39 protein-coding genes (1 of these 39 only partly in view) are annotated in these 46,343 nt (G+C 73.0%); 27 read left to right on the forward strand and 12 right to left on the reverse strand.

Features of this window, described 5'->3' with window-relative positions:
* Positions 1–785, forward strand: the 3' portion of a protein-coding gene (locus tag Cco03nite_RS01250; protein ID WP_203687997.1) for an SUKH-3 domain-containing protein. The gene continues 469 nt to the left of window position 1, outside the view; the window shows 785 of its 1,254 coding nt (coding positions 470–1,254); its start codon lies beyond the left edge, outside the window; the stop codon is at positions 783–785.
* A gap of 105 nt (positions 786–890) precedes the next feature.
* Here the strand turns inward: Cco03nite_RS01250 and Cco03nite_RS01255 are convergent, their stop codons facing one another.
* Positions 891–2,261 (reverse strand): SUKH-4 family immunity protein, encoded by a 1,371-nt coding sequence (locus Cco03nite_RS01255; RefSeq protein ID WP_203687998.1) that lies wholly within the window; start codon positions 2,259–2,261, stop codon positions 891–893.
* 122 nt (positions 2,262–2,383) lie between these two features.
* Here Cco03nite_RS01255 and Cco03nite_RS01260 point away from each other — a divergent pair, with 122 nt between their 5' ends.
* Positions 2,384–3,049: a DUF2567 domain-containing protein gene (locus Cco03nite_RS01260; protein WP_203687999.1), complete on the forward strand. Its 666-nt coding sequence runs from the start codon at positions 2,384–2,386 to the stop codon at positions 3,047–3,049.
* Here the strand turns inward: Cco03nite_RS01260 and Cco03nite_RS01265 are convergent.
* Positions 3,019–3,702 (reverse strand): LON peptidase substrate-binding domain-containing protein, encoded by a 684-nt coding sequence (locus Cco03nite_RS01265; protein WP_203688000.1) that lies wholly within the window; start codon positions 3,700–3,702, stop codon positions 3,019–3,021. The two genes, Cco03nite_RS01260 and Cco03nite_RS01265, sit on opposite strands and share 31 nt — an antisense overlap.
* A 143-nt stretch (positions 3,703–3,845) precedes the next feature.
* Here Cco03nite_RS01265 and hisD point away from each other — a divergent pair, with 143 nt between their 5' ends.
* The 6 genes from hisD to priA are packed head-to-tail and all read left to right on the forward strand — an operon-like array spanning position 3,846 to position 8,650.
* Positions 3,846–5,183 carry a histidinol dehydrogenase gene (hisD, locus tag Cco03nite_RS01270; protein WP_203688001.1) on the forward strand — a complete coding sequence of 446 codons (1,338 nt, stop codon included), beginning with the start codon at positions 3,846–3,848 and terminating at the stop codon, positions 5,181–5,183.
* Entirely contained in the window at positions 5,180–6,256 is a 1,077-nt protein-coding gene (locus Cco03nite_RS01275; RefSeq protein ID WP_203688002.1) for a histidinol-phosphate transaminase, read from the forward strand. Before hisD ends, Cco03nite_RS01275 begins: the two co-directional genes overlap by 4 nt.
* On the forward strand, positions 6,253–6,876 hold the full coding sequence (hisB, locus tag Cco03nite_RS01280) for an imidazoleglycerol-phosphate dehydratase HisB (protein ID WP_203688003.1): 624 nt from the start codon (positions 6,253–6,255) through the stop codon (positions 6,874–6,876). Before Cco03nite_RS01275 ends, hisB begins: the two co-directional genes overlap by 4 nt.
* Positions 6,877–6,910: 34 nt before the next feature.
* Positions 6,911–7,540 carry an imidazole glycerol phosphate synthase subunit HisH gene (gene hisH, locus Cco03nite_RS01285; protein WP_203688004.1) on the forward strand — a complete coding sequence of 210 codons (630 nt, stop codon included), beginning with the start codon at positions 6,911–6,913 and terminating at the stop codon, positions 7,538–7,540.
* Positions 7,541–7,595: 55 nt separating this feature from the next.
* Positions 7,596–7,928: a hypothetical protein gene (locus Cco03nite_RS01290; protein WP_203688005.1), complete on the forward strand. Its 333-nt coding sequence runs from the start codon at positions 7,596–7,598 to the stop codon at positions 7,926–7,928.
* Positions 7,928–8,650 (forward strand): bifunctional 1-(5-phosphoribosyl)-5-((5-phosphoribosylamino)methylideneamino)imidazole-4-carboxamide isomerase/phosphoribosylanthranilate isomerase PriA, encoded by a 723-nt coding sequence (gene priA, locus Cco03nite_RS01295; protein ID WP_203688006.1) that lies wholly within the window; start codon positions 7,928–7,930, stop codon positions 8,648–8,650. The genes Cco03nite_RS01290 and priA overlap by 1 nt, the downstream gene beginning before the upstream one ends.
* 160 nt (positions 8,651–8,810) lie before the next feature.
* Here priA and Cco03nite_RS01300 read toward each other — a convergent pair whose 3' ends face one another.
* Entirely contained in the window at positions 8,811–9,719 is a 909-nt protein-coding gene (locus Cco03nite_RS01300) for a LysR family transcriptional regulator (protein WP_203688007.1), read from the reverse strand.
* A gap of 72 nt (positions 9,720–9,791) precedes the next feature.
* Here Cco03nite_RS01300 and Cco03nite_RS01305 point away from each other — a divergent pair, with 72 nt between their 5' ends.
* Both Cco03nite_RS01305 and hisF read left to right on the forward strand, forming a co-directional pair.
* Positions 9,792–10,745 carry an EamA family transporter gene (locus tag Cco03nite_RS01305; protein WP_203688008.1) on the forward strand — a complete coding sequence of 318 codons (954 nt, stop codon included), beginning with the start codon at positions 9,792–9,794 and terminating at the stop codon, positions 10,743–10,745.
* Positions 10,742–11,500, forward strand: a complete 759-nt coding sequence (gene hisF / locus Cco03nite_RS01310) for an imidazole glycerol phosphate synthase subunit HisF (protein WP_203688009.1) — start codon at positions 10,742–10,744, stop codon at positions 11,498–11,500. Before Cco03nite_RS01305 ends, hisF begins: the two co-directional genes overlap by 4 nt.
* 153 nt (positions 11,501–11,653) lie before the next feature.
* On the opposite strand, the gene Cco03nite_RS01315 is transcribed toward hisF, so the two are convergent.
* Positions 11,654–12,376 (reverse strand): Bax inhibitor-1/YccA family protein, encoded by a 723-nt coding sequence (locus tag Cco03nite_RS01315; protein ID WP_203688061.1) that lies wholly within the window; start codon positions 12,374–12,376, stop codon positions 11,654–11,656.
* 241 nt (positions 12,377–12,617) lie between these two features.
* Between Cco03nite_RS01315 and Cco03nite_RS01320 the strand changes: the two genes are divergently transcribed.
* The 5 genes from Cco03nite_RS01320 (at position 12,618) to Cco03nite_RS01340 (ending at position 21,760) form a co-directional block, all read left to right on the forward strand.
* Positions 12,618–15,746 (forward strand): efflux RND transporter permease subunit, encoded by a 3,129-nt coding sequence (locus tag Cco03nite_RS01320; RefSeq protein ID WP_203688010.1) that lies wholly within the window; start codon positions 12,618–12,620, stop codon positions 15,744–15,746.
* A 7-nt stretch (positions 15,747–15,753) separates the two neighbouring features.
* Positions 15,754–16,215, forward strand: coding sequence for an efflux RND transporter periplasmic adaptor subunit (locus Cco03nite_RS01325; RefSeq protein ID WP_203688011.1), 462 nt, complete (start codon positions 15,754–15,756; stop codon positions 16,213–16,215).
* Positions 16,216–16,231: 16 nt separating this feature from the next.
* On the forward strand, positions 16,232–19,627 hold the full coding sequence (locus Cco03nite_RS01330; protein WP_203688012.1) for an efflux RND transporter permease subunit: 3,396 nt from the start codon (positions 16,232–16,234) through the stop codon (positions 19,625–19,627).
* Positions 19,620–20,294, forward strand: a complete 675-nt coding sequence (locus Cco03nite_RS01335; RefSeq protein ID WP_203688013.1) for a phosphatase PAP2 family protein — start codon at positions 19,620–19,622, stop codon at positions 20,292–20,294. The genes Cco03nite_RS01330 and Cco03nite_RS01335 overlap by 8 nt, the downstream gene beginning before the upstream one ends.
* 182 nt (positions 20,295–20,476) lie before the next feature.
* Positions 20,477–21,760: an alpha/beta hydrolase family protein gene (locus tag Cco03nite_RS01340; RefSeq protein WP_203688014.1), complete on the forward strand. Its 1,284-nt coding sequence runs from the start codon at positions 20,477–20,479 to the stop codon at positions 21,758–21,760.
* A gap of 109 nt (positions 21,761–21,869) precedes the next feature.
* Here the strand turns inward: Cco03nite_RS01340 and Cco03nite_RS01345 are convergent, their stop codons facing one another.
* The 4 genes from Cco03nite_RS01345 to Cco03nite_RS01360 form a co-directional block, all read right to left on the reverse strand.
* Positions 21,870–23,813, reverse strand: a complete 1,944-nt coding sequence (locus tag Cco03nite_RS01345; protein WP_203688015.1) for a multicopper oxidase family protein — start codon at positions 23,811–23,813, stop codon at positions 21,870–21,872.
* 219 nt (positions 23,814–24,032) lie between these two features.
* The gene (locus Cco03nite_RS01350; protein WP_203688016.1) at positions 24,033–25,319 is read right to left on the reverse strand and encodes a ketosynthase chain-length factor; all 1,287 of its coding nucleotides are present in this window, start codon (positions 25,317–25,319) and stop codon (positions 24,033–24,035) included.
* Positions 25,316–26,584 carry a beta-ketoacyl-[acyl-carrier-protein] synthase family protein gene (locus Cco03nite_RS01355; RefSeq protein WP_203688017.1) on the reverse strand — a complete coding sequence of 423 codons (1,269 nt, stop codon included), beginning with the start codon at positions 26,582–26,584 and terminating at the stop codon, positions 25,316–25,318. Before Cco03nite_RS01355 ends, Cco03nite_RS01350 begins: the two co-directional genes overlap by 4 nt.
* Before the next feature lie 79 nt (positions 26,585–26,663).
* On the reverse strand, positions 26,664–27,515 hold the full coding sequence (locus Cco03nite_RS01360) for an AfsR/SARP family transcriptional regulator (RefSeq protein ID WP_203688018.1): 852 nt from the start codon (positions 27,513–27,515) through the stop codon (positions 26,664–26,666).
* Between the two features lie 295 nt (positions 27,516–27,810).
* Between Cco03nite_RS01360 and Cco03nite_RS01365 the strand changes: the two genes are divergently transcribed.
* Genes Cco03nite_RS01365 through Cco03nite_RS01405 form a run of 9 tightly spaced genes read left to right on the forward strand, consistent with a single transcriptional unit; the run spans position 27,811 to position 37,268 of the window.
* Positions 27,811–28,743: an SRPBCC family protein gene (locus Cco03nite_RS01365; RefSeq protein WP_203688019.1), complete on the forward strand. Its 933-nt coding sequence runs from the start codon at positions 27,811–27,813 to the stop codon at positions 28,741–28,743.
* Positions 28,733–30,664 (forward strand): AMP-binding protein, encoded by a 1,932-nt coding sequence (locus tag Cco03nite_RS01370; RefSeq protein ID WP_203688020.1) that lies wholly within the window; start codon positions 28,733–28,735, stop codon positions 30,662–30,664. The genes Cco03nite_RS01365 and Cco03nite_RS01370 overlap by 11 nt, the downstream gene beginning before the upstream one ends.
* Positions 30,665–30,700: 36 nt before the next feature.
* Positions 30,701–30,961 carry an acyl carrier protein gene (locus Cco03nite_RS01375; RefSeq protein ID WP_203688021.1) on the forward strand — a complete coding sequence of 87 codons (261 nt, stop codon included), beginning with the start codon at positions 30,701–30,703 and terminating at the stop codon, positions 30,959–30,961.
* A gap of 5 nt (positions 30,962–30,966) precedes the next feature.
* The gene (locus Cco03nite_RS01380; protein WP_203688062.1) at positions 30,967–32,697 is read left to right on the forward strand and encodes an acetyl-CoA carboxylase carboxyltransferase subunit alpha; all 1,731 of its coding nucleotides are present in this window, start codon (positions 30,967–30,969) and stop codon (positions 32,695–32,697) included.
* Positions 32,694–33,311 carry an acetyl-CoA carboxylase biotin carboxyl carrier protein gene (locus tag Cco03nite_RS01385; protein WP_239167023.1) on the forward strand — a complete coding sequence of 206 codons (618 nt, stop codon included), beginning with the start codon at positions 32,694–32,696 and terminating at the stop codon, positions 33,309–33,311. The genes Cco03nite_RS01380 and Cco03nite_RS01385 overlap by 4 nt, the downstream gene beginning before the upstream one ends.
* Positions 33,312–33,320: 9 nt before the next feature.
* Positions 33,321–34,706, forward strand: coding sequence for an acetyl-CoA carboxylase biotin carboxylase subunit (locus Cco03nite_RS01390; protein WP_203688022.1), 1,386 nt, complete (start codon positions 33,321–33,323; stop codon positions 34,704–34,706).
* On the forward strand, positions 34,699–35,961 hold the full coding sequence (locus Cco03nite_RS01395) for an FAD-dependent oxidoreductase (RefSeq protein WP_203688023.1): 1,263 nt from the start codon (positions 34,699–34,701) through the stop codon (positions 35,959–35,961). Before Cco03nite_RS01390 ends, Cco03nite_RS01395 begins: the two co-directional genes overlap by 8 nt.
* A gap of 38 nt (positions 35,962–35,999) precedes the next feature.
* Complete coding sequence (locus Cco03nite_RS01400) at positions 36,000–36,767, forward strand: cyclase family protein (RefSeq protein ID WP_203688024.1); 768 nt, start codon at positions 36,000–36,002, stop codon at positions 36,765–36,767.
* 39 nt (positions 36,768–36,806) lie between these two features.
* Complete coding sequence (locus Cco03nite_RS01405; protein WP_203688025.1) at positions 36,807–37,268, forward strand: nuclear transport factor 2 family protein; 462 nt, start codon at positions 36,807–36,809, stop codon at positions 37,266–37,268.
* Between the two features lie 150 nt (positions 37,269–37,418).
* Here Cco03nite_RS01405 and Cco03nite_RS01410 read toward each other — a convergent pair whose 3' ends face one another.
* A complete protein-coding gene (locus Cco03nite_RS01410) occupies positions 37,419–38,567 on the reverse strand; it encodes a ScyD/ScyE family protein (RefSeq protein WP_203688026.1) in 1,149 nt (382 codons plus the stop codon).
* Between the two features lie 159 nt (positions 38,568–38,726).
* Positions 38,727–39,407 carry a membrane protein YczE gene (yczE, locus tag Cco03nite_RS01415; RefSeq protein WP_203688064.1) on the reverse strand — a complete coding sequence of 227 codons (681 nt, stop codon included), beginning with the start codon at positions 39,405–39,407 and terminating at the stop codon, positions 38,727–38,729.
* A gap of 171 nt (positions 39,408–39,578) precedes the next feature.
* Here yczE and yczR point away from each other — a divergent pair, with 171 nt between their 5' ends.
* Together yczR and Cco03nite_RS01425 are read left to right on the forward strand one after the other, a co-directional pair.
* Positions 39,579–41,030, forward strand: a complete 1,452-nt coding sequence (gene yczR / locus Cco03nite_RS01420) for a MocR-like transcription factor YczR (protein WP_203688027.1) — start codon at positions 39,579–39,581, stop codon at positions 41,028–41,030.
* A 34-nt stretch (positions 41,031–41,064) separates the two neighbouring features.
* Positions 41,065–41,667 (forward strand): DUF1349 domain-containing protein, encoded by a 603-nt coding sequence (locus tag Cco03nite_RS01425; protein WP_203688028.1) that lies wholly within the window; start codon positions 41,065–41,067, stop codon positions 41,665–41,667.
* A gap of 76 nt (positions 41,668–41,743) precedes the next feature.
* On the opposite strand, the gene Cco03nite_RS01430 is transcribed toward Cco03nite_RS01425, so the two are convergent.
* Both Cco03nite_RS01430 and Cco03nite_RS01435 read right to left on the reverse strand, forming a co-directional pair.
* The gene (locus Cco03nite_RS01430; protein WP_203688029.1) at positions 41,744–43,567 is read right to left on the reverse strand and encodes an AMP-dependent synthetase/ligase; all 1,824 of its coding nucleotides are present in this window, start codon (positions 43,565–43,567) and stop codon (positions 41,744–41,746) included.
* A gap of 140 nt (positions 43,568–43,707) precedes the next feature.
* Positions 43,708–44,340, reverse strand: coding sequence for a TIGR03085 family metal-binding protein (locus Cco03nite_RS01435; protein ID WP_203688030.1), 633 nt, complete (start codon positions 44,338–44,340; stop codon positions 43,708–43,710).
* Positions 44,341–44,554: 214 nt separating this feature from the next.
* On the opposite strand from Cco03nite_RS01435, the gene Cco03nite_RS01440 reads away from it, so the two are divergent.
* On the forward strand, positions 44,555–46,343 hold a 1,789-nt coding region (locus Cco03nite_RS01440), incomplete at its 3' end, for an ABC transporter ATP-binding protein (protein ID WP_203688065.1).

A 46,343-nucleotide genomic window follows, 5' to 3' on the forward strand; every position in this document is an offset into this window, starting at 1 on the left:
GGCACGCGGAGCTGGTCGTGCTGTCCGACTGGCTGCACGAGCTGGAGCACGCGGCAGCCACCCGCGGCGAACCGGGCCTGACCATCGCGCAGGTGCGTGCCGCCGCGCAGCAGGTGCAGGAGCTGCGGCTCACGCTGGTGCGCGACCCGGGCGATCCGCTCGCGGGCACGCCGGCCGGGCCGTGCGACACCTGCCTGGCCGCCTGGATCCACTTCGGGCTCGCGCCCGCCTCCGCCGCGGTCGGGCCGGTCGAGCCGGTCGCGCCGCCGACGGGCATCCCGGGGCCGCTGGCGAACCTGTCCCCGGACGTCGCGGCGACGCTGGCCGCGGGCGGCTGGGACGTGCCGCTGCGGCTGGACGGGCGCATCGTGTCCGCGGTGGAGTGGGCCGAGCTGTCGGTGCGGGCGCTGGAGGAGTACGGCCACCCGCCGCTGGAGCCGTTGCGGGCCGCGATCGAGAAGTTCCCGTACCTGGTCTCGGTACGCCGCGGACCGGGGGTGGCGCACTGGGTGCGCCCGTTCGAGCTGGGCGGCGACCTGGTCGGTGCGACCGCGGACTCGCTGGCCGACTTCGGCCGGGTCATCGGCGCGCGGCTCGCCCCGATCGGCGCGGAGCAGGCCGGCGACGCCATCATCGCCGTGGACGAGAACAGCCGGGTCTGGGTCCTCGACCAGGCCGGCGAATGGTACGCGGGCCCCGACCTCGACACCGCCTTCGTCGTCCTCCTCCAGGGCCACCCCATGCCCCGGGTCCGCGACGACGGCACCCTCGAACCCCCGGCCTGACCCGGCCTCACCGGCCGGGAAGCCTCGCGTTGATCATGAAGTTGTGGCAGCGACACGCCGTCGAGCCGTGCCATAAGTTCATGATCAACCCGGCTCTGCGGGTGGTTACCAGGTGCCGGTGGTGCGGAGGCGGGGGGTGGAGCGGCCGATGAGGAGGGTCTGGACGGCGTCTTCCAGGGTGGGGCCGAGGAACCAGGCGCCGGCGTGGTCCACGGCGAAGACGCGGTGGTGCTCGTCGACGGCGAGGATGGAGTGCAGGCCGCCGGCCTCGCCGCCGATCGGGAAGAGCCGTGCGCCGAGGCGTTCGGACAGGTCGCCGAGGGTGTCGGCGGTCTGCTCGCGGGTCCACACGTCGAGGGTGAACGACTCCACGCGCTGAGCCGCGCCGCTCTGGCTCTGCAGCACCGGGTGGAACGGCGCGTACGGCTCCAGCAGGTCCACCAGGAACGGCAGCGCGGGCAGCCGGTGGCGTACGCCGGGCACGGCGATCGTGGCGGCCACCGCCTCGGCGGTGATCGCCCGCAGCGCCGCCCGGCCGGCCGCGCCGCGCTGCGGGGGCTCGGGGCGGACCAGGTCGCGGGGCAGCTCGCCGGGCATGCCGAGGCTCACCAGGGCGGTGCCGCAGGTGTTGCAGGACGCGGCGGGCGTGGGGTTGTCGGCCGGCGCGCCCTCGCGCAGCAGGTGCAGCCGCAGCGTCGCCCCGGCGAGCTGCCGGGCGGCCCAGGCCGGGTCGGTGTGCGCCGCGCCGCCGAGCTCGAACAGGGCCTTGGACACGACGATCAGGTCGGGGTGGCGGTGCGCGCCGCGGGTGCGGCTGCCGGGCGGGATCGCGGCGAGCGCGTGCGCGACGGCCGGGTGGTGCGCCGGCTCGGCGTCGGCGGTGTGCCCGAGCGCCTGGAACGTCCGCCCGGCCACCTCCAGCGTCGCCACCACCTGCGGCAGCGTGGGCGCGGGCACGCCGGGGTTGAGCCGGGCCAGCTGAGCGGCGAGCGCCATGGCGCGCCGCTCCGCCTCGTCGGCCGACAGCCGAGGCGGTCCGAACGGCGAGGACGTCAGGGCGGCGTTCGGCGGGGGAGGTCCGGGCGTCAGCGAGTGCGGGTCGGCCGGGACCGAGAGCACGGGCGGCAGCGGCGGCAGCGGCGGCGGCATCGTGCCGACCGGCGCCCCGGGCGGCGGGGTGGGCCGCGGCGCGGCCGGGTAAACCGCCTGGGCGGTCGCGGCGGGGCCGGCGTACCGGCTCATGGCGACCTGCGGCGGCAGGCCCGGCACCACCGTCAGCGCGCCGGTCTCCCGATCGATGATCACGGTCTCGCCGCTGCCGGGCTCGGGCACCGCGCCGCCGGCCGGGGGCGGCGACCAGACGACCCAGCCGCCCGGGAACTCGGTGAGCCGGGGCTCGCACTCGTAGCCGCGGCGCAGGGTCTCGCCGACGGCCCAGTGCCGCGCGATCTCCTCCAGCCGTTCCTGTGAAATCATTGCGGCTCCCGCGTTCGGCGATCGGTCTGGACAACTTATCGCAGCAGGGCACGAAGGGAGGTATCCCGCCCATCCGTGCCCGGGCGCGGGCCCGGCCGCGCTGAGGGGACTACGGTTCGAACATGCTTTCCGACGACACTTCGCAGTACCAGGGCCCGATCGAGCCAGGCCGGCCGGCGTCGTCGGGTGGTGGCGGCCGGGGTGGGGACGTGCTCTGGGCGCTGGCGCTGGCGGCCGTGATCGGCGTGCTGGGGCTGGGGCTGGGGCTGCTGTGGCACGCGCTCGCGCCGACACTGCCGCTGCGCATCGTCGAGGATGGCGCGGTCTACACGTCCCCCGAGCCGGAGCAGCTGGCCGCCGCCGAGGGCTGGTTCGTGCTGCTCGGCCTGGGCTTCGGGCTGCTGTGCGCGATCGCGGCCTGGGTGCTGCTGCCCGCCCGCCGGGGGCCGATCCAGCTCGCCGGGCTGCTGCTGGGCACCCTGATCGCGGGCTGGGCGGCGTGGTGGCTGGGCCACGACGTCGGGCTGGCCGCCTACCAGGACCAGCTGAAGAACGCGCCGGTGGACACGATCGTGCACCGGCCGGTGGACCTGCGCGCGGTGAAGAAGCTGACCTTCTTCCCGTACGCGATCGGCGGCGCGCTGCTCATCCCGGCGCTCGCCGCGGTGGTCACCTACGCGCTGGCCGCGGCCTGGTCGCGGTTCCCCTCGCTGCGCCGCCACGAGGACGAGCAGGAGTGGGCCGAGCACGACGACGATCAGTTCATCGCGGGCGCCGGGCCGAGCTGAGACAGCTGCGCCGGCACCGCCCGGACCTCGCGCAGCAGTGCGGTCTCCCGGGCCAGGATGGCCAGCTCCTGGCGCAGCCGGGACGCCGGGTCCGGCGCGCTGAGCAGCTGCTGGCGGTCGCCGACGGTCAGCGACGCGCTGGCCGCGACCAGGTTCGACAGCACCGTGGGGTCGTCGGGCAGCTGGTCGTCCGGCCCGCCGCGCAGCACGCCGAGGTATTCCCGGAACGCCGCCAGCACCCTGGGGGCGAGCTGGTCGGCCAGCTCGTCGGGGGCGGGGTCGGGCAGCCATTCCACGCCGACCACCGGGTACGGGTGCGGGCTGGGCACGAAGCCGGTGATGCGGAACCGGCGCGCGCCGACCGTGACGATGTCGAACTTGCCGTCGGGCAGCTCGGTGATCTGGCGCAGCTGCGCCACGCAGCCGACCTCGTGCACCACCACCTCGGAGGTGGCGACGCCGTCGTGCGGCGGGGGCATGACCTCCAGGCCGCGTTCGATCGCGACCACGCCGAACTCGCGCGGGGTGCCGTCGGGCAGGTCCATCAGGTTGCGCATCAGCGTGCGCCAGCGCTCCTCGAAGATGTGCAGCGGCAGCACCAGGCCCGGGAAGAGCACCGTGCCCAGCGGGAACAGCGGCAGCGTCCCGGTCATTGGGTGAGCCTAACGCCGGAGTGCGTCAACGGGCACTGCGCGCCCGCGGTGTCCCGGCGGCCATGGCACAGTGGCCCGGCTCACTGTCCCAGTGCCTGGGCGCGTACGCCGGGGTGCGCGGGTGCGCCAGTAGACTTTGGGAGGTGTTGACCCGTATCGACCTGCGTGGACGTGACATCGATCCGCGTAACCTGCTGCCCCGTGCCCGGATCGACGTCAGCCAGGCGGTGGAGCAGATCCGCCCGCTGGTCGACGGGGTGCGCGAGCATGGTGTCGAGGCGGTCAAGGAAGCCACCCATCGGCTCGACGGGGTGGACCTGGCCGCGTTGCGGGTGCCGGCGGAAGCGATCAAGGAAGCCGAGCAGGCCCTCGAACCCGAGGTCCGGGCCGCCCTGCTGGAGGTGATCGCGCGCACCCGCAAGGTGCACGCCGACCAGCGCCGCAGCGACCACACCACCCAGGTCGTGCCCGGCGGCACGGTCACCGAACGCTGGCTGCCGGTGTCCCGGGTCGGCCTGTACGTGCCCGGCGGCCTGGCCGTCTACCCGTCGACCGTGGTCATGAACGTCGTCCCCGCGCAGGCGGCGGGCGTGCCCAGCCTGGTGATCGTCAGCCCGCCGCAGAAGGCGACCGGGCTGCCCGACGCGCGGGTGCTGGCCGCGTGCGCGCTGCTCGGCGTCGACGAGGTGTACGCCGTGGGCGGCGCGCAGGCCGTGGCCATGCTGGCCTACGGCACGCGCGGCACCGCCGACCCGGAGCGCGAGCTGCCCGCGCACGACGACTGCGCGCCGGTCGACCTGATCACCGGCCCCGGCAACCTGTGGGTGACCGCGGCCAAGCGCCTGGTGCGCGGCGTGGTCGGCATCGACGCCGAGGCCGGGCCGACCGAGATCGCGATCCTGGCCGACGACACCGCCGATCCGGCGCACGTCGCGGCCGACCTGATCAGCCAGGCCGAGCACGACCCGATGGCGGCCAGCGTGCTGGTCACCGACTCGCCCGCGCTGGCCGACGCGGTCGACGCGGAGCTGGCGGTGCGGGTGGCCCGCACCAAGCACAGCGAGCGGGTCGCCACCGCGCTGGGCGGGCCGCAGTCGGCGACCGTGCTGGTCGGCGACCTGGCGCAGGGGCTGCGGGTGGTGGACGCGTACGCCGCCGAGCACCTGGAGATCCAGACCCGCGACGCGCGCGAGTGGGCGATGCGGGTGCGCAACGCCGGAGCGGTCTTCGTCGGGGCGTACGCGCCGGTGTCGCTGGGCGACTACTGCGCCGGCTCCAACCACGTGCTGCCCACCGCGGGCTGCGCCCGGCACAGCTCGGGCCTGTCCGTGCAGTCGTTCCTGCGCGGCATCCACGTCGTGGAGTACACGGCCGACGCGCTGCGCGACGTGGCCCACCACGTGGTCGCTCTGGCCAACGCCGAGGACCTGCCCGCCCACGGCGAGGCAGTGACCGCACGCTTCGAGGGTGGTGCCGCATGAGTGACTGGGTGCAGGCTCTGCTGCGAGAAGACCTGCGCGGGCTCAGCGCGTACGGCGCGCCGCAGCTCGACGTGCCGGTGCGGCTGAACACCAACGAGAACTCGTACCCGCTGCCCGACGAGGTCGTGCGCGCCGTGAGCCGGGCGATCACCGGCGAGATCGCGGACCTGAACCGCTACCCCGACCGCGACGCCGTGAAGCTGCGCGCCGACCTGGCCGCCTACTGCGGGCACGGGCTCACCGCCGAGCAGCTGTGGGCCGCCAACGGCTCCAACGAGGTGCAGCAGCAGCTGTTCCAGGCGTTCGCCGGGCCGGGGCGCACCGCGCTGGGCTTCGGCCCGGCGTACTCGATGCATCCGCTGCTGGCCGTCGGCACCGCCACCACCTGGGTGGACGGCCGGCGCGACGACGACTTCGGGCTGACCGCCGAGCAGGCGGTGGCGCAGGTGCGGGCGCACCGGCCCGCGCTGACGCTGCTGTGCTCGCCGAACAACCCGACCGGCACCGCGCTGGACTTCACCGTGATCGAGGCGGTGCTCGCCGAGACGACCGGCCTGGTCGTGGTGGACGAGGCGTACGCCGAGTTCCGCCGCCCCGGCACGCCCAGCGCGCTGGAGCTGCTCGACAGGCACCCGCGGCTGGTCGTCAGCCGCACCATGAGCAAGGCGTTCGCCTTCGCCGGGGCCCGGGTCGGCTACCTCGCCGCCCACCCGGCGGTGATCGAGGCGGTGCAGCTGGTCCGCCTGCCGTACCACCTGTCCGCGCTCACCCAGGCCGCCGCCCGCGCCGCGCTGGCGCACGCGGACGTGCTGCTGGGCACCGTCGAGGCGATCAAGGCCCAGCGCGACCGCATCGTGGCGGAGCTGCGCGACGGCGGCTGGACCGTGGCCGACTCGGACGCGAACTTCGTCCTGTTCGGACGCTTCACCGACCAGAAAACCGCCTGGCAGACTCTGCTCGACCAGGGCGTGCTGGTCCGCGACGTCGGCCTGCCGGGCTGGCTGCGCGTCACCGCCGGAACCGAGCAAGAGACCTCCGCCTTCCTGGCGGCGATGAAGGAGTTGGCAGCATGAGGACCGGACGGGTCGAGCGGGTCACCAAGGAGACCAAGGTCCTCGTCGAGATCGACCTCGACGGCACCGGTCGCGGCGACATCAGCACCGGGGTCGGCTTCTTCGACCACATGCTGAACCAGATCGCCCGGCACGGCGGCTTCGACCTGACCGTGCGCACCGAAGGCGACCTGGAGATCGACGCGCACCACACCATGGAGGACACCGCGCTGGCGCTGGGCGAGGCGTTCGCGCAGGCGCTCGGCGACAAGGCGGGCATCCGCCGGTACGGCGACGCGGTGGTGCCGATGGACGAGGTGCTGGTGCAGGCCGCGGTCGACCTGTCGGGGCGGCCGTACGTGGTGCACGACGAGCCGGAGAACATCGCCGACTACATCAACCCGGGCAGCGGCCCCGTCTACCCGACCTCGATGACGCGGCACATCTTCGAGTCGTTCGGGCAGACCGCGCGGATCACCCTGCACGTGTCGGTCCTGCGGGCGTCCCGCCCCGGGCAGAAGCCGGACGCGCACCACGTCATCGAGGGCCAGTTCAAGGCGCTTGCCCGCGCCCTGCGTACCGCCGTGGAGATCGACCCGCGCAGCGCGGGTGCGGTCCCGAGCACGAAGGGCGTGCTGTGAACGCCGCGGCCGGCGGGCGCCGGGAGCAGCGGTCATGAGCGCGCAGCCGAAGGTGACGGTGCTCGACTACGGATCGGGCAACCTGCGCTCGGCGCAGCGTGCGCTGGAGGCAGCCGGGGCCGACGTCGTGGTGACGCCGGACCTGGCCGCCGCGGAGCGGGCCGACGGCCTGGTCGTGCCCGGCGTGGGCGCGTTCGCCGCGTGCATGGCGGGCATCGAGGCCGCGCAGGCCGGGCCGGTGATCGCCGACCGGGTGATGGCCGGGCGGCCGGTGCTGGGCATCTGCGTCGGCGCGCAGATCATGTTCGACTCCGGCGACGAGCACGGCGTGGTCACCAAGGGGCTGGGCCTGCTGCCCGGCGCGGTGACCCGGCTGGCCGCCCGCCGGGTGCCGCACATGGGCTGGAACCTGCTCGACGCCCCGGCCGGCTCGACGCTGTTCAGCGGCGTCGACGCGGACGCGCGCTGCTACTTCGTGCACTCGTACGCCGCGCCGCCCAACGCCGAGCTGGACGCGGTCGCGCTGGTCACCACGTCGACCCACGAGCACGCGACGTTCGTCGCCGCCGCGGAGCGGGGGCCGCTGGCGGTCGCCCAGTTCCATCCGGAGAAGTCCGGGGCGGTCGGCGCACGGGTGCTGCGGAACTGGATCGCCACGCTGTGAGCCCACTCGTTAGGCTCGCCGCGACGTTGCGGCGGGACCGGGGTGGAGACGACACATGAGCAAGGAACGCAAGCTGCGCCGCGAGGCACGCGAGGCCGCCGCGCGGCAGGCCGTCGCGGCCGAGGAGCGCCGGGCGGGCCGCCGCCTGGCGCGTCGCGCCTTCTGGCGCCGGATCAGCCTGTATGAACTGCGCATACGCCGTACCGGCCGGTTGTCGGCGCGGCGCAGCGCGGCCGAGCGGGCCGGGGTCGCCATCGTGGTGGCCCTGGCTCTGTTCGTGATCTGGACGCTGGTGCCGTCGACGGCGCTGGCGGTGGCGCTGTCACTGCTGCTGGCGCTGACCCTGCCCGTGTTCGTGATCGTCGCTTTCGACCGAAGGAGTTCCTGATGGCCCTGGATCTGCTGCCCGCCGTCGACGTCGTCAACGGCCAGGCGGTGCGCCTGGAGCAGGGGGCCGCCGGCAGCGAGACGTCGTACGGCGCCCCGCTGGCCGCCGCGCTGGACTTCCAGGCGGCCGGGGCGCAGTGGATCCACGTGGTCGACCTCGACGCCGCCTTCGGCCGGGGCTCCAACGCGGAGCTGCTGGCCGAGCTGGTCGGCCGGGTGGACGTGAAGGTCGAGCTCTCCGGCGGCATCCGCGACGACGCGTCGCTGGCCGCGGCGCTGGGCACCGGGGCGGCCCGGGTCAACATCGGCACCGCCGCGCTGGAGGACCCGGCGTGGTGCGACCGGGTCGTCGGCGAGTACGGCGACCGGGTCGCGGTCGGCCTCGACGTCCGCGGGCGCGTGCTGTCCTCGCGCGGCTGGACCCGGGAGGCCGGCGACCTGTACGAGGTGCTGGAGCGCCTCGACAAGGCCGGCTGCGCCCGGTACGTGGTCACCGACATCCTCAAGGACGGCATGCTCCAGGGCCCGAACCTGCAGCTGTACCGCGACATCTGCGCCGCCACCTCGGCCCCGGTCATCGCGTCCGGCGGCGTGTCCACGCTCGACGACCTGCGCGCACTGGCGACGCTGGAGCCGATCGGCGTCGAGGGCGTCATCACCGGCAAGGCCGTCTACTCCGGTGCCTTCACCATCCCCGAAGCCCTCGCCGCCCTGGGCGCCTGACCGTTCTCGGCAGGCCCACCTCACACCGCCCGTCCGCCGTCCCCGACTTTCATCGACGTTGGCCTATCACGGCGAATCTGATCGCCGGAAACTCGCCGTGATAGGCCAACGTCTATTGCGTGCGGTGTGCGGCGGGCTGGCTGAGCGCCGACGGAGCTGGTCAGGAGCCGGCGCGGGCGGTGGTGCGGGTGGACCAGGCGGTGGTGACGGCTTCGATCACCGCTTTGAGTGCCGGACGCTGGTGGTGGGCGGTGCGCCAGGTGACGCTGACGCGGCGGGTGGGGACCGGGTCGACCGGGACCACGACGGTGCCGGGGGCGGTGGTGAGGCGGGCCAGGCGGGGGAGCAGGGCGACGCCGAGGCCCGCGGCGACCAGCGCCTGCTGGGTCTCGAACTCGCCGACCAGGTAGGCGGGGCGCAGGCCGGGCAGGGCGCGGACCAGCCAGTCGTGGCAGATGGTGCCCTCCGGCGAGGCGATCCAGCGCTCGTTGGCGGCTCGGTCCAGCGGGCCCGGCCCGGCCGTGGCGAGCGGGTGGTCGGCGGGCACGACGAGGTCGGCGGTGTCCTCGCCGAGCACGGTCGAGGAGACGCCGGGCGGCAGGTGCAGGCGCACCTCGCGCCAGTCGTCGATGACGGCGACGTCGACGCGGCCGCGGTCGAGGGCCTGGAGCGCCTCGTACGGGTTGGTCTCCACGACGCGGGGGCGCAGGCGCGGATACGACGTGGTCAGTGCGGTCAGGGCGGGTGGCAGCAGGCCGCGGCAGGCGGTGGCGAAGCAGGCGACGGTGACCTCCCCGGCGACCTCGCCCCGGTAGGCGTCCAGCGCGGCCGAGGCGGTGTCGGCGGCCGCGAGCACCAGTGCGGCGTGCTCGGCCAGCAGCCGCCCGGCGTCGGACAGGCGCAGCCCGCGGCCGTCCTTGTGACACAGCACCGCGCCGGTCTCCCGCTCCAGCTTGGCGAGCTGCTGGGACACGGCGGACGGGGTGCAGTGCAGGGCGGCCGCCGCGGCGTGCACGGTGCCGTGGCGGGAGAGCGCGTCGATGGCGCGCAGTCGGCCGAGATCGAGCATGTAGCGATTCTAAACGAATACTGAAGAACTATTAGCTGGTGCTGCACGGTTGTCCGGGTCGAGACTCGGCTCATGAAACCCAGGGACATCATGCTGGCCGTGGCCGTCGCCGCCGCGTGGGGCTGCAACTTCGTCGCGATCGAGGTCGGGCTCGGGCAGATGCCGCCGCTGCTGTTCGGCGCGCTGCGGTTCGCGCTGGCCGCGTTCCCGGCGGTGCTGCTGATCGGCGGTCCGCGTACGCCCTGGCGGTGGGTCTTCGGCATCGGCCTGGTGCTGGGCGTGGTCAAGTTCTCGCTGCTGTTCGCGGGCATGGCCGCCGGGCTGCCGGCCGGGCTGTCCTCGCTGCTGCTGCAGAGCCAGGCGATCTTCACCACCGTGTTCGCGGTCGCCCTGCTGCGGGAGCGGCCGGGCCTGCGCCAGTGGGCCGGGCTCGGGGTGGCCGTGGCGGGTGTCGGGCTGGTCGCCTCCCGGCTCGGGTCGGACCGGCCCGTCGAGGGCTTCGTGCTGGTGCTGGCCGCCGCCGTGGCGTGGAGCGTCTCCAACATCATGATGCGCCGGGCCGCCCCGCCCGACATGCTGCGTTTCATGGTGTGGGTGTCGGCGGTGGCCACGCTGCCGCTGTTCGCACTGTCGTTGCTGTTCGAGGGGCCGAGCCGGGTCGGCGCGGCATTGTCCGGGCTGGACCTGTCCGGGCTCGGGGCGCTGGTCTACATCGCGGGGATCTCCACGCTGGCCGGGTTCGCCGGCTGGGGCGTGCTGATCAAGCGGTACGGCGCGGCGACCGTGGCCCCGTTCTCGATGCTCGTCCCGTTCTTCGGGATGAGTTCGGCGGCCCTGTTCCTGGGCGAGCCGCTGCAGACCGGCGATGTGATCGCCGGGGCGCTGGTGATCGGGGGAGTGCTGCTCGGGGCGAGCGGGGGCGGCAGGGTCGCGGCCCCGAACGGCACGGACCGGCGCCCCGGCCCGTCCCACGAGCCGGACCAGCGGCTCGTCACGGCGGGCCGGCAGGTAGCGTCGAGCGCATGAGTGTCGCGGTGCGGGTCATCCCCTGTCTGGACGTGGACGCCGGGCGGGTGGTGAAGGGCGTCAACTTCGTCGATCTGCGCGACGCCGGCGACCCGGTGGAGCTGGCTTCGGCGTACGACGCCGCGGGCGCCGACGAGATCACCTTCCTGGACGTGTCCGCCTCCGTCGAGGGGCGCGGCACGATGCTGGAGGTGGTCCGGCGCACCGCGGAGACGGTCTTCATCCCGCTGACCGTGGGTGGCGGCGTGCGTTCGGTCGAGGACGTGGACGTGCTGCTGCGCGCGGGCGCGGACAAGGTCGGCGTCAACACCGCCGCGATCCACCGGCCCGAGCTGATCACCGAGATCGCCCGCCGCTTCGGCAACCAGGTGCTGGTGCTGTCGCTGGACGTGCGGCGGCTCAAGGACGGCAGCGGGTTCGAGGTCACCACGCACGGCGGGCGCAAGTCGGCCGGGCTGGACGCGATCGAGTGGGCCCGCCGGGTCGCCGACCTGGGCGCGGGCGAGATCCTGCTGAACTCCATGGACGCCGACGGCACCAAGGAGGGCTTCGACCTCGAACTGATCAAGGAGGTCCGGGCCGTGGTCGACATCCCGGTGATCGCCTCCGGCGGCGCGGGCAAGGCCGCCCACTTCCCGCCGGCCGTGGACGCCGGGGCCGACGCCGTGCTGGCCGCCAGCGTGTTCCACTTCGGTGAGGTGTCGATCGGCGAGGTCAAGTCCGCTCTGCGCCAGGCCGGCCACCCGGTCCGCTGAGGCCGTCCGGCCGGGGGGCCGCGCGCAGTCGCCCAGCCGGCCGCAGGTCATCCGGCATCCGGTGTTAACAAGGGCACCTTCTATAACGCGGAGCGTGCTGCGCTGCTGCTCGGCTCGCTGACGCGAGCCGACGAAGGTGCCCTTCCTTTGTTCTCAGCGGCGGAGGTAGCTGAGCAGGCGGAGGATCTGCCAGTAGAGGAAGATCAGGCCGACCAGCATGCCGAAGGCCAGGTACCAGCCGAAGCGGGGTGGCAGGCCGGCGGCGACGGCGCGTTCGACCTGGTCGAAGTCGATGACGAAGGTCAGCGCGCCGACGATGACGCAGAGCACGGCGAACAGCACGCCCAGGGTGCCGGCGCGGTAGATCGGCAGGCTGTGGCCGAAGAAGCGCAGGGCCAGGTCGACCAGGCTGAGCAGCACGATGCCGAGCAGCGCGCCGGTGACGACCTGGGTGAAGCGTTTCGTGGCGCGCAGGATGCGGGCGCTGTACAGCGCGGCCATGGCGAGGAAGACGCCGAACGTGCCGATGACGGCCTGCACGACGATGCCGGGGAACTGCTGCTCCAGCTCCCGGCTGACCACGCCCAGGAAGACGCCCTGCAGTACGGCGTACCCGCTGATCACGAGCGGGTTGGTGATCCGCTTGAAGACGATCACCAGGGCGAGCACCAGCCCGGCCAGGGTCGAGCCGAGCACGGCCAGCCCGGTCCAGGCGGGCGCCTGCAGCAGGTTCCAGGACGCGGCGGCGGCCGCCGCGGTGACGGCGACGAGCACCAGGGTCCGCCCGCACACGCCGTCCAGGGTGAGCCGCTGCCGCTGGTCGAGCACGACCGGCGCTTCGATCGGACGGGTGAGCACGGGATTCGAGCTCTGCATCACCACGGACGTCCTCCGCTGACGACGTATCGGCACTCTCAACCGGACATTAGCTTTCGAAACACACTGAGGCTGTGTGTTCACTGAGATATCTCTGAAATCCGAATGAGTCTCCCAAATCGGGCGAGTTCGGATTACGGTCAGCTTATGCGGGTTGCGCGGCCTCGGTCGCGCCCCATCGGACGGATGTACCGCCGCTCCGCGGTCGCTGGAAGGGAAGTCCACGGCCATGATCCGCTGGATGGTCAGCACCAGTCTCAAGTTCCGCCTCCTGATCCTGCCGCTCGCGGCGGCGCTGCTGATCCTGGGCGCGGTACGGCTCAAGAGCGCGCCCGTGGACGTGCTGCCCGAGTTCAGCGCCCCGCGGGTGGAGGTGCAGACCGAGGCGCTCGGCCTGTCCGCGGAGGAGGTCGAGCAGCTCATCACCGTGCCGCTGGAGTCCGATCTGCTCAACGGCGTCGCCTGGCTCGACCACATCAACTCCGAGTCGGTCCCCGGGCTCTCCTCAGTGGAACTGATCTTCGAGCCGGGCACCGACGTGTACCGGGCCCGGCAGATGGTCCAGGAGCGGCTGACCCAGGCCGGCGCGCTGCCCAACGTGTCCAGCCCGCCGGTGATGCTGCAGCCGCTGTCGTCCACCAACCGCGTCATGATGGTCGGCCTGACCTCGAAGGACGTGCCGCTCACCGAGATGTCGGTGCTGGCCCGCTGGGTCATCAAGCCGCGCCTGATCGGCGTGCCCGGTGTGGCCAACGTGGCCGTCTGGGGCAACCGCGAGCGGCAGCTGCAGGTGCAGGTGGATCCGGCGAAGCTGCAGCAGAACGACGTGACGCTCAACCAGGTCATCGCCACCGCCGGCAACGCGCTGTGGGTCTCCCCGCTGACCTTCCTGGAGGCGTCGACGCCGGGCACCGGCGGCTTCATCGACACCCCGAACCAGCGCCTGGGCATCCAGCACGTGCTGCCCATCCGCACCCCGGAGGACCTGGCCAAGGTCACCCTGGAGAGCCAGGAGGGCGACAAGAAGCTGCGCCTGGGCGACGTGGCGACGGTGGTCGAGGACCACCAGCCGCTCATCGGCGACGCGCTGGTGGAGAGCGGCCCCGGCCTCATGCTCGTGGTCGAGAAGCTGCCCGGCGCGAACACCGTGCAGGTGACCAAGGACGTGCAGGCGGCGCTGGCCGCGATGAAGCCCGGCCTGACCGGCATCGAGATGAACACGAATGTGTACCAGCCGGCCGCCTTCATCGACCGGGCGCTGGACAGCTCCGTCCTGGTCTCGGTGCTCGGCCTGCTGCTGCTCGCGCTGGTGCTGGCGCTGTGCTTCTGGGAGTGGCGCACCGCGCTGACCGCGTTCCTGGCGGTCGTGGTGTCGGTGGCGCTGGCCTGGGTGGTGCTGAGCTTCGCCGGGTACGGGCTGAACCTGATGCTGCTGGCGGGCATCGTGCTCGGGGTGGTGTTCGCGATCGCGGACGCGGTCGGCGACGTCCGGCACATCGCGGGCCGGCTGCGCGAACGGCGGCTGTCGGGCAGCGAGGAGCCGGTCGGCCGCGCCATCTTCAACGCGGCGCTGGAGGTGCGCAAGCCGACGGCGTACGCCACCGTCATCGCCCTGGTCGCGGCCGCGCCAGTGCTGCTGCTGCCGGAGCTCACCGGGCTGTTCTTCCGCCCGCTGGCCCTCGGTTTCGTCGCCGTCGTGCTCGCCTCGACCGTGGTGGCGCTGACCTTCATCCCGGCCATGTCGCTGGTGCTGCTGCGCGACACGGCCCTGGAACGGCACTCCTCGCCGCTGCTGCGCTGGGCGCACGGCTGGTACCCGAAGTCGCTGTCGCCGGTGCTGCGGACGCCCGTCATCGCGTACGGGCTGGCCGGGCTGGTCGCCCTCGGCGGTGTGCTGGCTCTGTTCCAGCCGCTGGCCCAGAGCGTCATGCCGTCGCTGCGCGAGCGCAGCCTGCTGGTGCACTGGGACACCACCCCCGGCACCTCCGGCATCGAGATGACCCGGATCACCGAGAAGGTGAGCAAGGACCTGCAGGCGCTGCCCGGGGTGCAGGCCGTCGGCGCGCACCTGGGCCGGGCCATCACCTCCGACCAGGTGGTGAACGTCAACTCCGGCGAGCTGTGGGTCAACATCGACCCGGCCGCCGACTACGGCGCGACCCGCGCCGCCATCGCCTCGCTGGTGAAGAGCTACCCGGGGCTGGACACCGACGTGCTGACCTACCCGGAGGAGCGGATCACCCAGCTGCTCGGCGGTGACGAGGAAGCCGTGGTGGTGCGGGTGTACGGCCAGGACCTCGACGTGCTGCGCAGCAAGGCGGCCGAGGTGCAGCAGATGCTGGGCACCGTCGACGGCGTGGTCAACCCGACTGCCGACCTGCCCGTGGAGGAGCCGACGGTGCGGGTCAAGGTGGACCTGGCCAAGGCGCAGCAGGCCGGCATCAAGCCCGGTGACGTACGCCGGGCCGCCGCCGCGATGCTGTCCGGCATCCAGGTCGGCAACCTCTTCGAGGACCAGAAGGTCTTCGAGGTCGTGGTCTGGGGCGCGCCGACCGTGCGCAACAGCCTGACCAGCATCCAGGACCTCAAGATCAACACTCCGGCGGGGCAGCAGATCCGGCTCGGCGACGTCGCCGACGTGTCGATCGCGCCGAGCCCGACCGTCATCGAACGCGACTCGGTGTTCCGGTACGTCGACGTGAGCGCCGGCATCAAGGGCCGCGACTACCGGGCCGTGGTCGACGACGTGCAGGACAAACTGGGCGCCATCCCGTTCCCGCTGGAGCACCACGCGGAGCTGCTCGGCGCGTACGAGCACCAGCAGGAGAACCAGAACCGGCTGCTGCTGGTCGGGCTCGCCGCGCTGATCGGGATCTTCCTGCTGATGCAGGCGGCGATCGGCAGCTGGAAGCTCACCGCGCTGGCGTTCCTGACGCTGCCGGTGGCGATGGCCGGTGGCCTGATCACCGGGCTGATCACGGGCCTGTCGGCGATCACGACGCTGACCGCGCTGGTCGCGGTGGCCGCGATCACGGCCCGGTTCGTGCTGCAGATGATCGGCCACATGCAGGGCCTCGAACGGCAGGGCGCGGAGCCCTTCGGCCAGGGCCTGGTCACCCGGGCGGCCCGGGAGCAGGCCGGCTCGATCCTGGTCACCGCGGTGAGCACGGCCGCCCTGCTGCTGCCGCTGCTGCTGCTCGGCGGCCGGGCGGGCATGGAGCTGCTGCGGCCGGTCGTCCTGGTCGTGCTCGGCGGCCTGGCGGTGGCCGTGCTGCTCGCACTCTTCGCCGTCCCCGCGCTGTACCTGCGCTTCGGGGCCGGCTCGCAGCGCGAGGACCTCGCGCTCTACACCGAACCACGGTTGGGGTGACACGACGATGAAGCACCATTTCGGCGAGAGGCTCGACCGGTGGACGGTCGGCGGCCTGCTGGTCGGCCTGCTGGTCGTCGGGGCGCTGGGCGTCGCCGCGGCCAAGGGGGTGCCCACGAGCACCTCGACGCCGGCCAAGCCGGCCAAGGTGGAGGCGATCGAAGGCAGCAAGGTCAAGAAGGTCACCCTCACCGAGGAGGGCGCGGGGCGGCTCGGCCTGACCACGGTGCCGCTGACCGAGGCGGCGGGGGTCAAGACCATCCCGTACTCCGCGCTGATCTACCTGCCGGACGGCACCACGTGGACGTATGTCGAGACCGCGCCGCACAGCTTCCAGCGGGAGCCGATCACCGTCACCAAGATCGAGAATGACCAGGTGCGGCTGTCCCAGGGACCCGCGGCGGGGGCCAAGGTGGTGTCGGTCGGCGCGGCCGAGCTCTACGGCGCCGAGACCGGCATCGGCAAGTGACGGGGGCGGCGCGGCCATGATGCGGTGGATCGTCGGATCGAGCCTGAAGTTCCGGGCCCTGGTGGTCGCGATCGCCTGCGGCATGATGTTCTTCGGCGTCGGGCAGCTGCGCGACATGCCGGTCGACGTGTTCCCGGAGTTCGCCCCGCCGCGGGTCGAGGTGCAGACGCCCAGCCTGGGCCTGTCCGCCGCGGAGGTGGAGGCGCTGGTGACGGTGCCGCTGGAGCAGGCGCTCAACGGCGTGGAGGGGCTGGCCGACATCCGGTCCAAGTCGGTGTCCCAGCTGTCGTCGATCGTGCTCATCTTCAAGCCGGGCACGGACCTGCTCAAGGCCCGCCAGCTGGTGTCCGAGCGGCTCAACGAGGCCTCGGCCATGCTGCCGACCTGGGCCAGCCCGCCCGTCATGCTGCAGCCGCTGTCGTCGACCAGCCGCGTCATGAAGATCGGGCTGTCCTCGGACAGCCGGTCCGTGATGGAGATGTCGATGGTCTCCTACTGGACCATCCGCAACCGGCTGCTGCGCGTGCCCGGCGTCGCCAACGTCGCCATCTGGGGCGAGCGCATGCAGATGCTGCAGGTGCAGGCCGACCCGGCCCGGATGAAGGCGCACGACGTGTCGCTGGACGAGGTCATGGAGGTCACCGCCGACGCGCTCGACGCGGGCCTGCTGCGCTACTCCGACGGCGCGGTGATCGGCACCGGCGGCTATCTGGAGACGCCGAACCAGCGCTTGGCGATCCAGCACGTGCTGCCGATCGTGACCCCGCAGGACCTGGCGCAGGTCCCGGTGGCCGAGCGCGACGGCAAGAAGGTGCTGCTGGCCGACGTCGCCACGGTCAAGGAGGACCACCAGCCGATGATCGGCGACGCGGTGATCAACGGTGGGCCGGGTCTCATGCTCATCGTCGAGAAACTGCCCTGGGGAAACACGCTGGAGGTGACCGAGGGCGTCGAGGCGGCGATGAAGGAGCTCGCGCCGGGCCTGACCGGCATCACCGTCGACACGACGATCTTCCGGCCGGCCACGTTCGTGGAGACCGCCATCCACAACCTGGGCCGGGCCCTGCTGCTGGGCTGCCTGCTGGTGGTGCTGGTGCTGGCGCTGTTCCTGTTCGAGTGGCGCACCGCGCTGATCAGCGTGGTCGCCATCCCGCTGTCGCTGGTCGGTGCGGGCCTGGTGCTGCACGCGTTCGGGTACGGCATCAATACCATGATCCTGGCGGGGCTGGTGATCGCCGTCGGCGTGGTGGTGGACGACGCCATCATCGACATCGAGAACATAGTCAGACGGCTGCGCCAGGCCCGGCGGGCCGGTGCGGACGACTCCGTGCCGACGACCGCCCGACTGATCCTCGACGCCTCGCTGGAGGTCCGGGGCCCGATCGTCTACGCCACGCTGATCATCATCGCGTCGGCCGTGCCGATCTTCTTCCTCGAAGGCCTGACCGGCGCGTTCTTCCGGCCGCTGGCGCTGGCCTACATGCTGGCCGTGCTGGTGTCCATGGTGGTCGCGCTGACCGTGACCCCGGCCCTGGCGCTGATCCTGCTGCGCAAGGCGCCGCTGGAGCGGCGGGAGTCGCCGCTGGTGCGCTGGCTGCAGAAGGGCTACCAGTCGGCGCTGAGCCGCATCACCAAGCGCCCGGTGCGAGCGTACGCCCTGGTCGCGGTCATGACCCTGGCCGGCCTCGCGGTGCTGCCGGGCCTGGGCCAGGCGCTGCTGCCCTCGTTCAAGGAGCGCGACTTCCTGATGCACTGGGTCACCGAACCCGGGGCGTCGCATCCGGAGGAGGTGCGCATCACCGAGCAGGCCAGCAAGGACCTCATGGCCATTCCGGGGGTACGCAACTTCGGCGCGCACATCGGCCAGGCGCTCATCGCCGACGAGGTGGTCGGGGTCAACTTCGGCGAGAACTGGATCAGCATCGACCCGGACGCCGACTACGACGAGACCCACAAGAAGATCGAAGCGGTCGTCAACAGCTACCCGGGCCTGGTCCGCGACGTGCAGACCTACCTCAAGGAGCGGATCCGCGAGGTGCTCACCGGTTCCGGCGACGCGATCGTGGTGCGCATCTACGGCGAGGACCTCCAGGTCATGCGGGAGCAGGCCGACAAGGTTCTCAACGTGCTGTCCGGCATCGACGGCGTGGTCGACGAGCACATCTCGCTGCAGAAGCAGGTGCCGCAGATCGAGGTCGAGGTCGATCTCGCCAAAGCGCAGCAGCTCGGCATCAAGCCCGGTGACGTGCGCCGCGCGGCGGCCACGCTGATGGCGGGCGAGGAGGTCGGCGACGTCTTCCGCGACGGCAAGGCCTACGACGTGCAGGTCTGGAGCACACCGGAGACGCGGTCCAGCGTCACCGCGATCCGGCAGCTGCCGATCGACGTGCCCGCCGGCGGCACGGTGCCGCTGAGCGAGGTGGCCGACGTGCGCATCGCGTCGACACCGAACCAGATCGAGCACGACGGCACCCTGCGCAAGATCGATGTCGACGCCAATGTGAAGGGTCGCGACCTGGGCTCGGTCGTGGGCGAGCTGGAAGAGAAGATGCAGACGGTCGACTTCCCGCGTGGCCACTACGCCCAGATCCTGGGCGAGTACGCCGAGCGCCAGGCCGCCGACCGGCGACTGGCGATCTACGCCGTGCTCGCGGGCGTCGCCATCTTCTTCCTGCTCCAGGCGTCGTACGGCAGCTGGCGGCTGGCCGCGCTGTCCTTCCTCACCCTGCCCGCGGCCCTGGTCGGCGGCGTGCTCGCGGCGTTCCTGACCGGCCGGGTGATCTCGCTCGGCTCGCTGGTGGGCTTCTTCACGGTGCTGGGCATCGCGGCCCGCAACGGCATCCTGATGATCAACCACTTCCAGCACCTGGAACGCGAGGAAGGCGAGCCGTTCGGGCTGGAGCTGGTGCTGCGCGGCGCGCGCGAGCGGCTGTCGCCGATCCTGATGACCACCCTGGCCACCGCCCTGGCGCTGGTGCCGCTGGTGGTGCTCGGCAACCTGCCGGGCCACGAGATCGAGTACCCGATGGCCGTGGTCATCCTCGGCGGCCTGGTCACCTCGACCCTGCTGAACCTGTTCGTGCTGCCCGCGCTGTACCTCAAGTTCGGCAAGGGCCGCCGCGACGACGCCCTGGACGCGGGCCCGACCTCGCCCACCGAACCGTCGGGTCCGCGGCACGCCGCCGCGACGCCGCCCACCGGGCCGTCGCCCACCATGGCCATGGGCCGGACACCGGCCGGCCGGTGGTGGCCGCGCGGCGTGCCGAGGAGGACACCGGGCGGCGCGACAGCCCGCGCGGCCCCGCCGCACGGCGGCCCGTGCCCGGAGGCGGCGCGGCGCTCGGCGGCCCCTCGCGGGACGCCCCCGGGCGGGCGGCTGCGCACGATCCGGGTGAGGTTGCGTCTTGCCTGATCACCGGGTGCGGGGCTGGCTGGCCTTCGGGGCGGCCGCGACGCTGGTCGGCCTGTGGGTGCTCGCCGGCATCACCGACGACGTGGTCGCGCACGAGGAGCTGAGCAGCGGAGATCCGCCGGTCGCGAGTTGGCTGGCGGATCACCGCACGCCCTGGCTGACCCGCTGCATGCAGGTCGTCACCTGGCTGGGCAGCGGCTGGGTGACCGTGCCGCTGCTCGTGCTGGCGGCGCTGCTGCTGCCGCTGTGGCGGGACCGGCGGCGCACCGTGGCGCTGGTGCTGGCGGTGTCGGTGGGCAGCGCCCTGCTGGTCACCGCGGGCAAGCTGCTCACCGTGCGGCCGCGGCCCGTCGTCGGCGAGGTGCTGACCACCGCCACCGGGTACGCGTTCCCGTCCGGCCACAGCGCGCAGGCCGCCGCCGCGTACGGCATGCTCGCACTGCTGGTCAGCCTGCGCGTGGGGCGGGCGGCGAAGCCGCTGGTCTGGCTGGCGGTGACGGCCGTGGCGCTGCTGGTCGGCTTCTCCCGGCTGTACCTCGGCGTGCACTGGCTCACCGACGTGCTCGCCGGCTACGCCCTGGGCACCTGCTGGCTCGCCACGGTGGTCGCGGCGGCGATGCTGCACGACCGCCTACGCGCCGCTTCCCGCCCTCGGGTGAACGTCTGACCTGGACTGATTCGGCCTCATCGGGGCTCGCGGTGTGCCAGGGTGCTTACGGGGACGGTGCTGCCTGAACTCGCGGCGGACATCGTCGGGCAGCCCTGCGGCGTGCTCACGCGCCGCCGGGACGGTGTGCCGGTGCCGTCTGCACCGGCAGGCGACGGTGTCGCGCGACGAAGGAGATCGACATGGATCAGCTCAAGTCCCATGCGGAAACACGGACGACCGCCACCGCGCCGCCGGGCGCCGAGCGGCCCGTCCGCGCCACCCGGCGCTGGCTGGCCGAACGAGACCGGCTGGAGGCGGCCATCGCCGAGACCGGCGTCGACTTCGACCAGCCCCGCTCCATCTACTGGAACGCCGCCTGCGGCGTGGAGGCGGGGGCCGACTTCGCCGCCATCCGCGCCCGGGTGCGCCGGTACGCCGACTTCGCGCCCACCTTCGAGGCCGTCGCCCGCCGCCGCGAGGCGCGCGCCGAGGCCGCCGCCGCCGACGGGCACCAGATCACCGCCCGCGACAACTACTTCATGGCGGCCGTGCACTGGGGCGCGGCGCAGTGGCCGATCCACAGCGACGACGAGGTCAACCGCTTCTACCACCGGCGCAAGCGGGCCTGCTTCGCGCACTACGCCGAGCTGGCCGACCACCGCATCGAGGCGGTGACCATCCCGTTCGCGGGCGGGGCGCTGCCCGCCTGGTTCCACCTGCCGCCCGGCTACCACGGCGGCCGGCTGCCGGTGGTGATCGCGGTGCCCGGCATGGACAGCTTCAAGGAGGCCACCGTCGCGCTGCACGGGGACCGTTTCCTGGCCCGCGGCTTCGCGGTGCTGGCGATCGAGGGGCCGGGGCAGTACGAGGCCGCGATGATGGGCATCCACACGACGGTGCCCGCGTGGGCGCGTACCGGCACCGCCTGCGTGGACTGGCTGTCCCAGCGCGAGGAGGTCGACGCGTCGCGCATCGTGCTCAGCGGCATCAGCTTCGGCTCGTTCGCCGGGACCATCGCGGCCGCGCACGAGCCCCGGATCAAGGCGTGCGCGGTGATGAACACCTGCCACCAGCCGGGCTGGTCGGCGGCGTTCGAGCAGGCCTGGCCGACGTACAAGATGCGCTTCATGTACATGTCGGGGCACACCGACGAGGACGCGTTCGACGCGTTCGCCCGGACGCTGACCTGGGAGGGCCACGCCGAGCTGCTGAAGATGCCGTACCTGGTGCTGGCCGGGGACCGCGACGAGCTGAGCCCGCTGGAGTGCAGCGAGGCGCTGCTGAGCAGCGTCGCCGGGCCGAAGCAGCTGGTGGTGTACCAGGACTCGCGGCACTCGATCGGCGGCGTGCCCGCGGCGAACCTGGGCCCGTTCGCGCCGACGCTGGCCGTGGACTGGCTGGTCGACCGGCTGCGCGGGGTGCCGCTGGCCAGCGAGCGCTGGTACGTCGACCACGGCGGCAAGGTGACGAAGACCCCGCTCTGACCGCCGGCCCGGTCCGGCGTCGAAGACGCGCCGCTCAGCGCGTGCCGCGCGTGGGGAAGGGCACCTTCTACATCGCGGAGCGATGTGAAGGTGCCCTTCCTTTTGTGCACTAGGCGACCTGGATGGGGCGCATCATCTCGTTGTCCTCGTGCTCGAGCATGTGGCAGTGCCAGACGTAGCGGCCGGGGCGGTCGAAGACGGCCTTGACCCGGGTCACCTCGCCGGAGTGGGCCAGCACGGTGTCCTTGCGGCCGGACTCCCAGGACTCGGCCGGGCGCGGCTTCGGCGGGATGCCGAAGGGCTGCCGGCTGACCACCTCGAACTGCACCTGGTGCAGGTGCACGGTGTGCGAGTGGTCGGTGAAGTTGAGGATCTCCCAGGTCTCGCTGCGGCCCAGCACCGGCTTCTCGGTCGGCGCGTCGTGCCAGCGCAGCGGGGTCTGGGTGCGGTCCGGCGCGACGGTGCCGAGCGTGGCGACGCGGTGGTTCACGCCGGTCAGCGCGGCCGAGGGCAGCTCGTCGAGCAGCACCCGCCAGCTCGCCGCCGAGTCGGGCAGCTTCGGCGCGGCGGGCAGGGTCAGGTGCTCCGGCGGCACGCTGGTGTCCGTGCCCCGCAGCGGGACCACCAGCAGCTTCATCACCTGGCCGGTGGTGGCGATGTTCGCGGGCTGGTAGTCGGTGCCGAGCACCCCGGCCGCGTACGGCACGTCCGGCGCCTCGTTGATCACGAAGAGTTCGGCGCCCTCGGCCAGCCCAGTCAGGTCGACGACCACGTCGGCGCGCTCGCCCGGCCCGAGCAGCAGCTGCTCCAGCCGCACCGGCTCGCGCAGCCAGCCGCCGTCGGAGCCGATCTGCCAGAACGGCACCGCCGCGCTAGCCGGGCGCGGCGCGGTCGCACTGGCCGCGATCTTCAGGATCAGCGAGCGCGAGTTGCTGCCGTTGAGCAGCCGGAACCGGTAGCGCCGCGGCTCGACGGCCAGCTGCGGCCAGGTGCGGCCGTTGACCACGATCGCGTCGCCGAGGTAAGCCGGGTTCCAGATCGGGGCGATGTCGCTGGCCGGCACGTACGGGCCCGCGAACGCGTCGTGGAACAGGCTGCGGCTGTCCGGGTAGTACAGCGATCCGTCGGTGCGGAACGAGCGGTCCTGGATGACCAGCGGGATCTCGTAGTGGTGGGTGCCGTCGGGGTCGTCGGGGCCGGGCGCGGGACCGGGCAGGGTGCCCTCGGGCAGGTCCTGCTCGCCGCCGCGGATCAGGTAGAAGCCGACCGGGCCCGCGTACACGTTGAGCCGGGTGAGGCCAAGGGCGTGGTCGTGATACCACAGCGTGCCCGGGGACTGGTCGTTGTCGTAGCGGAACACGGCCTGGCCGGGCTTCCAGCGCGGGCCGTAGCCCTCGGCCTTCTCCCGCATGTCGGCGTAGTCCGAGCCGGTGGTGGCGAAGCCGCGCGGCATCGGGGCGTCGGGCAGGTACCAGGCCGTCGGGTAGCCGTCGGCCTCCTCCGCGGCGTGCGCGCCGTGCACGTGCGTCACGATCGGCACCGGACCCGTGTAGCGCGGCGGCGTCTTGGCGAAGTCGGCGGGCATGTCCCGGTGCGCGACGCCGCCGGCCGGGTTGGCCCAGTGCAGGGTCGGGTCCACGGGCAGCAGGTGCGGCCGGGCCCGGCCCCTGGCGTCGATCAGCCCGTTGATCCAGGTGACCTCGACCGGGCGGTCGGTGCGCGCCTCGATGGTGCGCGCGGGGTAGCCGAACGTCTTCGGGTGGGCCGCGGAGCCGTAGCCCCACACCGTGGTCTGCGGCATGCCCGGCGGCAGGATCTGCTGGCGGAACTGGCGCACCTCGACGGCGTACCGGTCGGCCTTGCCCTTGGTGGAGACCGCCGGCATGGCGGCCGGGATCGGCAGCCGCGTCTTGTACTTGTGGATCCTGGAAGCGTCGAGCTTGCCTGCGGCCATTGCCGCGGCCGCGGCGCGAGCGGCGCTCGCCGGGGCCGGTATCAGCATGGCCGCGCCGGACAGCACGCCGGTGGTGAGAAGTTGTCGTCGGGAAGGCATCGGTCGCCCTTCGGTCGCGATGTCGGGAGACCTGGCGACCGGCACAGGACTGGGAACCCAATTTGTCCGATTTGCCAGGAACTCCGCCACCCTAACCACCGACATCCACCAGCCCAAACAGGCGCACCGGAGGCTCCATACGCGAAGATCGCCGTCTCCGGTCGGAAGGTGAGGTCGGACCTCGGGTTCTGACCGGAAACGGCGATCTTCGTCGCGGCGCTACGGGGCGGTGACCACCACGGCGGCGTTGAAGCCGCCGATGCCGCGGGCCAGCACCAGTGCCCGGCGCAGCGGTGCGGGGCGGGCGGCGTCGAGGACCAGGTCCAGGTCGCGGCAGCCGGCGGCGAGCGTGCCGACGTTGACGGTCGGCGGGATGACCTGGTCGCGCAGGGCCAGCAGGGCCGTGGCGACGTCGAGCCCGCCCGCCCCGGCCGCGAGCCGCCCGGTCATCGTCTTCGGCGCGGTCACCGGCACCCGGCCCGCGCCGAACGCCCCGGTCAGCGCCTGCGCCTCGACGAGGTCCAGCGCGGGGACCCCGGCCGCGTCGGCGAACACCACGTCCACGTCGGACGGGGCGCAACCGGCGTCGGCCAGCGCCAGCTCGATCGCGCGGCGCAGGCCGGGCGGGCGGGCGGAGCCGGGGGCCGGGTCGAAGGTGGCGGCGTAGCCGCTGATCTCGCCGTACACCCGGGGCGCGGCCCGGCGCTCGGCGGCTTCGCGCTGCTCGACGACGAGGATCGCCCCGCCCTCGCCCGGCACGAAGCCGTTCGCGTCGGCGTCGAAGGGCAGGTAGGCCCGCGCCGGGTCGTCGGATTCGCTGATCTGCCCGGTGGCGAGCTGCCCGATCCAGCCCCACGGGCACAGCGAGCCGTCCACGCCGCCGGTGATCGCCAGCGCCGTGCCCGCGCGCAGGTGGCGGCGGGCCTGGCCGATCGCGTCGAGCCCGCCGGCCTGGTCGGTGACGACGACGCCGCTGGGGCCGCGCATGCCGTGCCGGATGGAGATCTGCCCGGTGTTGACCGCGTAGAACCAGGCGAACGACTGGTACGCGCTGACGTGGTCACCGCCCTTTGACCACAGCTTCTCCAGCTCCTTCTGCCCGAACTCGAAGCCGCCCGCCGAACTCGCGGTCACGACGCTCATGTCGTACTCGCCGAGCGACGCCGGGTCGACTGCCGCGTCGGCCAGCGCCGTCGCGGCGGCGGTCAGCGAGAACCGGGTGACGTGGTCGGTCTGCGCCAGCAGCCGGTCCGGCAGGTGGTCGGCGGGGTCGTAGTCGCGGATCTCCCCGGCCAGCCGGGACGGGTACTGCGCCGGGTCGAAGCGCGCGATGCGGCCGATGCCGCCGCGCCCCGCCAGGGTGGCCTTCCAGTACGTCTCGGTGTCCAACCCGGTCGCGGCGATCACGCCGATTCCCGTCACCACCGGAGCCTCGCTGGCCTTCTGCCCGCTTTGCTCGTCGGCGGCCTGGCCAGTGCCGATGAATCGCTCGCCGCGCTCGCTCATCGGGCGTCTCCTTCCGGGCGGGCCAGCAGCATGGCGCTCTGGAAGCCGCCGAAGCCGCTGCCTACCGACAGCACCGCGTCGAGCCTGCGGTCGCGGGCCTCCAGGGGCACGTAGTCGAGGTCGCATTCGGGGTCGGGCTCGTGCAGGTTGGCCGTGGGCGGCACGACGCCGTTGGTGATGGCCAGCGCGCAGGCGGCGACCTCGATCGCGCCGATCGCGCCGAGCGAGTGCCCGACCATCGACTTGATCGAGCTCATCGGGGTGGCGTACGCGTGCTCGCGCAGCGCCAGCTTCACCGCCGCCGTCTCGTGCCGGTCGTTCTGCTTGGTGCCCGAGCCGTGCGCGTTGACGTAGCCGATCGCGGTCGGGTCCATCCGCGCGGTGTCCAGGGCGTTGCGGATCGCCTCGGCCATCTCCCGGCCGTCGGGGCGCAGCCCGGTCATGTGGAAGGCGTTGCAGCGCGAGGCGAAGCCGACGATCTCGGCGTACACCGGCGCGCCGCGGCGGCGGGCCCGCTCCAGGTCCTCCAGCACGAACATGGCCGAGCCCTCGCCGAGCACGAACCCGTTGCGGCTGTTGTCGAACGGCCGGGAGGCGTGCGCCGGATCGTCGTTGCGCGGCGTGGTCGCCTTGATGGCGTCGAAGCAGGCCACGGTGATCGGGGAGATCGGCGCGTCGCTGGCCCCGCCGACCACCACGTCGGCGCTGCCCTCGCGGATCAGCTCGGCGGCGTACGCGACCGCGTCCAAGCCGGACGTGCAACCGGTGGACACCACGGCCGCCGGCCCCTCGGCCCCGACCGACCAGGCCACCTCGGCGGCGAACGAGCCGGGCACGTAGTAGTCGTACAGGTGGGGCGAGGTGCGGGCGTTGTCGACCAGCCAGCGCCGGCCGCGCTCGGAGGCGATGACGTACTCGCGCTCCAGGCTCATCGTCGCGCCGACCGCGCTGCCGACCACGGTGCCGATCCGGCCCGGGTCGAGTTCGGCGAGCTCCAGGCCGGCGTCGGAGACGGCCTCGGCGGCGGCGACCACGGCGAACTGGGCCGCGCGGTCCATGCGCAGGGTCTGCGCGGGGGTGAGGCCGTACGCGGCCGGGTCGAAGTCGCACTCGGCGGCGACCTGGGACCGGAACGGCGAGGGGTCGAAGAAGCTGATGGTGCGGGTCGCGGTACGTCCTGAGGTCAGCAGCTCCCAGAACGCCTTGGCGCCGATGCCGCCCGGCGCCACCACGCCCAATCCGGTGATCACGACACGTCGATGCATGGACGCCTCCTGCGGGGTCGGTGGACCTGCGTCGAGCGTCGCGCGCGCCGACTTGAGTCCGGCTTGAGAAATCGGCTGGTCAGGCGAGGCCGCGGCCGGCCGTGACGAGTTCGGCTCCGGCGCTCTCCCAGGTCCACGCGGTGTCCAGGGCGGACGCCGTGTCCAGCACCGGGTCGGCGGTGAGGATGGCGTGCTGCACGCGCTGGATGCGCCGGGAGGGCTCCAGGCCGAGCTCGTCGATGAGCACCCCGCGCAGCCTGCGGAAGGCCTCCAGGGCGTCGGTGCGCCGGCCCGCCCGGTACAGCGCGATCATGTACTGGGCCTGCAGGTCCTCGTGCAGCGGATGGCGGGCGGCCAGGCAGCCCAGCTCGCCCAGGATCTCCCGGTGCCGGCCGAGCTCCAGGTCGGCGTCGATGCGCTGCTTCCAGGTGGCCAGGCGGGCCTCCTCCAGGCGCAGCGCCTCGACCCGCAGCACGGGCCCGAGCCGCACGTCCACCAGCGCCGAGCCGCGCCATACGGCCAGGGCCGCGCCGAGCAGCCGGGACGCGTGCGCGTGGTCGCCGCAGAGCTGGGCGAGCCGGCCCTGGTCGGCCAGGCGCTCGTACTCGTGCAGGTCCAGCGACGAGCCGTCCAGGTGCAGCTGGTAGCCGTCGGCGTGGGTGACCAGCAGCTCCCGGGCCACCCGGGCCGGGTCCATCGCGCAGGTGCGGGCCAGCATCCGGCGGATCTGCAGGATGTAGGTCTGCAGCGTGGTGAGCGCGCTCGCGGGCGGCTCGTCGTCCCACAGCTCGGTGGTGAGCAGGTCGATCGGCACCACCCGGTCGGCGTGGATCAGCAGCAGTGCCAGCACCTTGCGCGGCTTGGGCGCGGTCAGATCACCCGACATCCCGCCGCTGCGCAGGTCCAGCGGGCCGAGTACTCGACATTGCATGTCCACCCCCGAATGGCTCGTCGCGCTCGCGATGTGCGAATGCCGCCTCCACCACTATTAGTGCTGGAGAGGGGCTATCTGTCCCATTTGCCGTAACTGAGGGTGATCTTTCCGGCCGGTGCGCCGCCCGCCCGCATCCGCCCGCCGTGATCGCGGCGTGGTGGCTTGACCTGGGCATTCAAGTCGCTTTCCACCGGTTCTCAAGTGGCCGGCTGCGACGGTTCTTGGCAGACCGGTTCGCCGCGGATGACCGCGTGCGGCCGAAATCCCCACCACGGCCCGTAGAGGAGCGCCGATGTCCAAGAACAAGGTGTACACCGAGACCCAGCGCGCGGAGGTCGCCGCGCCGGCCGCGGTCGCCTTCGAGCTCATCAACGACCTGCGGCACTGGCCGCAGTTCTTCCCGGACGGCGTGCACGCCGAGCCGGACGCCGACGGGGCGAACGTGCGCTGGTGGGCCCTGGAGGGCGAGGGCGTACGTCAGTGGAGCACCACCCGCACCATCGACAAGGCCGGGCTGCGGGTCGTCACCGAGCAGCGCGACTGCGCCGCCCCGCTGGTGTCGGTGCGCACCGAGTGGACGTTCGCGCCGCAGGGCGAGCAGGCCTGCGAGGCCGAGCTGACGATCACCGTGACCGCCGCGCCGGGCGCCGAGGGCGCGGACGCCGCCGCCGCGCAGCTCGAAGGCGCGCAGGAGATCGTGTCCCGGGTCAAGGGCCTGGCCGAGCGCTGGGACGAGCTGGAGCAGCTGGTCATCTCGTTCGAGGACCCGCTGTTCATCGCCGGGCAGCCGCAGCAGGTCTACGAGTTCCTGTACGCGGCCGACAAGTGGCCCGAGCGGGTCCCGCACGTCACGGCGCTGTCGATGACCGAGGACCAGCCCGGCGTGCAGTTCTTCGACATGGACACGGTCACCCCGGAGGGCCGCGCGCACACCACCCGCTCGGTGCGCGTCTGCCTGCCGCACAAAATCATCTACAAGCAGATCGGACTGCCGAAGCTGCTCGACGCGCACACCGGGCACTGGCACTTCGTCGAGACGCCCGAGGGCGTGACCGTGCACGCCCGGCACACGGCCACCATCAAGCCGTCGGCGCTGAACCTGCTCGGCGAGGACACCACGGTCGCCGACGCGCGCCGCTACCTGCGCCGGGTGCTCAGCACCAACTCGCTGCAGACGCTGCGCCACGCGCAGGCGTTCGCCGAGGAGCCGGCCAGTGCCAAGTAGCGCCGACGCCGACCTCGTCGCCGCCGAGCGGGCGCTGGCCGACGCGCTCGCCCGCTCGGGCGGCACCCTCGACGGGCTGCTGCGCCGGGCGGCGGCGAGCGCACCGCACCGCATCGCCGTGCAGACCGGCTCGCGGGCGATGACGTACGCGGAGCTGGACGCGGCCGCCGACGGGTTCGCCGCCAAGCTCAGCGCGCTGCTCCCGCGGGACGCGACGCCGCCGCGGCCAGGACTGCCCGGCCCGGTCGTCGGCGTGGCCGGGGCGCTGCACCCGGCGTTCGCGGTGGCCTACTACGGCACGATCCGGGCGGGCCACGTGTGCGCCGTGATCAACCCGCTGCAGGGCGAGGAGGAGCTGGCGTACGCGCTGGAGTCGGCCGGGGTGCAGGTGCTCGTCGGCGTCGCCGACATGGCAGACAAGCTGCAGCGCATCCGGCTCGACCTGCCGCGCCTGGCGCACGTGTTCTACCTGGACCGTCCGGGCGAGCACTGCGTGCCGGCCGCGGGCGCCCCGGCGGGCCGGGCGGCCCGGTTCGAGTCGCCGGTCGACGACCCGGACCAGGTGGCGGTGCTGCAGTTCACCAGCGGCACCACCGGGCGGCCCAAGGCGGTGCTGCTCACCCACCGCAACCTGGTCTACAACGCGGCCCAGGTGGCGGCGGTGCACGGGCTCGGGCCGGACACGGTCACGCTCAACCACCTGCCGACGTACCACCCGATGCACCTGAACTCGGCGGTGAGCGCGGCGTCCACCCAGGTGCTGTGCCCGGACGCCGACCCGACGGCCGCCGTCGCGACGGCGGCCCGCAGCGGCGCGACGCACTTCTACAGCCTGCCGGTGCGGCTGGCCCGGATGGCGGCCGATCCACGGCTGCCCACCTGGCACATGCCGGGGGTGCGGGCCATCCTCTCCGGAGGGTCCGCGCTGGCCCCGGCCGCCGCGGCCCGGCTCTGCGCCGGGCTGGGGGTCCCGGTCATCCAGGGGTACGGCCTGGCCGAGACCTCGCCACTGACCCACTGCGACCGGATCGACCGGCCGTCGGCGGGTTCGGTGGGGCGGCCGGTGCTCGGCACCGAGTGCCGGGTCGTCGACCTGGACACCCGGCAGCCGCTGCCCACCGGCACCCCGGGCGAGGTGCAGTTGCGCGGGCCGCAGTTGATGGCGGGTTACCTGACCCCGGACGGGGTGCAGCGCCCGTACGACGCCGAGGGCTGGTTCGACACCGGCGACGTGGGACGGCTCGACGACGACGGCACGCTGTTCCTCGTCGACCGGCTCAAGGACGTCTTCAAGTGCGACAACTGGCTGGTCTCACCCGTGGAGCTGGAGCGGGTGATCATGCGCCATCCGGCGGTGACCGACTGCATGGTCGTCGACATGCCGCACGAGTACCGCGGCGCGGTCGCGTACGCCCTGGTCGTCACCGACGACGAAGAGGTCGGCGCGGACGAGATCGTCGCGTTCGTGAACGGCGGCCTGCCCGAATACCAGCACCTGCACGGCATCGAGCTGGTGCGGGAGATCCCGCGCTCGCCCAACGGCAAGGCCCGCCGCCGGGACGTGCGCACCCGAGTACACGAGCGGCAGGGCGCCGCCCACACCCGAAGGAGCGACCACATGGTCACGTTCATCAACAAGATCACCGTCAACGGCGACGTCGCCCGGTTCGAGCAGGCGCTGGAAGAGATCTCGGCGTACATGAGCGCGCAGCCGGGCTTCATCGGCCGCCAGTTCTACCGCTCGCGCCGCCAGCCCGAGGTCTTCATCGAGACCGTGCAGTGGGCCGACGCCGCCGCGCACGCCAAGGCCGTGCAGACCCCGGGCTTCCGGGAGCAGGTCATGAAACTCGCCGGGCTGGCCGTCCCGGAGCACGACCTGTACGACGCGGTCGACGAGCACGCCCCGCTCGCCACCCGCTGAGCCCTGTGCCCATGCCGAAACGGAAGGGAGCGCGTCATGAACGACTTCACCATCGAGGACGTGCGGCGCATCCTGCGCGATGTCGCAGGGGCGGACGAGAGAGTGGACCTGGACGGGGACATCGCCGACACCAGCTTCGCCGACCTGGGGTATGACTCCCTGGCGCTGCTGGAGACCACGGCCTGCCTGCAGCGCGACCTCAACATCCGCCTGCCCGACGACGCCGTGCTGGCGGTGAGCACGCCCGGACAGCTGATCGACCTGGTCAGCTCCACCCGGACCGGGGCTCTGTCATGAGCGAAATGACGGCCGGACCGGGCGAGCTGCCCGGTCCGGCCGGGCCGGAAGCGTCCTGGGTGTCGTGCAAGCGCTGCCAGGCCGTCGTGTACGGCAAGCGGCTGGCCCGCAGCAACGGCATCTGCCCCCAGTGCGGGCACTGCCGCCCGCTGGGCGCCTGGGACCGGCTGGCCCTGCTGGCCGATCCCGGTTCGGTCGAGCCGCTGGACCTGGCCGCCGACGCCGCCGACCCGCTGCGTTTCGTCGACGACAAGCCGTACCCGCAGCGCATCGCCGAGGCGCGGCAGTCGACGGGGCTGGTCGAGGCGGTGGTGTGCTGCCGGCTGCGGATGGCCGGCACCCCGGCGATCGCCGCGGTGATGGACTTCCGCTTCATGGGCGGCAGCCTGTCCGGCGCGGTCGGCGAGCTGATCACCTGCGCGGCGGAGACCGCGCTGGCCCAGCGGCTGCCGCTGCTGCTGGTCACCGCGTCCGGTGGGGTGCGCATGCAGGAGGGCGTCATCGGCCTGATGCAGATGGCCAAGACCGCGCAGGCGCTGCACCAGCTCGACGAGGCGGGGCTGCCCACGGTCTGCCTGGTCACCGACCCGACCTACGGCGGCGTGGCCGCCTCGTTCGCGATGCTCGGCGACGTCGTGGTCGCCGAACCCGGCGCGCGGCTGGGCTTCGCCGGGCCCCGGGTCATCGCCCAGACCATCAAGCAGGAGCTGCCGGCCGGCTTCCAGACCGCGGAGTTCCTGCTGGACCGCGGCTTCCTGGACCTGATCTGCCCGCGCCCGGCGCTGCGCCACCGCATCGGCCGGCTGCTGGCCATCGGCACCCGCCGGGACGCGGTGCCGCCCGCCCCGGTCGAGGGCGGCGCGTACACCGTGGTCCGCGATCCGGGGCTGCTACCCGAGCGGCGGGCCTGGGAGGCGGTGCGCCGGGCGCGCAACGTGGCCCGCCCGACCACCTCGGACTACCTCAGCATGATCCTCGACGACTTCGAGGAGCTGCACGGCGACCGGGCGGGCGGCGACTGCCCGGCGATCATCGGCGGGGTCGGCCGGCTCGGCGGAACACCATTGGTCGTGATCGGCCACGAGAAGGGCCACACGACCCGCGAGCTGGACCGCCGCAACTACGGCATGCCGGGGCCGGCGGGCTACCGCAAGGCCGCCCGGCTGCTGCGGCTGGCCGCCAAGTGGGGCCTGCCCGTGCTCACGCTGGTGGACACGCCCGGGGCGTACCCGGGAGTGGACGCCGAGGAGCAGGGCCAGGCCACCGCCATCGCGGAGAACCTGCGCCTGATGGGCTCGCTGCCCGTCCCGGTGGTAACCGTGATCACCGGCGAGGGGTGCAGCGGCGGCGCGCTCGGCATCGCCGTCGCGGACCGCGTGCTGATCATGGAGAACGCGGTCTACACCGTCATCAGCCCCGAGGGCTGCGCGGCGATCCTGTGGCGCGACGCCGCCGCGGCGCCCACCGCCGCCCAGGCGCTGCGCGTGGACGCCCGCTCCCTGCTCGAACTCGGCGTGGTGGAAGCGGTGATCCCGGAACCGCCGGGCGGCGCGGAAGCCGACCACGCCGCCGCGGCCGCCGCGCTGCGCGCCGCCGTCCATGCCGAGCTGGCCGACCTCGCGGGGCTCGACCAGAGCCGCCTTGTCGCGCAGCGGCGGGCCCGCTTCCGCCGGTTCGGCAGCTCGCGCCGGCCCGACGAGGCCGTACTGATCCCGACCGAAGGAGGTTCGTGGTGACCGGTCTGCTCGATCCACACCTGCGCGTGCCACCCGTTCCGGTGGACACCGCGGACGCATGCCCCCTGCACGGCCCGCTGCCCGACTCGGGCCGCACCGTCGCCGACGACCTCGACGACGTACGCCGCAGCGCCCAGCAGCTGCTGTCCGGCGTGGACCGCCAGCCCAGCGCGCTGCGCATCCGGGCCGGCGACGTGCTCGTCGAGCTGGAATGGGCCGGCGAGCCCGCGCCGCCCGCCGAGACGGCACCGGTCACCGCGGTCGTCCAGGCCGTCGCCGGGACCGCCAACGGCACCCCGGCCGGGGCAGCCGCCGCGGCGGCGGTGGGCCACGTGCCCGCTCCCGCGGCTCCCGCCGGCGACGGCTTCGTCGACGTCTGCGCCGGCACCGTGGGCACGTTCTACCGGGCCGCGGAGCCGGGCACGGCCCCGTTCGTCACCGAGGGCGACCAGGTCCGGCGGGGCCAGCAGGTGGCGATCATCGAGGTGATGAAGCTGATGATCCCGGTCGAGGCGGAACGCGACGGGAAGATCGTCGCCGTGCACGTCCCGGACGGCACCTCGGTGGAGTACGGCGACCGGCTGCTCACCATCGCCCCGGCGACCGGGCACTAGGGGGCGGCCGTGTTCACCACCGTGCTCATCGCGAACCGGGGCGAGATCGCCCTGCGCGTCGCCCGTACCTGCCGTGAGCTGGGGCTGCGCGTGGTCGCCGTCTACTCCACCGAGGACCGCGACGCCGCGGTGGTGGACCTCGCGGACGAGGCCGTCTGCATCGGACCCGGCCCGGCGCGCTCCAGCTACCTGAACATGTCCGCGATCCTGGAGGCCGCCCGGCGCACCGGCGCGGACGCGGTCCACCCCGGATACGGCTTCCTGTCCGAGGTGCCCGACTTCGCGGAGGCCTGCGAGGCGTACGGCATCACCTTCGTGGGCCCGCCCGCGGCGGTGATCGAGCGGCTGGGCGACAAGGCCGCCGCCCGCGCCACGATGGCCGCCGCGGGCCTGCCCATGCTGCCCGGCAGCGACGGGCCCGTGCAGTGCCCGGATCTCGCGGTCAACGTGGCCGCCGGGATCGGCTACCCGGTCATCGTCAAGGCGGTGGCCGGGGGCGGCGGGCGCGGCATGCAGGTCGTGCACGAACCGGCCGACCTGGTCCGGCAGTTCCGGGAGGTCAAGTCGGCGGCGCAGTCGCTGTTCGGCGACGACCGGCTCTACCTGGAGCGCTACCTGCCCACCGCGCGCCACGTCGAGGTGCAGATCCTCTGCGACCAGTACGGCGACGGCGTGTACCTGGGCCTGCGCGACTGCTCGGCGCAGCGGCGGCGGCAGAAGATCATCGAGGAGACGCCCGCCCCGGGCCTGCCCGCCGACCTGGCCCGGCAGATGGGCGAGGCGGCCCTGCGCGGGGCGCTGGCCACCGGCTACGTCGGGGCGGGCACCTTCGAGTTCCTCGTCGACCACGACGGCGGCTTCCACTTCATGGAGGTCAACTGCCGGATCCAGGTCGAGCACCCGGTCACCGAGCTGACCCACGGCGTCGACCTGGTCCGCGAGCAGCTGCTGATCGCGGCGGGGGAGCGGCTGAGCCTGCGCCAGGAGGACCTGGTCCCGCGCGGCGCGGCGATGGAGTGCCGGATCAACGCCGAGGACCCGGCCCGCGACTTCGTGCCCGCACCCGGGCGGCTGGTCGAGCTGACGCTGCCCGGGGGCCCGTTCGTGCGCGTCGACACCGACGCCTACCAGGGCGGCCGGGTGTCCCCGGCGTACGACCCGCTGCTGGCCAAGCTCGTGGTGTGGGCGCCGGACCGGCCGCAGGCGCTGCTGCGCATGCGGCGGGCGCTGGGCGAGTTCCACGCCGCCGGGCCGGGCCTTTCCACCAACCGCGACTTCCTGCTCGCGGTGCTCGACCATCCGCAGTTCATCGAGGGAACGCACGACACCTCGCTGGTCGCCGGCATCAACCTGACCGGTGCGCGAGGTCTGACCGAGGAGGCATCCATTGGCTGACAGGGACAGCGACGTCCTCACCGATGTCTGCGTGATCGGCGGCGGACCGGCCGGGCTGGCGCTCGCGCTGCTGCTGGCGCGGTCCGGCGTCGACGTCACGGTGGTGGAGAAGTCGTCCAGTTTCGACCGGGCCTATCGCGGGGAGATCCTGCAGCCCGGCGGGCTGGCGGTGCTGGCCGAACTCGGGGTGCTGGCCGCGGCCCGCAACCGGGGCAGCCACGTGCACGACCGCTTCCAGCTGGTCAACAAGGGCAAGGCGGTGCTCGGGGTGGACTACCGGGACCTGCCGGGGCCGTACAACTACATGCTCAGCGTGCCCCAGCAGTACATCCTGGAGGAGCTGCTGGCGGCCTGCCGCCGGGAGCCGACGTTCCGCTACCTCGCCGGGACCCGGATCACCGACCTGGTCCGCGACGACGGCGCGGTGCGCGGCGCGGTCGTCTCCGGCCCGCGCGGGCACCGCACCGTCCGGTCCCGCTGCGTCGTCGGCGCGGACGGGCGCTACTCCAAGACGCGGCAGCTGTCCGGGATCCCGTATGACCGCCGCGACGTGTTCACCTTCGACCTGCTGTGGTTCAAGCTGCCCGCGGCCGGCGAGGCGGTGCGCGACGTGACCATCCGCGGCGGCGGCGGCCGGATGCTGCTCAGCTACAGCAGCTACCCGGAGGGCATCCAGCTCGGCTGGGCGCTGCCGCACGGCGGCTACCGGCAGTTCGCCGCGCGGCCGTTCACCGAGTTCCGCGACCAGCTGTGCCAGGCCGTGCCGGAGTACGCCGGGCGGGTGTACGAGAAGGTGCGCGGCCTGACCGACCTCAGCCTGCTCGACGTGTTCGCGGGCACCGCCCGGGAATGGGCGCGCGACGGGCTGCTGCTCATCGGCGACGCCGCGCACACGCACAGCCCGCTCGGCGCGCAGGGCCTCAACCTGGCCCTGCAGGACGCGGTGCTGGCCCACCCGGCGCTGGTCGCCGCGCTGCGCAAACCGGGACCCGTGGAGGCGGCGGCGCTGGCGGGTTACACCACCGCCCGGGGCGCCGACATCCGCAAGGTGCTCAAGTTCCAGCACCTGCAGGCCAAGGGGATGCTCGGCAGCCGCAGCCGGGCGCTGGAGGTGGGCCGGCAGGCGGTGGCCTCGATCGTGCACCGCACCCCGATCGGCCACAGGCTCACCCGGATGGTCGCCTTCGGCAACCCGCGCTGCCGGGTGCGCACCGACCTGTACGCCACCGCCACCGGCCCCGCCACACCGAACTGACCTTCTCCGATCCGTCCGTTCCAGCAAGGAGTCTGCTCATGCCCATCATCGACCTGTCCACGGCCGTGGACGCCGCGGCCTGGGAACCCGAGCCGGTCATCCACGACGTCATGACGCCCGCGCAGGGCGCGGTGCACATGGCCGAGGAGATGGCGCTGCACTTCGGCGTCGACTTCGACCCGTCCGTGCTGCCCGACGGCGAGCTGCTGTCGGTGGACACGCTCAAGCTCACCACGCACACCGGCACGCACATCGACGCGCCGTCCCACTACGGCAGCAAGGCCAGCTACGGCGTGCCCCGGCACATCGACGAGATGCCGCTGGACTGGTTCCACCGCCCCGCGGTCTGCCTGGACCTGCGCTCGGCGACCGGCCCGACCGTCGACGCCGACTTCCTCGACAAGGAACTGGCCCGCATCGGCTACCAGCCCCAGCCGCTGGACATCGTGCTGCTGCACACGGGCGCGTCGGCCTGGGCCGGCACCCCGCGCTACTTCACCGAGTTCACCGGCCTGGACGGCAGTGCCACGAACTTCCTGCTGGACAAGGGCATCCGGGTCATCGGCACGGACGCGTTCAGCCTGGACGCCCCGTTCGGCGCGATGCTCAAGCGCTTCAACGAGACCGGCGACCGCAGCGTGCTGTGGCCGGCCCACTTCACCGGCCGCGACCGCGAGTTCTGCCAGATCGAGCGGCTGGCCAACCTGGACGCGCTGCCCCAGCCGTACGGCTTCACCGTCTCCTGCCTGCCCATCAAGATCAAGGGCGCCGGCGCCGGCTGGACCCGCGCCGTGGCCATCCTCTGACCCGCCGACCTTTCCCGACCAACCCGAAGGAGCCCGACCATGGCGATCACCGCCCTTCCCGAGATCACCGACACCTCCGCGCTGTACCTCTCCGTCCAGCAGTTCTACGCCCGCCACATGCACCTGCTCGACTCCGGCCGAGCCCGCGAGTGGGCCGACACCTTCGCTCCCGACGGCACCTTCACCGCCCCCGGCCTAGACGCCCCCGTCCGCGGCCGAGAAGCCCTGGCCACCGCCGTCGAGCAGACCCATGCCCGGCTGGCCGCCGACGGCGAGACCCACCGCCACTGGCACGGCATGGTCTGGGTGACCCCGGCCCCCGACGGCACCGCCCACGTGAAGTGCTACGGCATGGTCATCGCGGTCGCCGCCGACGGCACCCCCCGCCTGCACCGCCACTGCCTGTGCGAGGACGTCCTGGTCCCCGCGCCGGCGGAACCCGAGGGCTGGCTGGTCCAGTCCCGCCAGGTCACCCCCGACGCGGCCCAGGCCACTCACTGACGCCCGCGCCCCGTGCCCCGTGCCCGCGAATAGACGTTGGCCTATCACATCGACTGGAGCTCGGTCGAATTCGATGTGATAGGCCAACGTCGATGAGAAGCGTGACCGGGGCCGCGCCGCGTGCGGCAGGCCCCGGTCGGGTGGTGCGGGTCAGGCGGGGAGGCGGAGCTTGACGACGCTTCCCGTGCCGGCGCAGACCGAGCAGGTGGTGATGTAGGCGCTGCGGTTGCGGATGGCGATGCCGCCGGGGTGGTCGACCTTGTCGAGGACCAGCTCCGGGGTCTGGCCCTCGCCGCGGATGCGCATCAGGGCGCCGACGCCGCGGCTCGGGCCGAACATCGAGGTGTGCGTGAACTCCAGCGCGTACAGCGAGCCGTCCGGCCCGAACGCGATGTCGACGACCGTGGTCAGGCCCTCGGCGTACACGACGGGCTCCTGGCCCGGCACGACCTTGAAGATGCGGGCCGAGCCCTGGGTGAACGGGCGTCCGGTCAGCTCGGCGACGTAGTACGCGCCGTCACGGTAGACCACGCCCATCGGCACCGACTGCATCGGCAGCATGGTGCCCGGGGGCAGGTTGAACGACGGCGGCGCGGGCATCTGCCGCTCGGGGAAGACCGCGAGCGTGCTCACCTGGCCCGCAGGCGTGACGAACAGCAGCGAGTTCGCGCCGGCGTCGACGACCGCGGCCCCGCCCGGCCCGAACGCGACCGACTGCGCGTTGGAGTCGAGCTCCCCGCCGTCGGGGTTGTTCGCGGCCTCGTGAGCGGCGATGTCGGCGAGGCGCCGGGTGGTCAGGCGCGGCGACTGCCAGTTCCCGGACGGGTCCCGGCGCACCGTGAGCAGGCGGCCCATCTCGGCGCCCGGCTCGGGCAGCCCGTCGCGGACCGCCGGGGCCTCGCTGAGGCCGACGGTGAGCAGGGCGGGGTGGTGGCGATTGAACGCGATGTCGTCGGGCCCGATCGCCTCCGTGCCGTCAGGGCCGGCCAGTGAGGGCAGGCCGGTCAGCACGCGGGTGAGCGTGCCGTCGCGGTCGAGCCGGGCCAGCGCGCCGGTGGCGCCCAGGCAGCCGATGCCCTGGGGGCGCGGCAGGCAGGTCGGGTTGGCGGCGCCGTCGGCGCCCCGGCCGGCCTCGGTGACATAGAGGGTGCCGTCGCGGTCGAAGGCGAGGCCCCGCGGGTTGCTCAGCCCGGTGGCCAGCACGGTCACGTCCGGCGCAGCAGCGGCGGGAACGCCCTGGGCGAGGGCGGACAGGAGCACGGCCGACGCGATGGCCAGCCGTTTCATGGATACGAACACGAAGTTGCCTCCGGCGGGCAGGGTCTGGTGTCCGTACCAATAAAACCCATATCGCCGCATTTACCCTGTGTGACGCGCCCGCCACGCTGTGCCAACTCCATCCGTCGCGGTCCGGCACGACGATCATGGGGGGGGGGCGTTCGGTCCGGGGGCGTCGCGTCAGCAGGGTGCCGGTTCGGTGGCCGGGACGGGCGCAGCCGGGGCGGTGGCCTGGGTCGCGGCGGGCGTCGCCGGAGTCGCGGCGGCGGTGCGGCCGTGGACGGTGAGCATCGGCAGGAAGAACTGTGCCAGCGGGCCGATGGCCAGGGCGTACAGGACGGTGCCGAGTCCCGCCTTGCCGCCGAGCAGGAAGCCTACGGCGACCACGCCGATCTCCAGTACGGTGCGCCAGCCGCGCAGCGACCAGGTGCGGGCGGCCAGGCCGGTCATCAGCCCGTCGCGCGGTCCGGGGCCCAGATTGGCTCCGATGTAGAGGCCACTGGCGAAGCCGCACAGCACGATGCCGCCGATCATGAAGGCCCAGCGGGCGAGCACGTGCGACGGCTCGGGCAGCACCTGGTTGGCCACGTCCACGACCAGGCCGATGACGACGATGTTGGCGATCGTGCCGATGCCGGGGCGCTGGCGCAGCGGGATCCAGCACAGCAGCACGGCCGCGCCGACGATGATCAGTACGGTGCCGACGCTGAGCCCGGTGCGCAGGGCGACGCCCTGGTGGAGCACGTCCCACGGCTGGTTGCCGAGGTGGGCGCGCAGCATCAGGCTGATGCTCACGCCGTACCCGATCAGGCCGATGAGCAGCTGGAACAGGCGGCGGGGGAGGCGTTCGCGCAGGGGCATGGGAGCGGGGCGGCGGCTGGTGGCGGCGGGGGCGGTCGCCCGGCGCTGGGCGATGGAGGGTGGCATGGGCAGTGGCTTGCGTGCGCCTGTCATGTCTGCCAGTCTGGAGGCCAATCGAGAAGCCAGAAAGGGCCAATCCGGGGGGACTGGCCTTACCGGTGGGGAGTGGCGATGACGGTCTCGGTACGCGGTGTGCAGCTGGCCCGGCTGCTCGGGCGCTGGCACGCGCTGCCCGCCCGGCGGCGCAGCCCCGACTACGCGGCCCTGGCCTCGTCCGTGCGCGGCCTGCTCGCCGACGGTCGCCTGGCGCTGGGCGTACGCCTGCCCGCCGAACGCGAACTCGCCGAAGCCCTGGAGATCTCCCGCACCACCGTCAGCGCGGCCTACCGCGAGCTGCGCGAATCGGGCCACCTGACGAGCCGGCGCGGCGCGGGCAGCTGGACCACCCTGCCCAGCGGGCACCGGGTCGCCGGCAGCGGCCTGTGGATGGCCGACGACGAACTCGACCTGATCGACCTGAGCTGCGCCGCGCTCGGCGCCCCGGAGCCGCTCATGGCGGCGGCCCGCGAGGCGGTCGAGGAGCTGCCGCGCTACCTGGGCGGGGCCGGCTACCACCCGAGCGGCATCACCGAGCTGCGCGAGGCCGTGGCCGACCAGTACACCGAGCGCGGCCTGCCGACCAGCCCCGAGCAGATCATGATCACGAACGGGGTGCTGCACGCGCTCGACCTGATCCTGCGGCTGCAGGTGCCGGTCGGCGCGTCCGTGCTGGTCGAGTCGCCGACCTACCCCAACGCGCTGGCCGCGTTCGCCGGCCGCCGGGCCCGGATCAGCACGCACGGCATGGACGAGGGCGGCTGGGACGCCGAACTGCTGCTCGGCGCGCTGCGCCAGACCCGGCCCAGCCTGGCGTACCTGATCCCGGAGTTCCACAACCCGACCGGCCACGTCATGCCCGCCGCGCTGCGCGAGCAGCTCGTCGCCACCGCCCAGCGCACCGGCACCGACCTGGTCATCGACGAGTCCTTCGTGGACCTCCCGCTGGACGGCCAGCCGATGCCGCCCGCGGTGGCCTCCTTCGACCGGCACGGCCGGGTGCTCACCATCGGCGGCATGAGCAAGCCGTTCTGGGGCGGCCTGCGCGTCGGCTGGATCCGGGCCTCCGCGCCGATCGTGCAGCGGCTGGCCGCGGTCCGGGTCGGCGTGGACACCGCCGGGCCGGTGCTGGACCAGCTCGTCGCGGTGCGCCTGCTGGCCCGCGCGGCCGAGGTCATCCCGCAGCGCCGGGCGCAGCTGGCCGCGCAGCGCGACGCGCTGGTCGCCGCGGTGCGCGAGCACCTGCCCAGCTGGCGGGTGACCGTGCCGTCGGGCGGGGTCACGCTGTGGGCCGAGCTGGACGGGCCGGTCTCCAGCGCGCTGGCGCGCGCGGTCGAGCCGTTGGGCGTACGCCTCGCGCCCGGCCCCCGGTTCGGCGTGGACGGCACCCTGGAGCGCTTCGTCCGGCTGCCCTTCACCCAGCCCGTCCCCGAACTGGTCGACGGAGTGCGCCGCATCGCCGCGGCCCGCTACGACCTCGACCGCACCGGCCGTCCACAGTGGAGCGAGCCTGCGCTCATCGCCTGAGCCGGCGGGCTTCATCCCGTGGCAGAATGCGCCGATGGACGTGAAGCTCGGCGGGCTCAGCCTGCGCTGGCAACCGGAACCGGCCTCCTGGCACCTGGCGGGCGGCGTGCTGTCGGTGGCCGCGGGGCCGCAGACCGACATGTTCGCCGACCCGGGCGACCCGGACGCGGCCCCGGTGCTCAACGCGCCGCGCGCGCTCGCCCCCGCGCCCGACGTGGACTTCCAGCTCGCGCTGCGGGTCCGGGTGGACTTCGCCGACAAGTACGACGCCGGGGTGCTGCTGGTCTGGGCGGGTGAGCGGCACTGGGCCAAGCTGTGCTTCGAGCGCTCCCCGGCCGGCGAGAACACGATCGTCACCGTCATCACCCGCGGCGACTCCGATGACGCCAACGCCTGGCCGGTCACCGGGGACACGGTCTGGCTGCGCGCCAGCCGCCTCGGCCCGGCCTGGGCCTTCCACAGCAGCCCCGACGGCGAGTCCTGGCAGCTGGTCCGCTACTTCAGCCTCGGCCCCGACGCGAGCCCGCCGCTGATCGGCGTCGAGGCCCAATCCCCGGTCGGCGCGGGCTGCACCGTCGTCTTCGACAAGGCCCGCCTGACCCCCACCCGCCTGTCCGACCTGCGCGACGGCAGCTGACCTGCACAAAAACGTAGGGGCGGCTTGTGGCCGCCCCTACGTACCTCACTGCGTGGGAAAGAAAGTCCTCGCCGGGTCAGATTTCGACGAGGGAACCCTCGTACATCTTCTCGATATCCGAGGCGAAATTGGTCTCCACCGTGCGTCGCTTCAGCTTCATCGAGGGGGTGATCTCCCCGTGCTCGATGGTCAGGTCGCGCGGCAGGATGGTGAACTTCTTGATGGTCTCCCAGCGGTTGAGCTTCGCGTTCAGCTCGTCGATGTGGCCCGCGACCATGGCCTTCGCCTCGTCCGAGCCCACGATCTCCGCGTAGCTGCTGCCCTCCAGCGGCGTTCCGGCGGCCCAGCCGGTGATCGCCTCGGGGTCGAGGGTGACCAGCATCGAGCAGTAGTTGCGCGAGTTGCCGATCACGAGCACCTGCGAGGTGTACGGGCACAGCGCCTTGAACAGGCCCTCGATGTGGCTCGGCGCGATGTACTTGCCGCCTGACGTCTTGACCAGGTCCTTCTTCCGGTCCGTGATCTTCAGGAAGCCGTCGGCGTCCAGCTCGCCGATGTCGCCGGTGCGGAAGAAGCCGTCCTCGGTGAACACGGCCGCGGTCTCCGCAGGCAGGTTGTAGTAGCCGCGCATGATCGGCGCGCCACGCAGCAGGATCTCGCCGTCCTCGTCGAGCCGGATCTCGAGGTCGCCGAGCGGCTGGCCGACCGTGCCGATCTTCAACGCGCCGGGCCGGTTCACGAACGCGCCCGCGCAGTTCTCGGTGAGGCCGTAGCCCTCGCTGATGGGCAGGCCCGCCGCCGCGAAGAACTCGGCGATCGGCACCGACAGCGCCGCCGAGCCGGACACCATGTAGCGGATGTTGCCGCCCAGGCGCGCGTGCAGCTTGCTGAAGACCAGCTTGTGCGCGATGCCGTACTTGCGCATCAGGCCGCTGGGGACCGGCTTGCCGGCCTGCTCGAGCGCGACGCGCTCGCGGCCCACCTTGACCGCCCAGGCGAAGATCTTCGCCTTGAGGCCGCCGTTCGCGGTGGCCCCCGTGACGACCTTGTTGTACACCTTCTCGAAGATGCGCGGCGCGCCGCACATCAGCGTCGGCTGGACCAGGCCCAGGTTGTCGACGATCTTGTCGACCCGGCCGTCCACGTACGTCGGCACGCCGACGTGGATGATGCCGCAGATCAGCGTCTTGCCGAACGAGTGCGACAGCGGCAGCCAGAGGAACTGCACGTCGGTGGGCAGCAGCACGCCGACGTCGGACTGCGCCACGCCCTCCCAGGTCCAGCCGCGGTGCAGCAGCTCGACGCCCTTGGGGCGGCCGGTGGTGCCCGAGGTGTAGATCAGGGTGGCCAGGTCGTCCGGGCCGATCCCGGCGATCAGGTCGTCGACCAGCGACGGGTTGGCGGCCAGCGCCTCCGCGCCGCGGCGCTCCAGGTCGGCCAGCGTCAGCTGGGGGAACGCGGCGGCCGGGTCGGCCTCGCCGTCGATCAGCACGACGTGGGTGAGCGCGGGCACCGCGGCGCGGCTCATCTTGGCCGCCTGGGCCGGGTTCTCCGCGATCAGCACCTTGGACCCGGAGTCGGCGACGATGAAGCAGGCCTCCTCCGGCTCGGTGGTCGGGTACACCGTGGTCGTCGCGGCGCTGGAGCACATCACGCCGAGGTCGGCGACGATCCAGTCGAGCCGGGTGTTGGCGAGGATCGCGACGCGGTCCTCCTTGCCGACGCCGAGCGTGGTCAGACCCGCGGCGATCGCCTTGGCGCGCTCCGCGATCTGGGCCCAGGTGTACCAGACCGGCGCGTTGTCCGCGTCCGGGCCGCCGAAGGCGCGGGCGTCGGGGGACGCCGCCACTCGCTGCAGGAACATGTCCGGAATAGACCGGTAGGGCACGTCAATGGTCATGAGTCGGGGCCGCCTCTGGTAGGCAAGAGTGACGGGGGACACGTTAACTTGGTGTTACCGAAGGGTAATGCTGCGCAGGGGGTTGGGGAACCCCTCGGGAAGATCTTTTCTGGAGGTCACCGGGGCCGTCGGGGCTGGTTTCAGATGCCCAGCCGCGCCCCGCGCAGCCGGCTCGTCAGCTCGGGCGGGCCGTCCAGGCTGGCCCGCGCGTGGCCCTGCCGGCCGGTCAGGAACATCAGCAGCTCGCTCGGCGTGCCGGTGAGGTTGAGCGGCTGGGTGCCGGCCCGCCCGGTGGTCACCGTGCCGTGGCCGGGCGAGATCACCCGCACCTGCACCGGGTAGCGGCGCAGCAGCAGCGGCGCGCGCCGGCGCACCTGCCCCCACAGCGCCTCGGACAGTCCGGGCTCCAGCTTGCGGGGCGTCCAGCCGCCGGCCGCCCGCCGCACGTCCTCGTGGTGCACGAACATCTCGGTCAGGTTGATCAGCTCGTCCAGCGGCCCGAACCCGGCCGGGCTCCACCGCGGCGGGCGCCGCAGCTCGGCGAGCAGGGTGCCGAAGTCACGGGCGGCGATGCGCTGCTGCACCGCCGCGGTGCGGCCGGCCAGCCGCTTGATCAGGATGCCCGGGGCCGCGTCGAAGCGACGTTCCCGCAGCAGCAGGTGCGCGAGCAGATCGCGGACGGTCCAGTGCCCGCAGAGGGTGGGGGCGTCTGGTCCGACCTCCGCCATCAGGTCGGCCAGAGCTAGCCTTTCAGCGAAGGCGTACCGGGTCATGTCGGCGATCCTACGTACCCTGGAGGCGGTGTGACGCCCGGCACAGGTCATACCCGCTCGCCTGCGAGAGCGGCTTCGGTAAGGATAGGAAGCCAAGCTAATTACTTACCGATCTGACGACGGGGACAAACGAGTGGCAGGGCAGACCGCCGGCGACGAGCCGGCCAAACCGGAGATCACGGGGCGCGACGTGCTCGCCCGCGGCGCGCGGGTGATGTGGCGCGGGATCCGGGACGAGCCGCGCCGGTTCACCATCGCGGTGCTCGGCAGCTGCCTGTTCGGCGCGCTGGTCATCGGGCAGGCGAAGGTGATCGGCTGGCTGGTCGAGGACCTGGTGGTGCCCGCCACCACCGGCGGCGACGTCACCGTCGGCGTGCTGGTGCTCGGCGCGGCGGTGCTGATCGCGATGGGCCTGGGCCGGGTCGCGGCCATCTTCGGCCGGCGGCTCGGCGCGGGCTTCATGCAGTTCGCCCTGCAGGCCAAGTACCGCCACGAGGTGACGCGCCGGTATCTGCAGCTGCCGGTCTCCTGGCACCAGCGGCACGCCACCGGCACGCTGCTGTCCAACGCCAACTCCGACGTCGAGGCCGCCTGGTTCCCGGTCGCGCCGCTGCCGTTCGCGGTCGGCACCATGTTCATGCTGATCGTCGCGGTCGTCGTGCTGTTCACCACCGACTGGGCGCTGGCTCTGGTCGGGCTCGTCGTCTTCCCGGTGCTGTTCGTGATGAACGTGGTCTTCTCCCGCCGGATGGCCCCGCGCCAGGCCCGCGCCCAGCACCTGCGGGCCGAGGTCGCCGCGATCGCGCACGAGAGCTTCGACGGCGCGCTCGTGGTCAAGACGATGGGCCGCGAGGATCTGGAGACCCGCCGGTTCGCCGGGCGGGCCGGCGAGCTGCGCGACGCGCTGATCAGCGTCGGGCGGTTGCGCGGCCTGTTCGACCCGCTGATGGAGTCGCTGCCGTTCCTCGGCACGCTGCTGGCGCTGCTGGTCGGCGCGTGGCGGCTGGACCAGGGCGCGATCGAGCTCAACCAGCTGGTGCAGGTGACCTTCCTGTTCACCGTGCTGGCGTTCCCGGTGCGGGCCATCGGCTGGGTGCTCGGCGACCTGCCGCGCTCGGTCGCGGGCTGGGACCGGGTCGAGCACGTGCTGCAGTCGACGGGGCAGATGCCGTACGGCGCGCAGGCCCTGCCCGGGTCCGGCGCGGCCGAGCTGAGCTTCCGCAACGTGGACTTCGCGTACGAGCCGGCGCAGCCGGTGCTGCACGACGTGACCTTCACCCTGCCCGCCGGGCGCACCGTCGCGCTGGTCGGCCCGACCGGCTCCGGCAAGTCGACCATCGCGACCCTGGCCGCCCGCCTGCTCGACCCCGATCAGGGCACGATCGCCCTCGACGGGGCCGACGTGCGCGGGCTGACCGCGGCTTCGCTGGCCTCGACCGTCGCGCTGGTGCCGCAGATCGCGTTCGTCTTCGACGACACGGTGCGCGGCAACGTCGCGCTGGACCGGCCCGGCATCGACGACGAGCGGGTACGCGACGCGCTGGCCACCGCGCAGGCCGACACGTTCGTCGCGCGGCTGCCCGAGGACCTGGACACCCGGCTCGGTGAGCGCGGCACCTCGCTGTCCGGCGGGCAGCGCCAGCGGCTCACCCTGGCCCGGGCGCTGGCCGGGCGGCCGCGGCTGCTCGTGCTCGACGACGCGACCAGCGCCGTCGACCCGCGGGTGGAGGCGCGCATCCTCGCCTCGCTGCGCGCATCCGGTCAGAGCACGACGATCCTGGTCGTCGCATACCGGCGGGCCACCATCGCGCTGGCCGACGAGGTCGTCTACATCGAGTCCGGCCGCGTGGTCGCGCACGGCACGCACGAGCAGCTGCTGGCGACGGTGAGCGGGTACGCCGACCTGGTCACCGCGTACGAGAAGGCCGAGGAGGAACGCGAGCGCGAACGCGTCTACGACGACGCCGACGTGTCCGCGACCGCCGAGCAAGAGGAGATTCCCG

It is taken from the genome of Catellatospora coxensis, assembly GCF_016862635.1.
GTDB classification, from domain to species: Bacteria; Actinomycetota; Actinomycetes; order Mycobacteriales; family Micromonosporaceae; genus Catellatospora; species Catellatospora coxensis.

Coding starts and splice junctions, on each gene's coding strand:
- Cco03nite_RS01255 (WP_203687998.1), bottom strand. CDS start 2,261: ATGATTTCACAGGAACGGCTGGAGGAGATCGCGCGGCACTGGGCCGTC.
- Cco03nite_RS01260 (WP_203687999.1), top strand. CDS start 2,384: ATGCTTTCCGACGACACTTCGCAGTACCAGGGCCCGATCGAGCCAGGC.
- Cco03nite_RS01265 (WP_203688000.1), bottom strand. CDS start 3,702: ATGACCGGGACGCTGCCGCTGTTCCCGCTGGGCACGGTGCTCTTCCCG.
- Cco03nite_RS01275 (WP_203688002.1), top strand. CDS start 5,180: ATGAGTGACTGGGTGCAGGCTCTGCTGCGAGAAGACCTGCGCGGGCTC.
- hisB (WP_203688003.1), top strand. CDS start 6,253: ATGAGGACCGGACGGGTCGAGCGGGTCACCAAGGAGACCAAGGTCCTC.
- hisH (WP_203688004.1), top strand. CDS start 6,911: ATGAGCGCGCAGCCGAAGGTGACGGTGCTCGACTACGGATCGGGCAAC.
- Cco03nite_RS01290 (WP_203688005.1), top strand. CDS start 7,596: ATGAGCAAGGAACGCAAGCTGCGCCGCGAGGCACGCGAGGCCGCCGCG.
- priA (WP_203688006.1), top strand. CDS start 7,928: ATGGCCCTGGATCTGCTGCCCGCCGTCGACGTCGTCAACGGCCAGGCG.
- Cco03nite_RS01300 (WP_203688007.1), bottom strand. CDS start 9,719: ATGCTCGATCTCGGCCGACTGCGCGCCATCGACGCGCTCTCCCGCCAC.
- Cco03nite_RS01305 (WP_203688008.1), top strand. CDS start 9,792: ATGAAACCCAGGGACATCATGCTGGCCGTGGCCGTCGCCGCCGCGTGG.
- hisF (WP_203688009.1), top strand. CDS start 10,742: ATGAGTGTCGCGGTGCGGGTCATCCCCTGTCTGGACGTGGACGCCGGG.
- Cco03nite_RS01315 (WP_203688061.1), bottom strand. CDS start 12,376: ATGCAGAGCTCGAATCCCGTGCTCACCCGTCCGATCGAAGCGCCGGTC.
- Cco03nite_RS01320 (WP_203688010.1), top strand. CDS start 12,618: ATGGTCAGCACCAGTCTCAAGTTCCGCCTCCTGATCCTGCCGCTCGCG.
- Cco03nite_RS01325 (WP_203688011.1), top strand. CDS start 15,754: ATGAAGCACCATTTCGGCGAGAGGCTCGACCGGTGGACGGTCGGCGGC.
- Cco03nite_RS01330 (WP_203688012.1), top strand. CDS start 16,232: ATGATGCGGTGGATCGTCGGATCGAGCCTGAAGTTCCGGGCCCTGGTG.
- Cco03nite_RS01340 (WP_203688014.1), top strand. CDS start 20,477: ATGGATCAGCTCAAGTCCCATGCGGAAACACGGACGACCGCCACCGCG.
- Cco03nite_RS01345 (WP_203688015.1), bottom strand. CDS start 23,813: ATGCCTTCCCGACGACAACTTCTCACCACCGGCGTGCTGTCCGGCGCG.
- Cco03nite_RS01350 (WP_203688016.1), bottom strand. CDS start 25,319: ATGAGCGAGCGCGGCGAGCGATTCATCGGCACTGGCCAGGCCGCCGAC.
- Cco03nite_RS01355 (WP_203688017.1), bottom strand. CDS start 26,584: ATGCATCGACGTGTCGTGATCACCGGATTGGGCGTGGTGGCGCCGGGC.
- Cco03nite_RS01360 (WP_203688018.1), bottom strand. CDS start 27,515: ATGCAATGTCGAGTACTCGGCCCGCTGGACCTGCGCAGCGGCGGGATG.
- Cco03nite_RS01365 (WP_203688019.1), top strand. CDS start 27,811: ATGTCCAAGAACAAGGTGTACACCGAGACCCAGCGCGCGGAGGTCGCC.
- Cco03nite_RS01375 (WP_203688021.1), top strand. CDS start 30,701: ATGAACGACTTCACCATCGAGGACGTGCGGCGCATCCTGCGCGATGTC.
- Cco03nite_RS01380 (WP_203688062.1), top strand. CDS start 30,967: ATGACGGCCGGACCGGGCGAGCTGCCCGGTCCGGCCGGGCCGGAAGCG.
- Cco03nite_RS01400 (WP_203688024.1), top strand. CDS start 36,000: ATGCCCATCATCGACCTGTCCACGGCCGTGGACGCCGCGGCCTGGGAA.
- Cco03nite_RS01405 (WP_203688025.1), top strand. CDS start 36,807: ATGGCGATCACCGCCCTTCCCGAGATCACCGACACCTCCGCGCTGTAC.
- yczE (WP_203688064.1), bottom strand. CDS start 39,407: ATGCCCCTGCGCGAACGCCTCCCCCGCCGCCTGTTCCAGCTGCTCATC.
- yczR (WP_203688027.1), top strand. CDS start 39,579: ATGACGGTCTCGGTACGCGGTGTGCAGCTGGCCCGGCTGCTCGGGCGC.
- Cco03nite_RS01425 (WP_203688028.1), top strand. CDS start 41,065: ATGGACGTGAAGCTCGGCGGGCTCAGCCTGCGCTGGCAACCGGAACCG.
- Cco03nite_RS01430 (WP_203688029.1), bottom strand. CDS start 43,567: ATGACCATTGACGTGCCCTACCGGTCTATTCCGGACATGTTCCTGCAG.
- Cco03nite_RS01435 (WP_203688030.1), bottom strand. CDS start 44,340: ATGACCCGGTACGCCTTCGCTGAAAGGCTAGCTCTGGCCGACCTGATG.